We start from the raw sequence: 57,507 nt of genomic DNA on the forward strand, positions 1-57,507 counted from the left end.
GCCTCAGCGCCGCCGGTGAAGGGGTATCTACGGTCTACTCCAAAACTCCGCAACCCCAAAATTCCAAAAAATGCAAAACTTCACGCAAAAAACAACAAAACTAAACAATAACAACAACTTATAAGAAAAGAAATCAGAGGAAAACCCCGCACAGTGGTAGTGAAGGGCTGCGTTTCAGGGCTCCGAACCACCGGTTTTTCCACAAACCACAGGTTTATCCACAGAGTCGCGCCCATTTGATGATGACTCGCACGAGACTCAGCTTGTGAATCGCTGAATCAGGGTGTCCGGGATTCGAATCCAAGGGTCGGATACCCCCAATTGTGGCAAACCTAGCCTAACAGGGGCCGGAACTCCTTGAGCACGCGCTCATAAACATCCCGCTTGAAGGAAATGATATTGTCGACCATCTGTCCCGGCTTCTGCCAGCGCCATGTCGAGAACTCCGGGTGCGCTGTTTCAATGTTGATCTGGTCGTCGGTTCCATGAAACCGCATCAGAAACCATTTTTGTTCCTGCCCTCGGAATTTTCCCTTCCATATGTGCGGCACCAGATCGTGGGGCAAATCATAGGGCAGCCAGCCTGCGCTTTCCGCGATCACTTCAACCAATTCTTCGACGACACCGGTTTCTTCCCAAAGCTCACGCATTGCTGCCTCTCTTGGGTCCTCGCCGTCGTCCACTCCACCTTGGGGCATCTGCCAAGCCTCAGCGTGCCGGTCGTTGCGCTGTCCAACAAAGATATCGCCATCTTTGTTCATCAACATGATTCCCACGCAGGGGCGATAAGGCAGTTTGGCGATCTCTTCTGGGCTCATTCTCTTGGCGCTCCACTATTGATTATCCTGTGTCTAGCAATTGACCCACGGACAGCAAAGCATTGACGCCGCGTTTGAAGTGACAATGGCCCGGCGCGCTGAAATCTTCGTGCGCGAACAAGGGAGACTATCATGACGGCATACCCAAACCTGCTCGCTCCGCTGGATCTGGGCTTTACGACACTCAAGAACCGCGTGTTGATGGGCTCCATGCACACCGGTCTGGAAGAAACCGGAGACTGGAACCGGGTGGCCGAGTTCTATGCAGCCCGTGCACGCGGTGGCGTTGGCCTCATGGTCACGGGCGGCATCGGACCGAACCTTGAAGGCTCGGTTCTGCCGGGTGCCTCGATGATGACCAACGACAAGGAAGTCGCCAATCACTCCATAGTCACCCAGCGGGTGCACGAATCTGGTGGCAAGATTGCCATGCAGATCCTTCATGCCGGCCGGTATGCATACGGGCCCAAATGTGTGGCTCCGAGCCCGATAAAGTCGCCGATCTCTCCTTTCCCCCCGAACGAATTGGACGAGGAAGGGATCGAAAAGCAGATTGCCGATATCGTCAATGCCGCTGTTCTGGCGCGGAAAGCAGGTTATGACGGGGTCGAGATTATGGGGTCCGAGGGCTACTTCCTCAACCAGTTCATCGTTACCCATACCAACAAGCGCAGCGACCGTTGGGGCGGGTCTTACGAAAACCGTATCCGCCTGCCCATCGAAGTCGTTCGTCGAACGCGCGAGGCTGTCGGCAAAGACTTCATTATCATCTATCGCCTGTCGATGATCGACCTTGTGCCCAACGGATCGACTCACGAAGAGGTCGTTCGGCTTGCTCAGGAGATCGAAAGGGCAGGCGCCACTATCATCAACACCGGTATCGGCTGGCACGAAGCCCGTATCCCGACAATCGCAACAAGCGTTCCGCGCGCAGCCTTTGCATGGGTCACCAAGAAGCTGATGGGTAAGGTCTCGATTCCTGTCATTACCTCCAACAGGATCAACACACCCGAAATTGCCGAACAGGTTCTTGTCGACGGGTGCGCCGACATGGTTTCGCTCGCTCGACCGATGCTAGCCGATGCCGATTTCGTGCAAAAGGCGATCAAAGGGCAATCCGACCAAATCGCACCTTGCATCGCATGCAACCAAGCCTGCCTGGATCACACGTTCAGCGGCAAGCTGACTTCTTGTCTGGTGAACCCGAGTGCCTGCCACGAAACCGAGCTGCTGATTGAAAGGACGAACGCTCCCAAGAGCATCGCCATCGTCGGAGCAGGCCCGGCCGGTCTTTCGACGGCGATGACAGCGGCACAGCGCGGCCACAAGGTCTCGATTTTTGACAAGGCCGACGAGATTGGCGGGCAACTGAACATGGCCAAGCAGGTGCCCGGGAAAGAAGAGTTCTGGGGACTCGTGGATTGGTACCGCACGATGGTTTCCGATCTCGGCATCGAAGTACAGCTTGGGCGCGAGGTCTCTGCCGAAGATCTGAACGGGTTTGACGAGATCATAATCGCTACCGGAGTCTCGCCGCGTGATCCCGGGATTCCGGGTCAGGACGGAGAAAACGTACTCTCTTATATAGACGTGCTGCGCCACAAGGCACCTGTCGGGGATCGCGTGGCGGTCATCGGGGCTGGTGGTATCGGTTTTGATGTATCAGAGTTCCTGCTGCATGACGGAGACAGCCCAACCAAAAACATTCCTCTGTGGATGAAGGAATGGGGTGTCACTGATCCTGAACTGCACAGGGCCGGGCTCGCACCGCAAGGACCCCGGCCGCATGCACCCGCGCGTCAGGTCACACTGCTGCAACGCAAGGCTCAGGCACATGGCAAGGGTCTCGGCAAAACCACCGGTTGGATTCACCGGGCGACACTCAAGATGAAGGACGTTAATTTCGTCGGCGGTGTGAACTATGAAAAGATCGACGACAAAGGGCTGCACGTCAGCTTTGGCGAGGCCCGCGAAAACCCGACGCTGATAGAAGTCGATACGATCGTGCTCTGCGCCGGTCAGGTTTCCGAGCGATCACTGGCCGACGCTCTGGAAGCGAATGGCAAGTCCTGCCACGTTATTGGCGGTGCCGATGTTGCGGCAGAACTGGACGCAAAGCGTGCGATCAATCAGGGAACAAGGTTGGCGGCCTCGCTGTAAGGCCGGCCAATCGCCGTCACGGAACTGCGGGGCCAAAACAAGGCCCCGCAATATTTATTTAACCTCAATAAGCCCGTGATCCTATCACTCTACCGAGATGGAAATGACATCGGAAACGACCGGCATGTCATGTGGAACATGTCCGTAGTCGCCCAAAACCAACTGCAATGTATGAGTGCCCGGCGCCAATTCCAGAACGGTTTCGGTTTGCCCGCCTCCGAAATGCAAGTGATTTTCGTCCGACGGCAGCCCGTTCGACAACTCATCCGCGCCATCTTCTCCTTCCCCCAGTGGTGGGCGATCTATCAGCAGATGATGATGTCCGGTGTTCTCTTTTTCTGTTCCGGCAGGGGCAACACCCATTCCGCGCAAGCCAAAGATCACGGTAACTGGCGATGCTACCGTATCTCCGTCTTTGAGATTCACGAAATACAACTCGGCGTCAGGGTTCGACGGCGTCTCACCTCCGGCCCAGACTGGTGCGGCAAGTGACAGGGTCAGAACAGCAGCGTGTGTGATTCTCATTTTCTCTCTCCCGGTTTAAGCTCGTGCAGAACAGGAACACTCTAACTGCATATTGAAGATTGGGCGCATACGCCTCAAATCAACAAGTGGCGATTGTTCGGAGTAACGCGACAACTACCAACGCGAGGCCGGAAAAAGTGGCGCGCCTGTTTCCATGCCGCAAACGATCCCAGACAAAACCCCGATATTATCCCATGCATGCCCCGATCTCGCCCAGATTGGCCTCGATAAGTGTTTCCCGAACGAGGACAAGTTGAGGACACGAGCATGGACCGACTGACCGAAATGGAAGCTTTCGCCAATGTGGTGGATCAGGGCGGTTTCACTGATGCGGCCAAAAAAATGGGCATCTCGAAATCTGCGGTGTCCAAACACGTTTCGAGCTTAGAAGCTCGGCTTGGCGCGCGCCTGTTGAACCGTACGACCCGCCGGGTTTCACCGACTGAAATCGGTTTGGCCTATTATGACCGCGCCCGAAGAGTGCTGAACGACGCCGGAGAAGCCGACGCGCTGGTGACGTCGATGCAATCCGCACCATCCGGCCTATTGCGGATCAGTGTTGCCACCGATTTTGGGGTCAATCACCTATCGCCAGTTCTGTCGGAGTTTCTTGGGGATTTCCCGGAAATCACCGTGAACATGGTGCTGAACAATCGCTATGTCGAACTAATCTCCGAAGGCTTTGACATGGCCATTCGGATCGGGGAACTGGACGACAGCACCCTGCGGGCTCGAAAGCTGACCGAGACCACCAAACGGATGATCGCTTCGCCAGCCTATTTCGAACAGTATGGCCGGCCGCAGAAGATCGACGATCTGAACGAGCACAAGCTCCTGCACTATTCAAGCCAATCTAGCGGAAACGTCTGGAAACTGACCGCCCCTTCTGGCGAAAAACGCCAGGTTCGAACATCCGGATGGCTCAGTGTGAACGACGGGCAATCGTTGCTGAACGCTGCGATATCGGGACTGGGGATCGCATATCTGCCCAGCTATCTTTACGCAGACGCCCTGAAACAGGGGTTGGTCGAGGATGCGATGCCATCCCTGCCGATCGAAACTCAGGGGATCTATGCAGTTTATCCGCCGGGTCGCTTCACGCAGCCCAAGGTCCGTGCCTTCATCGATTTCCTTGTCCATGTCTTCGCGGAAAAGGGGCCCGTCGACTGGTAAACTAAATTGCTTTTGCTGTTTCCCTCGGCAAGCCAACTTCCCCCGGGCGAATGTCCGGGGGTTTTTCGTTTCTGATCTAATTCGACCTATCAGCTCGCGATCAGCTCAGTTTTGTGTAAGAAGAACCGCTTCGACCCTCCGGTTGGATTCCCTGCCGGCTTCGCTGATGTTGGACGTCAACGGCGCCAGGTACCCAGCGCCCTCGGCTTCGATCCGATCGACATCAATTCCATATTGTTCGACAAGATGTGCCTTGACCGCTTCGGCGCGCCGCTTGCCCAAAGCGATGTTCCGCTCCAACGTGCCGATCGTGTCCGTGTGCCCAACCAAAGCGATCCGAATGTCAGGCGAAGACTCAAGGATCTCGGCCAATTCACTTAGATCAGAGTAGGGGCCGGTGCCCAGCGCATCAGCGCCGGTTCCGAAGTCCAGACCACTCAGGATGGCGCGTCCATCCGTGGTCAATGCTTGCTTCACACCCAGCTCAGGCGTGATCACGGTCTCATTTATTTCGGTCACTATGGGAGGTTCATCACCCGGAGCGACTTGGATCACCTGAATGTAAGTGTCGGCACCGGCCTGACTGACCATGACGGTCACCGCACTTTCATTCCCTTTCAGCGCTGACAGAAACCTGAAGCTGCGGATGTCGACATGCATATCCGGCGCCGGGATCATTTCTATTCCAAAACGAAAATCGAACCCACCGCAGGTGATATCAGCACAGTCGAGCATGATTTCAAAGCCATCATCGGCGATTTGCCGACGTATCGGGTCGAGCGTTTGCAAGGGCGTCATCGCTCCTCCCGGAACTCGCCAGCTGCGCCGCCCGATATGCCCCTCCAACGCGAGGGTGGGCACCTTGTCGCCGTCAAATTCCGCAAGCGGCACCTGATAAGTCCCAAACTCGGTAATTCGTTCGGACACTTGGCGGGCACCGTCCGGCAGCGCCAATTGCCCGGCCGCCAGAGACGGGGCGGCCAGAACCGAGCAAGCAACAAAGAATGGTTTCATCGAAATTGGGCGTGGTACTCATCGTTGGGCCACATGCCGGTGGCGCTGGCAACACGGTTGCTCATGTTGTAAAAGCCCGCGACGTTGGCAATATCCCAGATGTCACGGTCGCTAAAACCGACTTCGCGGAGAAGCTGGCGATCAGGCTCTTCGATGGCAGCACTTTCCTTGGTCATCTTCACGGCGAAATCCAGCATCGCGCGCTGCTTTCCGGTCACATTGGCGACGCGGTAGTTCATCACCAGCATCTCGCCGAGTTTCGGATCGCCAGACAACTGCCGAACCGCCGCGCCATGCGCCACAAGGCAATAATAGCAGCTGTTGATCGACGATACGACGACGGCGATCATCTCTCGTTCAAGCTTGCTCAGCCCGCTGTCTGCCAGCATCAAATCGTTATACATGGCAGTAAACGCATTCAGCTTTTCGATGTTGAAAGCATTCGCCTTCAGAACGTTGGGCACCATACCCAGTTTCTCAACACAGATATCGAAGTATTTCTGAGTTGCCTCGGGCAGCGGATCGACCATCGGAAGATCAAGGGCTGTTGGCTGATTGTCTTCGCTCACGTCTTTCTCCCCTACGTCAATCGGCGATAATGATAGTGTCCCGCGATTTCCAATCCCAGAGACCGATACAGGGCGTTTGCCCCGGTGTTTGCCTTTGTACAGATCACGCTAAGCGTATCGGCCCCGTTGTCCAGCGCCCAAAAAGCCGCGCCGCGCATCATCCACTTGCCCAAACCGTTCCGGCGTTGGTGCGGCACGATTTCCAGAGCGTGCACCATTGCGATCCCGTCGTAGATCGCAACAAAGCCGGTTCCACCGGGTTTGTCGTTGTGGCGGGCCAATAATCCTGTTTTGATCCCCTGCACGCGGTCCATGACCGCCAAACGTTCTGGACCGATACCACCTGCCGCCCAGATTTCGCGCATGATCGCGAGCGGTTCCCAAAGATTGAACACGGTGACGCGGGGAATCGGTCTATCTGTCAGTTGTTCGACGGGACAGGTATAAATGTTGACGGGATCGATGATCTCGAAATCCCGTTTTTCAAGGGCTGTATCCAGGGCGCCATCATCCGGTCGCACCATAAATAGCGGGGTTTGCCGCATAGCGCGCATCGCGCCGACAGCGGCATCAATGTCAGTGCTCTCGAATGCATCCTCGGCGGTTGCGGCTGAAACACGGCTACCGCCCCCGTCGCCTCGGCGAAGCACAAACGGGCCGCAGCGGGTTCTTTCGGCTGCAGGCCATGTCCCGTCGATCACATCGAACAGTTCCTTGTTCAAACCTCCAGCTCCCTGGCGAGCCGAGTAACTGCAGCATCCACCCGAGCACCGTCGGCTCCGCGAACAACCACATTGGCGCCAAATACCCCGTCTTTTTGAAACGGGTAACAGCCGATGGAAAGATCTCCGAACGCATCGGCAAGATCTGAAAGTGTCTCGGCTATCTCGCCTTCACCGCGCATGACACGCAAGGTTTGAGACAACAGCGGCGCGCCGCCCGCAAGCTGCGACAGCACACTGGCCACCATCGCCTGAAAGACGGACGGAACCCCGGCCATAACGTGGACATTCCCAACCGTGAACCCCGGCGCAGTTGAAACCGGGTTCTCGATGAGAGCCGCACCCTCGGGGATCCGCGCCATACGAAGGCGGGCTTCGTTCAATTCTCCGCCGGTTTTCCTGTAATGCTCGACCAAAAGCGCGCGGGCGTCGTCCCTCACGTCGATGCTGCGACCAAAGGCACGGGCGATGCAGTCGGCCGTGATGTCGTCATGGGTCGGGCCAATACCACCGCTGGTAAAGACGTGATCATATGCAGAGGACAAGGCTTGCACCGACGTTTCGATGGCCGGCGCATCGTCGCTGACAATCCGCACCTCTTTCAGATCGACCCCGTGTTTGGAAAGTTCCAGCGCCAGATAATGCATGTTTGCATCTCGGGTTCGCCCGGACAGGATCTCATCGCCGATCACGAGCATTGCGGCGGTTGGATTGGTCATGACGTCCCCTCTCTTGCGCGACTTCCTGCGCAGGTATAGGCCCGAGCCATGCGCTTTCAAACCCCTCTTGTCCCGGCTCGGCTGATCCGTCGCTACAAACGCTTTCTGGCTGATTGCCAACTGGTAGACGGATCCGAGATCACCGCACATTGTGCCAATCCCGGTTCGATGATGGGACTGGCCGAACCCGGTTCCCGAATCTGGCTGGAACCAAACGACGACCCGAAACGGAAACTGAAATTCGGTTGGCGGCTTGTCGAGCATCAGAGTGGTCACTTTACCGGGGTGGACACATCGGTTCCAAACCGGGCGCTCAAGGATGCCCTGACTGCGCAGCAGATTCCCGAACTCGCAGCCTATTCCTCAGTTCGGGCCGAGGTGAAGTATGGTGAAAACAGTCGCATCGATTTTCTGCTGACCGAGCCTGGGCTGCCGGATGCTTATGTCGAAGTCAAAAGTGTCACCCTGTCCCGCCAACCCGGTCTTGCCGAATTCCCTGACAGCGTAACCACCCGCGGCACGAAACACCTCACCGAGTTGACACGAATGACCGAACAAGGTCATCGGGCCGTCATGCTCTATCTGGTGCAGCGCACCGATTGTGACAGGTTTGCTCTGGCCGCCGATATCGATCCTGCCTATGCCGAGGCCTTTGGTTCAGCCTTCGCCAACGGGGTCGAGCGTCTTGTCTATGGCACCCGGATCTCTCCAACCGAAATCACCATTGGCGGTCGTCTGGCAGCGCTTGGGTAAGTTACACTTCAAGCCCTCTGGCCCTTTTGTCCCGAGCAGCGTAAAGAGGGAAAGTTTAGTGCGTTACGAATGGAGCCTCCGTTGAACAAGGATCTTCGAGGTCGCCTGACCAAAGATGGTATCAGGATTTATGAGCAATCCGACTTTGCCGGCATGAAGGCTGCAGGGGCAGTTGCGGCCAAAATTCTCGATGACATCGCCGAACACGTATTTCCCGGTCAGACAACAGCCGAGATCGACCGCCAGATTACCGGAATGGTCGAGGCGTCGGGCTCTAAATCTGCGACCATTGGATACAAGGGTTATCAGCACGCAAGCTGCATTTCGGTGAACCACGTAGTTTGCCACGGTATTCCGGGTGAAAAGCGGCTCAAGGAAGGGGATATCCTGAACATTGACGTCACTGTCATTGTTAACGGCTGGTTCGGCGATACCTCACGCATGTACGTGGCCGGCAAACTACCTCGCAAGGCAGAGCGGCTGATCCAAGTCACACACGATTCTCTGTTCAAAGGAATCGAAGCTGTCAAACCGGGCAATACGTTCGGAGACATCGGCCACGCCATCCAGTCCTATGTCGAGGCGCACCGCATGAGCGTTGTGCGAGATTTCTGTGGACACGGTCTGGGACGGGTGTTTCACGCACCGCCAAACGTTTTGCACTATGGTCGCCCGGGCACCGGAGCCGTACTGGAAGAAGGCATGTTCTTTACCATCGAACCGATGGTCAACCTCGGTCGCCCCGAAACCAAGACCCTGTCCGATGACTGGACAGCCGTGACACGAGACAAGTCGCTCTCTGCTCAGTTTGAGCATTCCGTGGGCGTGACGTCAGATGGGGTCGAAATCTTTACGCTGTCGCCCGGCGGCAGATTTCACCCAACTTACGGTTCCTGATCTGCCGACTGATCTCGCCAAAGCCGCAGCAACAGCGTTCCAGGATCAACCGGAGTGACGGCATCTTGAATAAAGACCGGGGATCTGAGCGGTTTCGGTTCTGACCCGGTCCTGTGGCGTGCTGCGTCTTCGCCAATGGTTCCACGAGTTCGGAATTCGGCACCCCAGATCAGACCTGTTGATCCTGCTTGTCCCATCACTCCAGCTTGTCACCAAATAAGCTCAGGGTCAAAACCCGCCAGCCCATGCCGTAAACGTTGAACCAACACAGGTCCGCCCTCAGCTTGGTGAGCTTTTGCACTACACGCTCTCAAGGGTTTCTTCGAGAGCGTGTTCAAACAACAAAAGTAGCCCTTGGTGTAACTCCGGTTAAAGTCTGCTCAGCGGGACTTTGCTGCCTTTGAGTGCGCGGCGGCTTTGCCGCTATGCGCACGAGGGCGGCGGTCAGCGGGAGTAGTTTAAGCGACCGTCAACCCGTTCAGAACAACGATCAGGGAAGCCAAGGCGAAGAAAACGATCCAGACAGCATGGCCCACCTGTCTGTATTTGGCCGGAGCAAAAAGCGATCCGGGGTACCCCAGCGTAAGGAGCGCCAAAGCCCCGCCCACACTGGTTGCGAAATTGGTCTCAAATCCACCCCGGCTCGAACCGTCGAACCAGATCGCTGTTCCGACACCGCCAAAAAAAGAACGCCGACCAAGAACCAGAAATAGGTTGAGAAATCACCAAGAACCACGCGCACGAATAGCCGTTCAAAATCGCATTTCAGGCCATTGGTGACATAGATCATCACCCAGACCAATCCGGTAAAGGCCAAGGACTGACCGAGGCCGAAAAAGAACAGCCCGACACCGTCTATCGGGTTTTCCTCTATAAACAGGAGGCCTCAGCCACCAAAAAAACAAAACCCAGCATGTCGCTCCAATGCGCCACCCCCAGGTTGCGACTATTAGCAACCTACGCGATGCGCCGTCTTTGGCCGCAACGACTGGTCGCTTACGCAGAGCGCGACGTGTCGGTGCGGATATCTGCTGCGCGGTAATGGGTTCCTAAAGCTCCGCTGGGTGGTGCCTAGACATTGGGGCGACTAACCAATCTATCCTCGAACTCTTCACGTATTTTGCGGGCGGCGCATAGGTGGGACGGCACCGGTGCCAATCTGATAGAGGTCACGTTCTGGGAATGCCCTTCGCGCGAGACAGCCGTTTTTGAGCAGCGATGCGAAACGGCGCGTTGGGGGCACCGTAGCTGTCAACTCCAGTCAGGGCATAGTTGATAGGGTCTGTCGAGGGCCGCCGCTTGTCAATTGACCTGCTCGGGATCCGAGAGCAGCGTCTCGTGACCGGCGCTGACATCGAATACCACGCCTTGCGGGCGGTCGAGCGTTTCAATTTCGCTGCGATCCAGCCCGCGCAGCGATCCCCGCATCACCGACAGCGCGATCCAGTGCGACACGATGATTGTCGGCCTGTTCAAGCTGCTCAGATACTTCTTGCAGCGATCCCGCAGCCGGTCGAAGCCTTCTCCGCCCGGCGCATTCAGGAACAGGCGCATCATGTCGCCGGCACACCGGTTGGCGTCCGGTCCCATGATGTCGTCATAGGTCATGCCTTCCTAGTCTCCAGCGCTGATCTCCTGGATCATTGGCTCGGACCTCGGGGATTCGCCGACGGCGGAGAGCGCGATCTCAGCCGTTTCCCGCGCCCGTCCCAACGGGCTGCAGACCGCGTCGAAGGTTTCGATCCCTTCGATGCGGCGCAGGACCCGGCCCTGCGCGCGGTCCAAGTCTGTCAGGTCCGAGTTTCCCCGCCCTTGCATTCGTCCGGCCAGGTTACATTCGGTCTGACCGTGACGCAGCAACAGCAGACGCGGGCCGGAATAGTCGTACCTCATGCGGCTACGATCACGGCATCATTAGTGTGGACCTTGAGGTGCACGTCGCTACCGGTTTCGCGCCAGTCATGACCGACATGATGGAACTGATCGACGATCATCTCGGTGCCCGAAATACGCACGATATAGCGGATCTGGCTGCCCATGAATTCACGGTGCAGCACGGTTCCGGGCAGGGTATCGGCCCCGGCCTGATCGACGATCTGCATGTTTTGCGGGCGCAAGACGATGGACCCCGCGCCGTCATGCCCGTCGCTCAGCGGCAACACGTCGCCGGCCTCCGTGCGGAACCGTTTGGCGCCGCCATCGCTTTCGACCTGGCCACCGAGGATGTTGGCGGTGCCCAGAAACTCGGCCACGAACAGGTTTACGGGGTGGTCATAGAGCTCCTGCGGGGTGCCGATCTGCTGGATCACGCCGCCATCCAGCACCGCCATGCGGTCAGCGGTGGTATTGGCCTCTTCCTGATCGTGGGTCACGAAGATCGTGGTGAGGCCCAGCTTGCGCTGCAATGCCAGCAACTCGCGGCGCATCTGTACGCGAAGAGAGGCATCAAGGTTCGACAGCGGTTCGTCCAGAAGCAGCACTTCGGGCTCCACCACCACGGTGCGCGCCAGCGCAATGCGCTGTTGCTGACCGCCCGAGAGTTGGTTGGGCATCCTGTCGGCCAGATGGCTGAGTCCGACGAGATCAAGAGCCGCATCCACACGGGGGCCAATCTCGGAGGACGGTACTTTGCGTTCTTTCAGGCCGAAGCCGACATTGTCGCGCACCGACATATGCGGCCACAGCGCGTAGGACTGGAACACCATGCCTACGTTGCGCTTCCACGGCGGCAGGCTGACCACATCGCGCCCGCCGATGCGGATGCTACCCCGAGGGGTCGGGCCGAACCCTGCAATCGACCGCAACAGGGTCGATTTGCCGGATCCGGAGGGTCCGAGAAAGGCAAAAAATTCGCCCGGCTCGATGTTCAGGTTGACCCCGGTCAGCACCTCGGTGTCGCCAAAGGACAGATGCAGGTCGTTGATCTCGATCCCTACCATTTGCTTTTCCATGTCACTCTCCTTGCGCATGTTCAGTGCTGTTGATCAGTTGTCTTGAATTTCTTGTCGCGTTCGATGATCAGCTGCGACAGGAAGGTGCCCAGCCCGACCAGGATCACTGCGACGATACCCAGAGCGGCCCCCGCGCCACGCCCCGAGGGCGTCTGCATGAACAGGTAGATGCCATAGGCCAGCGGTGCGTCGCTTTCGGAACTCACCAACATGATGGTGGCCGAAAGTTCCACCGCGGCGGTGGCAAACGAGGTGACGAACCCGGCAAGGATCCCGCCCGACATCAGCGGCACCACGATGCGCCGGATGGTGCTGGCCTTGGTGGCGCCCAGGCTCTCGGCAGCTTCTTCCAGCGCGAGGCTGACCTGCTGCAGCGCTGCCGTGCAGGCGCGCAGGGCATAAGGCAGGCGGCGGATCATCAGCGCCAGCGCGATGATCACCCACCAGCTTGCCATCGGCTTGTCGGTGAACGGGATGTCGATCGAATGGAACACCCGCAGATAGCCGATGCCCAGCACTACCCCCGGCACAGCCAGCGCCGCAGTGGCCAGATAGTCGAGCGCCTTGCGACCCCAGATGTTGGTGCGGATCACGATATAGGCAATCGCCGTGCCGATGATGACGTCTAGAACCGCGGCGATCCCGGCATAGAGCAGCGTGTTGGTGATGAACTGCTTGGAGTTCTCCCACATCGTCACGTAGTTCTGGAATGTGTAGCCGTCGGGAAGCGGTGCAAAGCTCCAGATCGTGCCAAAGCTCAGCAGCGCGAGACCGATATGCGGCGAAAGCACGAACAGCAGGATCAGGATGACAACGCCATAGGCCATGATCTTCTCGCCCCGTCTGAGATCGCGCTTGCTGAGCCCACCGCCGCCTTTCTGGACCGTCGCGTAGTCCTTGCCGCGCATCACCAGGAAGGAGGCCCAGAGTGAAAAGATCGAGAACAGGACCAGGATAAAGCTGATGACATAGCCCATCGGATCGCTGATCCCGATCGAGGAGATCCGCAAAAACGCCTGCGGCGCCAGCATGTTGTTGACGTTCAGCAGCAAGGGCGTGCCGAGATCATCGAACACCTTGATGAACACCAGCGCGGCGCCGGCGATATAGCCCGGCATGGCCAGCGGGAACACGATGCGGCGGAACAGGCGCAGGCCCTGGCTGCCGAGGTTCTGGGCGGCTTCCTCCATCGACCGGTCAATATTGCGCAGCGAGGTCGAGAGATTGATCAGGATGAACGGGAAATAGTGGATCGACTGAACAAGGATCACACCGTTCAGGCCTTCCATGAAGGGGATCGAGAAACCCAAATGCTCTTTTAGCAACAGGTTCACGGTGCCGTTGCGGCCAAAGATCAGCTGCATTGCAACCGCGCCGACAAAAGGCGGCATGATCAGCGGGATGAAGCCGAGCGACTGGATCAGGACCGAACCGGAAAAATTGAACCGCGTGGTGATGTACGCAAGCGGCAGGGCAATGATGGTGGCAAAGACCACCGACATGGCCGAGACATAGAACGAGTTCCAGAAACTTTCGCGGAATAGAGAAGTGCGGAAGAAATCCACGAAGTTCTGTAGTGTCAGCCCGCCGGTATTGGGGTCGACAAAGGCAACGTAGATCACCTGAAGGACCGGTATGATGAGCAGCCCGATCAGCAGCATGGCGATGATCAGCGCAACGGCGTGAAGCCCGCTGACATTCGGAAAAAACCGTGCAGGCAGGCGGTCGATCGGCGACGCGCCACCGGCTGTGGGTTGCGGTTGATTGGACATGTTGTCACCCGGCGAATGAGTTGGAAAGTGGCTTCGGCATCAGGGCGACGCCGAAGCCAGGGCGGGGCAGTTAGGAAGGACCTGCCCCGGTACTAGCGGTTACATGCCCGCCGCTTTATCAGCCAGTTCCTTGGCCTTGCGGTAGTTTTCGACAACCATGGTGTCCCACTGCTGTTCAACCTCGGCCTGACGCTCGCCGACCTCGTCGGTGGCCTTCTTGCGCTTCTTGGTAAAGATCGCGGCAAAATCGGCATCCAGTGACTTGGCCTCGTCAATCGGGTTGGCGTCGATCAGGGCGCGGGCTTCGGCGATCAGTGCCTTGGCTTCGGCATTGTCGCCGCCTGTGTGCTTGGCTTCGGCCTTCTGCACGGCACCCACGGCGGCGCGCAGATCGTCCAGACGATAGGTGATCATCACGTCAAACATCGAGTTCACGAGGTTGTAGCGCGCACCGGACTTGGCCACGTCGAACTTGACCGCTGCACCGATAGAGCTGTCCTCGAACGGGTTGGGGAAGCCTTTGGGCGCATTGGAATAGGTCGCCGGGTTGATCGGCAAACGCATGATGGCGGGGTCCAGCAGAACCTCCTGACCCTCCGGGGTCAGCAGATATTCGACAAAAGCCTGCGCACTGCCAGCATTCGGTGCGTTGTTGACCACGGCGATGTTGGCCGGCACCAGTGCGGTGACTTCGGGGTAAGCGAAGTCAACCGGGAACCCTGAGGCTTTGGACGAGAAGCCGAAGAAGTCGATCACGATGCCCAGGCCGAAATTGCCGGTGTTCACGCCGTCCGGAACCCCGAACGAACGTTCGGTTACGGTCGAGAAGTTGCCCGCGATCCACTTCCACTCGGACCAGCCCTTATCCCAGCCTTCGCCCTGCAACAGGGTTTCGACGGTCAGGTGTGTGGTCCCCGAGCGCGACGGGGCCGACATGCCTACATGGCCGTGATAAGCGGCATCCTTGAGGTCGGCCCAGTTCTTGGCCGGGGCCAGGTCGTTGGCCTTGAGGTAGCGTTCGTTCCACATGATGCCGTAACCGGCCGCGGCAAAGCCGAAATACTTGCCGTCCGGGTCGTTCATCGGATAGGCACCGATTTTCTCGGGGATGCCTTCGGATTTAATGGCGACATCGGCGAGCAGGCCATCGCCTTTTAGAACTTCGAACGCGTCCGGAGCCGAGGCCCAGAAGATGTCGGCGGTGTTGGCATCCGAGATTTCCTGGATGTATTTCACCCCGGCCGAAGTTTTCTTGTTCAGGATCTCCAGGTCGATACCGGGATTGGCGGCCTCGAATGCCGCTTCGATCGGGCCGGTCATCGAACTTGGGAACGAGGTGACGACAACAACCTTGTCGGCCGCAAAGGCCGCGGATGCCGTGCTCAGGGCCAGAGCCGCCACGGATGCGCGAAGTGTGAATTTCATGGTTTCCTCCCATTGATGGACAGCAACCGCGCTGCCCCAACGATGGACAAACCCTAACGAGCGGCTTTTGCTGCGCTCAACGGCGGATTCGGAAACCGGTGCGATTGCCGGAATGGGTCACATTTGACACGCGATAACGTGTCAGAAGCGACCCGGAATCTAGTCGAGGCCGCAGTGCTTCAACCGCAGATAGAGCCGTTTTCGCGGAATCCCCAGAAGATCCGCCGCTGCCGCCTTGCGTCCGCCGCTCTGAATCAGGGCATTGGTCAGCAGTTCGCGCTCATGCCGCAACATGGCCTCGTCATAGCTTTCACTGATCTCGGTGGCGGCGGGACCTCCGATCCGGACAGTCAGGCCGACCACGAGCTTTTCGGCAACATTGCGCAGCTCGCGCACATTGCCGGGCCAGTCGTAATTGCCCACCGCGTCGAGATCCGGCACCGGCAGCGATTTCTGCGATTTGCTATGCCGCGCTGCCGCCTGGCGGATAAAATGGTCCAGCAACAGAAACACATCGCGGCCCCGCTCCCGCAGGGGCGGCAGTTCGATCTGTGCCACGTTTATCCGGTAGAGCAGGTCGCTGCGCAGTCTGCCTTCGACCAGCAGATCCTCGGGTTTTTTCCCGACTGAGGCCACCACACGCGGGGCCTGTGCCTCATCAAAGATGCGCAGCACCTGCGCCTGCAACTGATCAGGCAGGGACTCGATGTCCTGAAGATGCAGGCTGCCGCCAATGGCCCGCGCCACCGCACCGCCCTCATCGAAGAGAATGCGCTCCATATTGTCGGCGCTGATTGCGGAACAATTGACCACAACAAACTCACCGCTTGCATTGGGCGACAGGTCATGGATTGCGCGCGCGGCGGCGGTCTTGCCGGTTCCATCCTCGCCCCAGAGCAGCACGTCGACCTGCAACGGTGCCACAGCATGAATGTCGCGCCGCACAAATCGCATCGCCTTGGACCGCCCCACGATCCGTTCATTCAGCGGGATCGCATCCCGCACTTGGTTCTGCAGGCTGGCCACCTCGATCTGCAGGCTGCGCATCTTGAGCGCGCGCAGAACCACTTGATGCAGGTGATCCGGATGGACCGGCTTTTCCAGAAACTCGAACGCGCCATTGCGCAACGCCTGCACCGCCACCGGCACATCCCCATGACCAGTGAACAGAATGACGGGAACGTCCGGGGCGAGGCGGTTCACCTCTTCCTGAAACTCCAGCCCGCTCATGCCGGGCATGCGAATGTCGCTCAGGACCACGCCGGGCCATTCCGGGTCGACCTCTTCCAGCGCCTGGGCGGCCCGAGCGAATCCGCGCGCGGGCAGCTTATGTTTCTCGAACGTGTCCAGAACAGCCTCGCGTAGGTCGTCGTCGTCATCCACCACGAATATCAGCGCCTGCATCCTGATTGCTCCCATCGCGCAAAACCAGGGTTGCCGCCGCGCCCGGACCATCCTCGTTCGGGGTCAGCTGCAGATCTCCCTGCAAATCCTTCATGATGTTGTAAGAGATCGACAGCCCCAGTCCCAGCCCCTTGCCGACATCCTTTGTAGTGACGAAGGGATCCAGTGCGCCGGTGGGTGAGATCAGGTCGAACCCGGCACCGTTATCGGTTACCATCAGATGCACGGTCCCGTCCCTGACCTCGGCGGCGATATTGATACAGCCTTGCCGGTCAGCCTGCTGGATCGCGTCCAGCGCGTTGGACAGAACGTTGACCAGAACTTGCTCGATCAGGATCTTGTCGCCAAGAACGCTGAGCACGCCCAGCCCGTCTTCCACCCGCACATTGACATCGTCCTGAGCGATCCTGGCCTGCAACAACGCCAGTGAATCCGCCACCAGACCGTCCAGAGCCAGCCGATCCTCGCTGAATTCCGAACGCCGGGCGAAGTTCCGCAGGTAGGCGATGGTGCGTGTCATACGGTCGATCAGCCCCCCCAGCCGGGTGATCTGGCGTTCCGTCATGTCGGTGTTGCCCTCGGCCACGTAATCCTGCAGCAGGCCCAGCCTGTGCTGCATCGCCGCCAGCGGTTGGTTCAGTTCATGTGCAATGCCTGCCGACATCTGACCCAGCGCGGCCATCTTGCCGGCCTGAATCAGTTCCTTCTGGGTTTGATTGAGCGACTCCACCGCACGGCGGCGCTCCTGCACCTCGCCTTCCAGCGATGCAAGGGCGGCATCGCGAGTTTCGATGGAGCGTTCGAATTCCGAGATCGCCAGAGACAACTGGCCGATTTCGTCCTCTTCGCGCCCCGCCTTTAACCGCAGATTCTGGGCCTGCGCGATATCCCCCAGCAGCCGGGTCATGCGCCGCAAAGGGCGCACGATGCCCGTGCGCACATAACCGAACAACACCCCGGCTCCGATCAGCGCCGCCAACACGGTCAACCCGATCAGCCAGCGGATGGCAACACTGGAGTCGCGCATCGACTGTTCAGTTTCGGCAAGAATGCGGGCGCGTTGCTCGGCGCCGGTCTCTGACAGCACGGCTTGCAGGGCGCTGAGATCCTCCTGCAACGCCGCCAGCCCGGTCAGAATTCCGGCCTGACCTTCGAGCCAGTCCCGGCGCAACCGGAAAATCCCGGCTTCGCTTGTGGCCACCGGTACCAGCGCCTCCGCCGACTGGCGCAGGGTTGTCAGTTCGGGCTTGTCCCGAAGCTGGCCCAGCAGAACCTCCATCCGCACCAGCGCATCGTCGGTCAGATCGCGCAGCTGGTCCAATTGCTGGACGTTGTCGGCCACTGCGCCCTGAAAGATCAGCGTCACGGCATTGGCGGCACCGTCCCCAAGGCGGCGCACCGTATCGCGCTGGCGGGCTTCTTCTTCGATCAATGCCGCCTGACGAGACCGAAATTCCGGGTCTGCACTTCTGACGATGCTACTCATGGCCACGGATATGTTGAAAGCAAAATCGCTTAGCAGGGGATCGACCTCATCCTGCACGTCAGCGTTCAGCCAGCGCAGCGCGTTCAACTGGGTCTCCATGTTCCGTTCGGATTGCGCGACCGCAGACTGCTGATGTTGAATCTGTCTCAGATGATCGCTGACCCCTTGCACGATTTCGGGCGCACGCCCCGCCGGGCTGGCCTTTGCGATCGGGGTCAGGCTTTCGGTCAAACCGTCCACAAGTTCCGACAGCTCTGCACCTGCCGTTTCAGCGGGGCCGAGGCGCTGCCCGACGATCCGGGTCGCGATCGTCGAAAGCCGGGCTGAATACTCTGCCAACGTGCTGACCGCAGCCAGCGCCGGAATCTGTTGCGAAGCGATAGCGGAATAATCGCGCTGTGCCTTAAGAAAGAACAGGATCGATACTGCCAGCACCAGCCAGACGATCAGAATGATCCCCGAAATCGTCAGCAACAACCGGTTCCAGACCGAAGCACGGGGCAGCAGGCTTCGCGCGCCGCTCATTCACCCGCCGCCTCAAGCTGACCGAGCAGGGCTGTGGCCCGGTTCAGCAAATCTCCGGAGGCCGAGCGCCATTGGTGCAGGCTGTCCTCCTGCTGGTCGGACAGGTTGGTAAACGCATTGGCATTGGTTGCCTGCCCCTCATTGCCGACCTCACCTTCTGCAACCGGCATGGTGGTCAGAAGACGGCGGATCTCGATCATCGCCAAAGATGGAGCCGGGCTGAGCTCTTCCAGCGCCCGCAATCGCCGCCAGGCATCGCGCCGCGCTTCGAACACCTCGAACACAAAGGCGTCAAACAGGGCATTCACCGCCCAATACCGCTCGCTGGCCAGCGCGGCGTTGTATTCCAGCCAGTTCAGCGCCAGCGCGTTTTCCAGCACCTTATGGTAACTGGCCGTGGCCTCGGCCCGGATTTTTCCGGAATGCGGCGTGCGAGCAATGTCCGGCGACAGCAGCAGGCGCTGCCCGACATCGGACACCACGAAGCCGACGAAATCCGCCGCCGCGCCGGGCGCACGTCCGTCCGCCAGAATGGCTATGCGCGCCGGCGTGACCATGACCGGCGTGCCATAGACAAAGGCCAGATCATCCTGCGCCCGCGAATGTGCCAGAAAATCGATGGCCAGGCCAAGCTCAAACCGGCCATTGGCCACGCCATCCAGAACCGTGAAGCTGCGAGCGCTGATGGTGCTCAAGTTGCCCGCCAGTTCCAGCAGATAAGCCCAGCCTTCCTGCCACCCGCGCACTTGGAGAAACCTTTCGAGCACCATATGCGCCGAACCGGACCGCGACGGGCGCGCCATGGCAATCAACCCGGCATAGTCAGGTGTCAGAAGCCGGTCCCAGCTGGCGGTGCCGGTTCCGGCACCTGGCTGCTTGTGGGTCCAGCCGAGCGCGGAGTAGGCAAAGGAAAACACCTCTGCCTGGCCGGAACTCGCCGAAAGCGCCAATAGCCCGTTCTGACTGAGCAGTTCGAACGGCTCAGGCGATGAGGACCAGAACAGGTCGAACTGCCGGTCATTGCCCCGCAGCAATTCGTCAACCGAGGCATTGGTGTTCTTGTTCAGTGTCACGATTTCCACGTCCGGAAACCGTTCCGTGAAGGCGGAAACGAAAGGTTGGTAAAAGCCGGGCGGCATGGAGGTGAGGATACGCAACTGCTCGGCGCGCGCTTGCACGCCGGACATAAGCGCAACGAGGCAGGAACTCACCCCAAGCAGGCGTTTCAGGACAATAATCGCCCTGAACTTCATCATTGCCATCCTTTACGCCCCCAGTTTGCATGCTTTTCAGTGAGCAGAGTCGATCTTGGTCTCGTTGCTGCCAGTCGCTGTGTGCCGCAGCAATGTCAGCTTTCGGGAAACAGGTCCAGCTTTGCAAAGTCAGGCATGGGCTCCAAGTGCTCGTTCGCAGCGCTCAGGGCAAAGGACCGCTCGCAGCCCGAAGCGGAACTTGCTCTACGTACGACCGAGCTATTTCAAGTATTCTTGGCATTCGTCGCGAACGCCGGCTATTCAGAGATTGAACCGCAACCTGATACCAAACACGAGAGAGTCTTCCGCGTTGAAGCCTTGGTTCTTGAGGTATTGGACGTCGGCTGTCAGCGCGAGGTTGTCAGCCACGACCAATCGATAAAACGCCACGAACGTGGTCTGGTTTTTCAGCTCTGCGGCGACGGGTTCCGCCCATGTAGCGGCGACACCGATCAGGTCGTCGTAGAAACCGGGGCGCCAGATCAGGCCTGCCGTTGCCCCCCGCTTTGCGATGGGGTCAATGCCATCCGACCAACCCAGGCGCCCAAATACCATCAGATCGTTTTCGAAGCTGTAGTTGCCGGACAATACAATCCCTGAACTGGAGGGAAGGCCTTTTTCCTCGCGGGCATCGATGTGATAGGCGGCAAGATGGATGTTTGTGAGGTATCTTTGGTTACGGGCCGGGGTCCAGCCGATCTGGACATATTTGTAAAACTCGGCCCCACCCGGGAACCATTCAACGTCGTTCAACGAGCCGTTTGCATCCGAGGCGATCCCAAGAACGTAGATCTGATCGGTGAGGTAAACGCCACCACTAACCCCGAAACCCGGGTCTGGGATGGTCAGTACTGGATTATAGTTGATGACAGAGTTCTGAAAGCCGGTGCGCGGCCCACGTAGCCCAGGATGTCGGTGTAATCACCTGGGTCGATCCGGCCCGCTACGATGCCGCCACGACCGCCCATGATGGCCTGAGACCAATAGGCCACGGACAGCAAGGTGCCGTTGTCTCCGAACGTGAGGCCAGTCAGACCGGCATATCCGATCTCTCCGGCCAATCCTGCCGGCGTTTGCCCCAACCCCAGCTTGTGGCGGTTCGCCAGGAGCCTCATTCCGGCTCCTCGACGAAAGAGTAATAATTATGAATTGGCGATTGGTTTCTGCCGAAGTCTGCCTAGGGTGGTCGGATCGAACGCCCTAGGAGAGTGCTGAAGAGAGTAGTCTCGAGGTCGACCATGGCTTTGCAAAGTCTGGTTTCTGCGCATCCCAGAAATTCGGATCTGACCCGGTTGTAGGTCCAGCGAACGGCGGCTTCGTCCGCAAAGCGGTCGCTGGTGATCCTAGCAACGAACGCTCGCCTCGAGCCCTAAGCAGCTAAACGTTTCTTGGTTGTTACTCCAGAAATTTGGATACTTCGTTTAGGAACCGCTCAAGACTTGGATCATCGACGAGCATGACGTGATTACGCCCCTCGAGTGGAACAAAGCGGGCATTGGGAATACCTGCTGCCATGCGCCTTCCCTCTTCGAATGGGGCTCTGGCATCTTCACGTACATGAAGTACAAGCGTTGAAGCTTGAACGTTGGACAATTCGGTTGAGATATCGATGCTGTCAATTGCAAGCTGGATACTCGCCGCATTTTCAGGTGGCGTGGCTTTCCTCTGCAAGTCTGTGAATCCTGACAACTGGTCCACATTCGCATCTGGCATGAAAAACGCTCCGAACATGCGAACGTATGCATCGAGCTCTTTTCCCCAACCCTCTCTAATCATGGTTATGAATGCGTCACTTTCCGCAATCTGACCCTTTGAACCTCTCATGCGTCGACCACGCGCGTATCCACCGCATAACACCAGCTTGTTCACTCGATCGGGGTTTCGAGCAGCAAACGCTGCTGCGATAGCGGCACCCTGAGACTGGCCGACCAAAGAAACCTGTTCTAAACCAAGTGCGTCGATGACGGTCGTTAAATCCAGAACGGATGCATCCAGTGAGAAATCTTTTACCTCTCTGTCCGACAAACCGCTCCCACGCGCATCATATCTGATCACTTGCTTGTTCGGGGAGAGCACCCGAACCAGTTCACGCCGCATGGGTATCGTGAAGTCGATTTCAAGGTGAGTGAGCCAATTGGAAACCGATACTACTGGAGGACCCTGACCAGTGGTTGCATATGCAATTTGAACGCCATCGGGCGTTTTACAAAACTTAATGTCTTGCTCAATAGATGGAGTCTTCGCCGGTGTATTGTGCAATTTTTGTTTTCGGCGCACTTGGAAAACTTGCACAGGTTGGGGAATGTTTTTTACTAGGCACGGGCCCAAATCGACCAGTGTAACTTTGTCGCTTTTATTTAGGTGTTCAAGGACATTTCCTGAGACGCATACCGCACCCGGTTCGGCAAGGCTCTCCATGCGAGCTGCAACATTCACCCCATTTCCGAACAAGTCTGTGCCGGCAACGATGACGTCACCGAGACTGATCCCAATGCGCATTTTGATTGCGATATCCTCGCAGTTCTTTTGCTCCTCTCTTTCGAGCAGCGTTTGAAGTTCAACAGCGCAGTCAACGGCATTGTTTACACTTGCAAACTCGACGAGCGCACCATCTCCCATCACCTTGAAAATTCGACCGGCGTGACGTTTCACAGTTGGCCTGAACACTTCTGCTAGAACGTCTTTGAGACGTGAATGTGTTCCCAGTTCATCGAGAGCCATCAACCGTGAATATCCGACGACATCTGCCGCCAGAATGGCCGCCAGTTTTCTCTGACCTTGAAACTGAGCCACAACGCCCCCGCAAATCAATTTGATTCCTTCGCGATGCGAAGGCAGCCCTAAAACTGTACAATGCGTGGCTCATTTTCGGAAACGCCAATTATCTGTTGGCAGCTCCAGTTCGAATGGCTGCAAAGTCCGCAACGCGGACACCAGCGTCTCGAAAATCGATGTACTTTGCATGAACGACCGCATTTCTTGCTGCATCGCGGCTTACATCGTGGATCGGTATCGATGCCGCGCCCGCAAACGATTTAACCGGATCACTTCCGGTTAGGGCTCGCAGCAGACATCCGTCGACTTTCGTCAGGTGTCTGCTTCTCGAGACACAGGATCTGTTCGCTTGGATCCTATCGCATCATTTTTCAACATTTATCGCATGGGCCGGTCAAAGCCCGGGGCTTACTTTCCGACCTGATCCGGCACGGTCAGCGGCGTTTTTGGTCGCGTGGCTGTTCCTCTGACCGCGGCATCGTAGCAAGCCAGCCGAACCTTGTCGTTCTGAATAGCCGCACATTGCCGAATTGCGGCAACATCCATTGCAGCCGATGCAGACGCGGTCGTTGCGATCAGAAAAGCGAGGATGATACGCATGATACTCTCATTCCAATTTGACTAACCCGAGCAGATCACGGCGCGGGAACTGGCGCAACCAAAAGCAGATCCACTGGTTTCAAGCCACATCCGTCAGCCTGCGGGATCTTGCTTGCGCCACATCAAGGTGATCCAAGTGTCGCCGTATTTGCGAGTATCGTGAAGCTCAAACCCGACTTGCGCTGGCATTGGTGCATTCTCTTCCCAGACCAACAAGGCATCAGTAGCAATCCATCCCCCGGACAACGCAGCCGCCAGCGCTTTCTCGCCCAGCGTCTTACCGTATGGGGGATCAAGAAAGATCAGATCATAGGGGGCGCCGGGGTTCTGGCCAAGACGCCCGGCATCCCTGCGAACAAGGTCCGTCCGATCCCGGCTCCGGGTCAGTTCCACGTTCTTACGGATCAATCCCTGAGCCACCCGACCATCATCCACAAAGGTCACATGGGCCGCTCCGCGTGAAAGGGCCTCTAGGCCAAGCGCGCCGGTCCCTGCGAAAATATCCAAGACCCGCGCGCCGGGAATCGCCCCTGTGTGGTTCAGAACATTGAATAGGCTTTCCCGCACACGATCCGTGGTAGGGCGCAGATGCGCGCCCGCATCACCCTTGCCAACCGATGCCAAGGCGCGGCCTCTGAAGGCTCCGGCGATGATCCTCACGATTTCAGAAGCGGCTTCAGGTCGATCTCGGGATCCCCGACAATCGCCGGATCAGCCGTCTTCCCGGCCTCGATCAGCCGCTTGCCGATCATGTAGGCCCGAGGGTCGTTCATTGCGTCCACGGCAACAAGTTGATCACCTTTGTAGTACCAGAAGGACGCGGTCTGGCCGTCACCCTTGCGTGTCACCACCCGGTCATATCCTGCGTTGAGCCCGGCAATCTGCAACTTGACGTCATACTGATCTGACCAGAACCACGGCTTGGCCACATACTCTTTGCCTGCGCCCAGCATGTTCTCGGCCACCGCTTCGGCCTGATCGATGGCGTTGGGAACGCTCTCCAGCCTGATACGCACGCCCTGATACGGGAACGAGGCGCAATCCCCGGCCGCCCAGATCGATGGGTCCGATGTGCGGCCATTTGCATCCACCCGGATCCCGTTCTCGATCTGCAGCCCGGCCTGTTCTGCCAACCCTGTGGCAGGCATGATACCTACACCCACGACGACAAAATCAACAGCAACGGTGCTGCCGTCCGACAAAGTTGCTCCGGTTACCTTGCCATCTGTTCCGGTCAGGGTTTCCAACCCGACGCCCTCTCGGATGTCGACACCGTGCGCGCGGTGGAGGTCTCTGAAATAGGCACTGGTTTCTGGTGCTGCGACCCGTTGCAGAATTCGATCCGCCATTTCGACCAGCACAACCTCAACACCGCGCTTGGCGCAGACAGCCGCAGCTTCGAGCCCGATATAGCCGCCGCCCACGATCAATGCGCGCGCACCATCGGATACTTCCGGCGCCATTGCGTCAACATCGGCCAATCCGCGCACCTCGAAAACCCGGTCGAGATCACCACCGATCGCCGGCGGCAACCGCCGTGGCCGAGAGCCTGTGGTCAAGGCCAGCTGGTCGTAGGAAAGAATTGCATCATCCACCGTCACGGTCTTGGCCACCGGATCTATCGCCGTCACCGTCTGGCCCAGACGCAGATCGATATTCTGATCGACATAGAAACTCTCGGGGCGCAGGAACAGCCGCTCCAATGCCATTTCTCCCAGCAGGTAAGCCTTGCTGAGAGGGGGGCGCTGATAAGGCGGCACCGGCTCGGACCCGATCAGTGTGATCTCTCCTTCGAAACCTGCACTGCGCAACTTGGCGACAAGCGAGGCACCTGCCTGCCCTGCCCCGATTACAACGATCCTGCTCATGTTCTCTGTGCCCCCGGCAAAACTGTCCGATCAACCCTGATCAGAAGCTATAGGCGGCAGGCCGGATTTGCGCAAATCCAAGTTGCGCTCGGGAACTGGCGTCAAAGTGATTTTCACGTGAAAGGCGGATTACAGTAGTCTTCGCAGAGATGTTTCATTCCCGGAGTCCCTCATGCAGAAATGGATCTTCCTTCCTGCCTTCGCTTTGTTGGCCGCATGCGAATCGACCAGCAATCCGACGCAAACCAGCGCCGGAGGTGCCACACTCATTCAGATACAAAACGGGCGGAACTGCTGGGACAATCGCTGCATGAATTTGAACCTCAGCCGGCGCAGTGTCCAACTCGCAGGGCGCAACGCCGCCGGGATCCCCGGCAATATCGACGTCAGCGATGGTTACGTGACAGCTGCGGAGTTCCGCCAGATTTTCGAAGCCGGAAACCGAGCATACAGCATCGGCGTGGGCCGGAACTGATTCCGGGCCGAGGACTTCAGGTCATATAAGACTATCCATTTTGCGGGCCAGTTTGGCATCCAGTGCTGAAATACCCTCGACATCGTGGGTTGTCAGGACCACTTCGACGGTCCGATAGACGTTGCGCCACTCGGGATGATGATCCCATTTTTCGGACCAGATCGCGACGCGCGTCATCCAGCCGAATGCATCAACAAAATTGGCAAAAATGAATGTCTTGGTAATCGCGTCCCGCCCCTCAACCATGGTCCAGCCAGTTTTGAACAGCGGATCCAGAAGCGGCCCGCGGGTCACGTCTGAAAGTCTTTCGGTCATTGGTGTTCCTCCACTTGCGCCTTGTGGAATGGTCCATAAGCCGTGAGCAATTCGATCTCTTCCCCGACCGCTTCCCGCTCAGCCTCAAGATACCGGGCAACTGCATCCGAGAACCCCGGATCCGCCACCCAGTGCAGACTGTGGGTTTGGGTCGGCAGGTATCCCCGAGCCAGTTTGTGTTCTCCCTGGGCACCCGCTTCGACCCGCTTCAGGCCGTGGGCGATGGCGAGGTCGATTGCCCTATAATAGCACAGTTCGAAGTGTAGGAAGGGATGGTGTTCGATACAGCCCCAATAGCGCCCGAACAAAGTGTCTCGGCCAATGAAATTCAGGGCACCCGCGACCGGTCGACCATTCCTTTCGGCCAGCACTAAGACCATGTCGTCAGCCATGCTGTTATGGGCGATGTGAAAGAACTCGCGCGTCAGATACGGAGACCCCCACTTGCGGGAGCCCGTGTCCTGATAAAAGGTCCAGAACGCGTCCCAATGCTCGGGTTTCAGCTCTTCACCCGACAAGATGCTGACATGCCCACCAAACCTGTTGGCCTGTTCCCGTTCTTTTCTAAGGGTCTTTCGCTTTCGGGAACTGAGAGCGCTCAGAAACTCGCTAAAGTCTGCGTAACTGTCATTACACCAATGAAATTGCTGCGTAACCCGGTGCAACAAGCCCATCTGCTCGCCTGCTTTCGCCTCATCTTCCGTGCAAAACGTCACATGCAGAGATGAAACTCCGTGTTTTGCGGCCAGCTGCACCGCGCCTTGAACCAAAGCAGATTGCCCTATCGTTTCATAACCCGGCCGAACCAGAAAGCGGCGCCCTGTAGCGGGAGTGAATGGCACGGCCATTTGCAGCTTGGGATAATAATGCCCTCCGGCACGCTCATACGCATGGGCCCAGTTGTGGTCGAATATGTACTCGCCCTGACTGTGAGACTTGGCATAGAGCGGCGCGGCGCCGACCAAAAGCCCGTCGAGATAGGCCGTCAGGTACTGAGGCTGCCAGCCCGTCCCCGGCCCAACGGATCCGCTGTCTTCGAGAGCCGAAAGAAACCGGTGAGTCGTGAACGGATCATAGGGACGGCCCCCGTCAGCCGTTTCCGGACAGGCACAATTGTCCCACTCCGCAGCCGCGATATGCGACAGCGAATCCAGAACCTGAACCTCGATCTGAGCCTGATCCATTACGCCCTCCGCACGACTAGTATGTGTGGCCCAGCCAACCGGCTTCAAGCAAGGACTGCCGCTGCATAGCCCTCGAATGTTATGTTTTCCGCCACTTTTCGCGCCTCTTTTTCTTGTGCCGCCGATTTCACTGTCCAACACAGAACCGGCAGACCAGCCTGCTTCAGATCCCTTACCCGGGACCGATTGAGATCCTCGACTTCGTGGCTGATGAAGCTCGCCCCAACACGGTCGACGTCTGGAATGGCGCGTAACCTGTCACATACCTCTTGCGGCAGAGGCCATTCGTCGTAGCTGTATGACGACGTCACCAGCCCTCGGGGAATCTCCGGCGCCAGTTGCGCCATCTGTTCCACGGAGTTCGGGTTGAAGGACATGACGGCGACATCGCCCCGATAGCCAACGAGCAAGGCAGCCGCAGCCGCTTCGAGCGGCCCGACATCTTTCCCCATATGGCCGTCCTGATCCTTGATTTCGATAAGCAGCGGGGCCCGGCCATTGACCAACTCAAGCACTTCGGCGAGGTCCGGGATGCCCGCCCCATAGCCGTGCAGCAGCTGGACGGACCGCGCATCGTTTCGGGTGAGTTGCCGGATCACCCCATCGCGGCCGGTCAGACGTTTCAGCCCATAGTCGTGAAAAACCACAGCCCGGGCGTCGGCCGTCATCTGCAAATCGATTTCGACCGCATAGCCTGCGGCTATCGCCGCCTCAATTGCGGCCCGGCTGTTTTCCGGCCGACCCTCAGAGTTGTCGTGGTATCCGCGATGTGCAATTGGTGCGCCCAGAAAGCTAGCGGGAAGCGACGGCGTCATCTGATCTGGAAGATACCTTCGATTTCAACAGCCACGCCCAGAGGCAGGGCCGCCGCGCTGACTGCCGACCTTGAGTGGCGACCGGCATCGCCCAGCGCTTCGACCATAAAGTCCGACGCGCCATTGATGACTTTCGGCTGCTCTGAAAAATCGGCCGTGGAGTTGACGAAACCGGTCAACTTCACCACCCGTTCCAACCGCTCTATGTCGCCACCACACGCCGCCTTCACCTGTGCCAGAAGATTGATCGCACAGCACCGTGCCGCAGCAGCGCCGGTCTCGACATCCATGTTCTCTCCGAGCTTTCCGCAAATCAGACCCGACGCATCCATCGAAATTTGGCCCGACACGTACACCAGATTGCCAACCACGACGAATGGCACATAATTCGCAGCGGGAGCCGGTGCGTCAGGAAGGGTGACACCCAATTCGGCCAATCTGTCTGTGATGCTCATCGGATCTCTCCCCTGCTAGTGATTGCCTGAACGCTATCCGGGTTAAGACGTCGAAGAAAGTCCCAAACCGAAGCTGCAGGAAACGTTGACGACAACGTGTAAACTCTTGCTTGCATATGTCCTTCCGGGAACCAAATCGCCCGGACGACAAGCCAGTTTAGGGTCTGGTCACCTTTTCCGGCACTTTCACGCCAAGCCGCGTCAGCCGCTGTTCCAAATCGGTCACAGATCAACTAAGTGATTGGCAACCGGCTTTGCACCACAGAGAAATTTCGCTCAGGAGTGGGGCCGTTGCGCGAGCCGGAGCCCATCATCGGGATGAATACCGAATGAAATTCTTGACCCGCCCACTTTGCCTTCTGACCTTTGCCGCGTCAGTTGCCCTGTCGGGGTGCGCCAGCAAGTCGCCCGATCAAAAGGCCAGTGGCGAGATCTTTGATCCCTACGAAAACACCAACCGCTCGATCCACAAATTCAACCGTGGCGTCGACAAGGTCTTTTTCCGCGCGGCATCAAAAGGTTACGTGGCGATCATCCCAGAGCCAATGATCAACAGCTTCAACTATTTTGCCGATAACCTGTCGATGCCTTCAAACGTTGTCGACTATCTGCTGCAAGGGGATTTCGAGAACGCCGGATATGCGCTGTTGCGATTTACCGTGAACTCGACCGTGGGATTCGCTGGGCTGGCAGATCCGGCAACAGATTTTCGTGTTCCGGCAGTCGACACTGATTTTGGAGAGACGCTTCATGTCTGGGGATTTGGTGAGGGCGCTTATGTAGAGCTGCCGCTTTACGGCCCTTCCACGGTCCGCGACTCCATTGGGGTGATCGTCAACCTCTTTACCAATCCAATCGACTTTGCGCCGGTTCGGCCGATCGACAACATTGGCGTGTATGCCGAGATTCTGCGTCGCCTCGGCGATCGCGGGCGTTTCGTCGATACCGTCGACTCGATTCTCTATGAAAGCGCGGACAGCTACGCGCAGGCGCGATTGATCTACATGCAAAACCGCAGATTTGAACTGGCCGAAGACGATGACGACGCCTATCTAGATCTCTACACGGACCCATATGCCGACCCCTATTCGGACGCTGATCCTTATGCAGACAGCTCCACAGACCCGTACGAGGACATCTATGCCGAGTGATTTTTTGAACCGCCGCCGTTTTCTGGGATCGAGCGCAGCCCTTGTCGGGTTGGCAGCCTTTCCGATGCCTGCACTGGCCTTGACCGAATCCGGAGCCAGAAACCTTGTCGACAGTGTCGTTGCTGACATCAACAAGGTGATTGCATCGGGCAAATCTGAATCCGCCATGTTGCGGGATTTCGAGAAGATTTTTGTCCGCTACGCCGACGTGCCAATCATGGCCCGCTATGCGCTCGGACCGGATGCCCGTCAGGCTAGCAAAGCCCAGTTGAGATCATTCACAAAGGCGTTTCAGGGATATATTTCCCGGAAATACGGTCGCCGCTTCCGCGAATTCATCGGTGGAACCGTCGAAGTGAAATCAACCCGTAAGATCAAGGCGGGGTACGAAGTCAAAAGTGTTGCCAAGCTACGCGGCGAAGCTCCGTTTGAAGTCACCTTCCTGGTTTCGGACAAGTCCGGCAAGGACAAGTTCTTCAACATGTTCATCGAAGGCGTGAACCTGTTGCTTACCGAGCGGACGGAAATCGGTGCGATGCTGGACAAGAGAAAAGGCAATCTCGATCAGCTGATCGCCGATCTGAGCGCAGTTGGCTAATTCGGTTCTGTCGAGACGGACCGGCTTGACCGGTCCGCTCTCTACCGGTCGTTGCCTTTGGGCGCGCGACCGCCGCCGCCTCCGCCAAAGATGTCCTTGAGGATCTGATCCACAGCCTGACCCAGCCCACCCGGCCGGCCCTGTGGCTGGCGGCGTTCGGGCTGGCGTGGCGGAGTTGGTTCGCTCATCGGTAACGGGCGCGGCTCCAGACCTTCGTGAACGCGAACCATCGTTTCGTGCCAGATTTCCGCCGGCAACCCGCCGCCCGTGACACCCGACAATGGTGTATTGTCATCATACCCCATCCAGACCCCGGCAACGTAGTCTGCGGTGAAACCGATGAACCAAGCATCCCTTGCGGCTTGGGTGGTGCCTGTTTTGCCCGCAGCTTGCCAATTGGGAAGCGATGCGCGCTGACCTGATCCGTCGCTCACCACCTTCTCCATCATCCAGATCAGTTGCTCGGCAGCCTCTGCCCGGATCACCCGCTCCCCTATTCCACCATCCTTACCCATAAGCGGAGAGTCATCGCCCATCAGGCTCAGCTCGGTCATGCCGTAAGGGGTCACAGATGATCCGCCGTTGAGAATGCCCGCATAGGCGCCGGTCATCTCGATCAGCGTGCTTTCGGATGCGCCCAGCGCCAAGGCCGGTCCCGCCGCCAGATCGCTGTCGATGCCGAATTCGCTGGCAACCAGTCGCACCTTGTCGCGCCCGACCTGCTCGGAAACCTTTACGGCGGGGACATTGAGTGAATCCTTTAGTGCGCGGGTCAACGTGACTTCGCCATAATACTTGTTGGTATAATTCTTTGGGCACCACTGACCGGATCCCGGGATGTTCTGGCAGTACGGTTCATCCACAACCGTATCGAGTGGCGAGTGTCCGAGCTCCAGCGCAGTGGCATAAACGAAGGGTTTGAAGGCCGACCCGGTCTGTCGCAGGGCTTGTGTCGCCCGGTTGAACGCGCCGGACACACGCGTCTTGCGCCCGCCCACCATCGCCCGAACTGCTCCGTCGGCAGACATTACAACGATAGCAGCCTGTGCCTTGGATCCTTCGCGCACCTTTTCCTGAAAGATGAACTTCATCGCTTCTTCTGCCGAAGCCTGAAGCCGTTGATCAAGCGTCGTTCTTATGACGACATCTTCGGTGGTGTTGCGCGTGAAGAACTCTGGCCCGCTTGCCATGACCCAGTCAGCAAAATAGCCGCCAGCGCGCGCCGCCGCCGCTTCGGAAAGCTCTGCCGGATTGTTGCGGGCTTCGGCGGCCTCGGCCTTGGTCAGATAGCCCTGCGCTTCCATCAGCCCCACGATGACGCGGGCCCGGTCCTGTGATCGCTTCAGATTGTTGGTTGGTGCATAACGAGTTGGCGCAACCAGAAGCCCGGCGAGCATCGCAGACTCGGCGGGATTTACCTCGGCAGCCGACTTTCCAAAGTATCGCTGACTGGCGGCTTCGAAACCACGAGCACCCGCCCCGAGAAACGCCCGGTTCAGATAAATGGTGAGAACTTCGTCCTTGGAGTATTTGACCTCCATGGCCATTGCGTAAATGGCCTCTTTGACCTTGCGCCACAGCGATCCCTGACGGCAATCCGACTCGTATGCGGCTTCCGACTCCCACTCATCCGCGTTGTAAGGCACACCAAGGCAAAGCAATTTTGCCGTTTGCTGAGTGATAGTCGAACCGCCATGCCCGGACAAAGGCCCGCGCCCCTCGCTGAGGTTGATCCTGACCGCACTTGCAACACCGCGCGGGCTGACACCGAAATGCCGGTAAAAGCGCTTGTCCTCAGTGGCAATCACTGCGTGTTTGAGATGCGGCGAAACGGTGCTTGCGGTCACGACACCACCGAATTGATCGCCACGCCACGCGAACACGGATCCATTCCGATCCAGCATGGTCACGGAACCACGCGCTCGGCCATCCAGCAATGCTTTGGGTTCGGGCAAGGTCGTATAGACATAGCCGACAGCAAGGGCGAGCAGCAGGGCAAAGATCATGCCGGTGCGCCACGTCAGCCCCCAAATCAGCCCAATGATCCAGCCAAAGAACCGACGGATCGCTCCGCCTATGCCGCCGCCACCTGATCCTGACTTTTTGGTGCGCTTTGCCTTTCGTCCCGGAGCGGATCCGGGTTTGGTCTGCACCTTTGCCTTGGGCTTTGGTTTGGGCTTCGGCTGGGGTTTTGATTTTGGTGCGCCGGAACGACCGGCGGAGGGATACCTCTTATCCGCTACCAGAGGCGGTCGCCGCCGCTTCGACTCACTCATGCTCAAACCCTGCCCGGCTCTTGTGTTGCGCGCACATTACCCCGCGCAATCTCAATTGTAGAGGTATTGTTATCCTCCAACTCCCCTTTCATTGCTGCTCAATTTTTCATCTTCAGTCTACTCATGTGCATTTTTTGTGCAGTTTTGCGTGAATCTGGCGCGCCGCACCCCAACGGCCCCATTTCCAAGCGCCTTTTTCAAGGTTCACTTTCTGCATGTGCAAACACCGGGGCGACCCGGTCATTCGATAGGGGATAAACGTGAAACTCATCATTGCAACGATCAAGCCGTTCAAACTGGAAGAGGTTCGCGAAGCGCTGACCGAGGCCGGTATCCGCGGCATGATGGTTACCGAAATCAAGGGCTTTGGATCTCAGTCCGGCCATACGGAAATCTACCGCGGCGCCGAATACGCGGTGAACTTCGTGCCAAAGATCAAACTCGAAATCGTCGTCGCCGAAGGAATGGTCGACCAGATCGTCGAAACCATCACCTCGACGGCCAAGACCGGAAAGATCGGCGACGGAAAAATCTTCGTGATCGACGTGGAACAGGCAGTTCGCGTGCGCACCGGCGAAACCAACGATGACGCGCTGTGATCCGGCGCAACCAGAGGAAAGAATTACCATGAAACGCACTTTTGCACTTCCCGTCGCCGCCGCGCTATCCGCGCTGCCGTCGCTGGGCCTGGCCCAGGAGGCCGCAACCGGAGAAGCGGCGCAACATACCCAGTACATTCTGACATCGCTATTGTTTCTCGTCGGTGGTTTCCTTGTGTTCTGGATGGCGGCAGGGTTTGCCATGCTTGAGGCAGGGCTTGTTCGGTCAAAGAACGTGACCATGCAGCTCACCAAGAACATGGGGCTCTTCTCGCTGGCAGCCATCATGTACTGGCTGGTTGGCTTCAATCTGATGTATCCCGGCGAAGGCTGGACCATCACCGGCTTGCTCGGTGCATTCTCGCCCACGTCTCTTGAACCCGTCGGGCTGGCAGACACGGAAACCGATCTCAGCTATGCCTCGGTCGGCTCGGATTTCTTCTTCCAGCTTATGTTCTGCGCAACCACTGCCTCCATCGTATCGGGAACCATGGCCGAGCGTGTCAAGTTGTGGCCGTTTCTGGTCTTCGTGATCATCCTGACCGGTTTCATCTACCCGATTGAAGCATCGTGGCAGTGGGGCGGCGGCTGGCTTGACGCTCGCGGCTTCAGCGACTTCGCTGGCTCGACCCTTGTTCACGCCGCAGGGGGATTTGCTGCGCTGGCAGGTGCCATGGTGCTGGGGCCACGGATCGGTAAGTACAACAAGGATGGCAAGGTCGTACCTATTCCGGGGTCAAACCTAGCCTTGGCCACGCTGGGAACGTTCATCCTGTGGCTTGGATGGTTCGGATTCAACGGCGGTTCACAGTTGGCCATGGGCACCATCGGTGACGTTGCCGATGTCTCCAGAATCTTTGCCAACACCAACATGGCTGCTGCCGCCGGCGCCGCCGCCGCTCTGGGCCTGACTCAGGTCATGTTTGGCAAGGTCGACCTGACGATGACGCTCAACGGTGCGTTGGCCGGGTTGGTTTCGATCACGGCGGAACCGTTGGCACCGACCCTGTTCCAGTCCCTGATTATCGGCGGCATCGGCGGTGTAATCGTAGTGTTCGCCGTGCCGATGCTGGACCGGATGAGAATCGACGACGTGGTTGGCGCCATTCCTGTGCACCTGATTGCCGGGTTCTGGGGGACATTCATCGTGGCCTGGACAAACAGCGACGCGTCATTCGGCACCCAGATTATCGGCTTCCTCTCCATCGGGATCTTCGTCTTCGTAGTCTCCTATGTCTTCTTCACGGTGATCAAGTCCACCATCGGGCTGCGCGTGAGCGAAGAAGAGGAGATCAACGGTCTGGACATGGCAGAGCTGGGAATGGAAGCGTACCCTGAGTTCTCGAAGGGGTAAGCCCGACGCCACAAAGCAGAAAGCCCCGGGCGTTGATGCGCCCGGGGCTTATCTGTTTTGGCCGTTCAGAGAAGGACCGACTTTGACTGGTCGTGTCAGAACAGTCGGTTGTCAGACGCCCACATCAACAATCGCCTTTGCGAGGATCGGCACGGTCACATCGTTCAGCCCGGCAATATTCATGCGACTGTCGCCCACCATGTAGATGCCGTGCTCGGTCCGAAGCCGCTCAACGAGTTCAGGTGACGTGCCGATTCTAGAGAACATACCCCGGTGCTGCGCAATGAAAGCAAAGCGATCCGACCCGGTCAGCCGCTGCAGTTCATCGGCAAGATTCTGGCGCAGGCCCAGCATCGACAGGCGAACATTTTCCAGCTCCGCAGCCCAGTCAGCGCGCAACGCGTCATCGGTGAGAATCTCGGTCACGACCCGAGCACCGTGATCGGGCGGGAACGAATAGTTCTGACGGTTCAGAAATGCCAATGTCTGCTGGTTCAGACCGGTTTGGCCAGCGTCCGCACTGATCGCCATCAGCAGGCCGGTCCGTTCCCGATAAACACCAAAGTTCTTCGAACACGAGGCCGCAATCATGCACTCTTTGACAGACGCGGCGACGAGCCGGGTTGCCTTGGCGTCTTCTTCGAGACCGTCACCGAACCCCTGATATGCGATGTCGATCATCGCGACCAAGCCATTTTCGTTGATCAGGTCGATGACCGCCTGCCATTCAACAGAATTCAGATTTGCCCCGGTCGGGTTGTGGCAACACCCATGCAGCAGCACCACATCCCCTGCCCTTGCCGTTTTGAGATCTTCTATCATTCCGTCGAAATTCACGCCGCGGGTTTCACTGTCGAAATAGCGGTAGGGAACAGTCTCAATGCCGAGATACTTCAGAATCGACAGGTGATTAGGCCATGTCGGATCAGAAACAAAAACACGTGCCGCGGGGTTGGCCATCCGGATCAGTTCGAAAGCCTGCCGGCATGCCCCCGTTCCACCCGGCGTGGCCACCGCAGCAACGTTGCCTCGGGCCACGCTGTCGCCAAGAATCAACCCGATCATCGCATCGGCATAGGCCGGGTCTCCAGCCAGCCCCGTATAGGCCTTTGTTTCCTGCGTTTCCCAGATACGCTGTTCTGCGGCTTTGACCGCACGCATCACCGGCGTGATGCCCTCGGCGTTCTTGTAAACCCCAACACCCAGATCGATTTTGTCTGTGCGAGGGTCATCCCGATACATCTGCATCAGCGCCAGAATTTTGTCAGCAGGTTGTTCTCTGAGGTTCTCGAACATCTTATTCTCCGGTTGCAACGGGCAGTGTCGGGAAGGCGCCCCATTCGGCCCACGAGCCGTCGTAGAGCGAATGGTCGGACTTTCCGATACGTTCGAGCGCAAGGCTCAGAACAGCAGCCGTGACACCCGATCCGCATGAGGTGATTGCCGGCTTCTTCAGATCTACACCGGCAGCTTCGAAGACCGCACGGATATCCTTGGGCGATTTCATCGTTCCGTCCGCATCAAGAAGCTCGGTAAACGGGACATTTTTCGATCCCGGAATATGACCACTCCGCAATCCTTCACGGGGTTCGGCGTCCTTGCCCTGAAACCGGCCTGCGGACCGGGCGTCGATAATCTCGTGATCCCCCAGCTTGGTGGCGGCGGATACCTGAGTGACGTCCCGCACCAGATGGTTCTGAACCCGAACCGTCATGTGGCGATCCCGAACCACTGGTGGAAGATCTTCGGTTTCACGCTCTTCGGCCAACCATTTGGGTAATCCGCCGTCCAGCACGGCGATGTTCTTTTGTCCCATCAGCTTGAACAGCCACCAGACCCGCGCAGCCGACATCAACCCGGCACCGTCATAGACCACGACCTGATGGCCATCACCGACCCCAAGGGCCCGCAGTCGCGAGACGAACTTTTCAACCGGCGGCGCCATGTGCGGCACCTCGGACCGGTGATCGGAGATGTCATCGATATCGAAAAAGCGGGCGCCCGGAATATGCGTGGCGTCATATTCCGCCTTTGCATCCCGCTTTTGCTGAGGCAGGTACCAAGACCCGTCGAGTATCCGCAGATCCGGATCCTTCAGATGCGCCGCCAGCCAGTCGGTTGAAACCAGTGTTGTCGGATCATCCTGCATGAGAGCCCCTCCAGTTACGCTGGAAAAGCCCTACATGCGCAGGTCTGAGCGTGCAAGGCGGGAACAGGCACCGTTGGGTTGCGAATGGCCGCAGGTCAGCGGTTTTCCTTCATCAGACGTTGCTTCTGTCGGCCCCAATCACGTTTGGCCTGGGTCTCGCGCTTGTCATGAGTTTTCTTGCCCTTGGCAATACCCAACTTGAGTTTGGCGATACCCTTGCCGTTAAAGTAGAGAGACAGGGGAACCAGCGTCATGCCCTTGCGTTGGGTTGCATTCCACAGGTCCGACATCTGCTTGCGCGAAACCAGCAGCTTGCGCCGCCGTCGCTCCTCATGCTTGAACATCTTGGCCTGCGCATAGGGCGGGATATACGAGTTAACGAGCCACAGCTCTCCATCCTCGACAGCGGCATAGCTGTCGGCAATGTTGGTGCCCCCCGCCCTGAGTGCCTTGACCTCGGACCCTTCGAGAACGATGCCACACTCCAGATCCTCTTCGATTGCGTAATCGAAGCGGGCTCGCCGATTGTCAGCGATTGTCTTGGAATTTGGGTTCGCGGGTTTCTTGGACATGGTTGGCAGATCTAGAGGCTGCGCCACCGAGGTTCAAGACACCTGCGGAAGTTGAAGCAGCAGATCCATGCTTTGAACCTGAAGCGGACATGGCGGTCTATTGGCGAATGTGAGTTAAGCAGGCCTTGCAAGGCAACATTCTCATCGCGTTCGCAAAGAGATGATCCGTCACCCCTCCGCCGGCGGAACAGCGCGCTGATAAAGATGCCATGTGGTGTGGCCAAGAATCGGCAGGGTGAAGACCAAGCCCAGAAATGCCGGGGCCATCGACAACAGCATTGTCACAACGATGATCGCCGCCCAAGTCAGCATGACCACCGGGCTCTCCGTAACGACGCGAATTGACGTTAACATGGCCGAAACGAAATTTGTTTCCCGATCGAGCAGCATGGGCATTGCGACGACGGTCACCGAAAAAAGGACTGCCGACAGAAATGCTCCTATGCCGGTGCCAACAAAAAGAAAGGCCCACCCCTGAGGGGTGAAGAACACCGCATTCAGAAACCCGTCAAAGTCAGAAAAGGATGCGTCCTGCAAGATGATCGCCAGCCAAAGACGTATCTGGTACATCCACACCCAGAAAATGAACAAGGTAACAAAAGCCATCCAGCCCATTTCGCGTTTGCGCTGATTGGCCATGACGGTGAGGATTTCAGACCAGCCGAAACTCTCTCCCTTCTGCAACCGGCGCGACATCTCATAAAGCCCGGCAGCTGCAAATGGAGCCACCAGAGGAAAGCCGACTACCGCAGGAATGATCATCCAGATCTTACCGAGCCAAACCAGACTCCAAACAAACAAGATCCCGAATATCGCATAGAACAAGCCAAAGAAACCGCTCATGAACGGGCGGGCCAGAAAGTCGGAAAAACCAGCTTTCAGTGATGCGCTGATATCAGCCCAGGCCACCTTGTTGACCTCAGGAACGGCCGGATGCTGTGGTGTCAGATTGTCCGCGGGTGTGGACTCCGTGGTTTTGGATGTCATGGCACACTCCTCCCAACGCATGGCACTTCCTTGGCGCAGTTCCTATCAGACCCCGGGTGCGAAACAGACGGTCTTCCTCCGCGTAGAAGTCTGCATCAGCTGGGTCATCCGGGCAAGGGCAAGAGTGCGTCGCCTTAGCCTATGCGTTGGCCGGCATTTCTTTGGGAAATTGGCAAGATTTGCGTTTCTATAGGAGCCATTCCCCCACGGAGAAATGTCGTGAATCCGTTCTTCATTTACTTCGCCTATACCCAGACGCATTACCCCAACATCGCACACCCCGAATTTGACGGGATCACTGGAAATGGCGTGAAATGGCAGGACGGAAAAGTCATGTTCAAGGAAAATGCCTCGATCTTTGATGAGACCCTGAGCTTCGACACGCCGCGCGTCTACAACCTGCTTAACGATCCGAATGAAAGGGAGAGCGTCTTGTTCCCGCACACATGGGCTGTGGAGAAAGCTCAGCCCGAACTGCTGGAACACGCCGAGACCTTCAAGCAGTATCCACCAATTCCGCCGGGCACGCCTGACCCATACGTTCCGCCGAAAGATTGAACAGGCTCGTTCCCCGCAGGTCGAACTGCGACCCCGACATCAGTCGCCCAGCTTGGCATGCACTTCATCAAGGTCGATCTCGCCCACGGGCATTTTGTTTCCCGGGTTCTCGAAATCGTATTTGAACAGGTCGAAATCGCGTTTGTAGATCTCGTAGACAAGATGCATCGACAGGTCGTCGAAGTAATCTTCGACCGGATGGGCTCGCTTGGGGCCATGGCCTTCGGATTCGTTGAAACGGGGGATATCTTTCAGCTTTACCTTTTTAGGCGTTGCGACCTCGTCCAGAACACGCTGCATCCCATCATTGAAAGCTTCGGTCCAGAAGATCTGATCATAGGACCCGCCATTCACGATGTAGGTCGAGATGTGTCCCGACATGGCGGACCAGTGAATATCCGGGTCCATCGGACGGCGCCAGCGAATGGTGTCGCGTGCAAACAGCAAAAAGCGGCGGAAGCTTTCGATCTGATCGAACTCCTGCTTGCCGTCATCGCCACCGACCTCGATCCCGTACTTGTAGATCAGGGTCGGCACCAGATTGCCGCGATAACGCCTGCCGTTGCGCTGGATGCCGCAGATCTTGTCAAAAAACGAGCTCAGGATCCGGGTGTAAGGATTGCGAACGCAAGTGAATGCGTAGGATTTGTGTGACTGCACATTGCGTGTGATCGGTCCCTGACTATCTTCGATAGACCATTTGTGCAGGCCGCTCTTGGCATCGTGAATATCACCGTCAAAGAACTCACCGTGGTCAGAAAAGTACATGATCTGACCAATTGTCGAGCATGCGCATTTCGGCACAACCCGGTAGACCAAACTTTCACTCTCGGTCATCCATGTTCCGGGAAAACCCATCTGCTCACCTCCTGAACCGGCCTGCCTGCCGATTTCTTTGTGGGGTTTGTGCACAAAAACCAAACAAACCCGTTTATTCAATTCGCCTTCATCTTTATCAAGACAAATAAGAGCAGGCAAAGGGGCGATACGTATCGGTAATGGCAAAAATTGCATACATACTGCTGTGCCATAAGGATCCCGATGCGATCATCATGCAGGCCGAACGGCTAACGGCCGCTGGGGACTACATGTCGATCCATTTCGACTCGCGCGCCAAACCCGAACATTTCGACCGAATTCAGACCGCCTTGGCTGACAACCCGAATGTTACCTATGCCCGAAAGCGTATCAAATGCGGGTGGGGAGAGTGGTCTCTGGTTCAAGCGACCCTCTATGCGATCCAGGCCGCAGTCGAGGACTTTCCACGCGCCACCCATTTCTACATGCTTTCTGGCGATTGCATGGCAATCAAGACGGCAGAATACGCGCATGAGTTCCTTGATTCCCGAGACAAGGACTTCATCGAAAGCTTCGACTTCTTTGAAAGCGACTGGATCAAAACCGGCATGAAGGAAGAACGGCTGATCTATCGCCACTTCCTGAACGAGCGAAACAACAAGTGGTTGTTCTACAAATCTCTGGAGCTGCAGAAAAGGCTCAAGCTGCAACGCGAGATACCACAGGATATTCAGGTTCAGATTGGCAGCCAGTGGTGGTGCCTGCGACGGCGCACAGTCGAATGGATCCTTGACTTCACGCGGACGCGCAAGGACGTGATGCGCTTTTTCCGGTCGACATGGATCCCGGACGAAACCTTTTTCCAGACGCTTGTGCGCCACCTTGTTCCCGAAGACGAGATCGAAACCCGGACCCTGACTTTCCTGATGTTCTCGGACTACGGAATGCCGGTGAACTTCTACAACGATCACTATGACCTGTTGCTAGGGCAGGATTTTCTGTTTGCCCGCAAGATCAGCCCCGAAGCAAAGCAGTTGAAGGTCCGGCTCGGCAGGCTTTACGCCGCCCATGGGGTCGAGTTTCAGATCTCAAACGAGGGTCGAAGTCTCTACAAGTTTCTCACGGGCCGTGGTCGGATCGGTCGCCGGTTCGGCATGCGTTTCTGGGAAACCGAGAGCACGCTTGGCCGAGAGCGCGAGCTGATGATCGTAGTCTGCAAAAAATGGCATGTCGCCAAACGTCTGCTCGAGCAGATCAGGCAGGTAACGAACGTTCCGGCAATCGAATATCTCTTCAACGAAGAGAACACGCCGCTGCCCGATCTGGGGGGAATTCAGGCCACTCTGGAGAAACGAACCCGCCACCGGCGTGCCCTCATGCGGATGCTGTTCGAGTACTATGATACCGACCGGCTTATTGTTTGCATGGATCCGTCAAATCTGGATCTGATGCACGACTTCTTTTCTGACCGCTCGGTAACGCGGATGCTGGAAGTCGAATGCCAGTTCACTGATGACTATCTCATCGGGCACGCTCGTCGCGTTGGCTTGGCAGGCGAACGCACCAATCAGGCAACTCTCGAACGGTTGCTGCCGACGATCCGAAATGACATGACATATGAAGCCGATCGGATCCGCGACGCCGGTTTCAGCCGGTATAGTCGTATTCACGAGGTGGCAGCGCCGGAAGAAAACGCAGGCAAGATCGCAGAATTTCTGACTGTCACTCAGGATCAGGCGCTGCGGATCGCCAAAACAGATTATCTCTACGCCGACTGATACTCAAAAATGAATAGCGACGGTTTCACCTAGAAACCGCCGCCATTCCTGATTCTCCGGAGTGGTGTTTGGCATCAATCGCCGTCAGCAATCCCCTCCTGACGGGCACGGGCGCGGCGGGCGCGATAACTTGGTACGACCACGAGCAAGGCAGCGATCACCAACAACCCAAGCGTCATGGGGCGGTCGATGATGAAACCGATCCCGTCATACAACTGCATCGAGCGGGCAAAGTTGTCCTCAAGCATTCGACCTAGAATGAACCCGATCAGCAGCGGTGCCAGCGGATAGTCGGCAAAGCGCAGTACCGTCGCGCAGATCCCGAACCCCACGAGGATCAGCAGCTCGGTCGCGTTGTTCTGCCCGATGTAACTGCCCATCAGTGTAAAGAAGAGGATGAACGGGATCAGGAAAGTCCGGGGGATCGTCAGCACCTTGGCAATGTACGGAATCAGCGGCAAGTTCAGCACAAGAAGAACAAGATTGCCGATATACATCGAGATGATCACAGCCCAGAAAATCTGCGGGTTGTCGACCATCAGGCGCGGTCCCGGTGTCACATTCAGCGCGATCAAAGCACCCAACAGAATGGCGGTGGTGCCCGAGCCGGGGATACCCAACGTAAGGAGAGGCACGAAAGACCCGGTGCATGCCGCGTTGTTTGCGGTTTCCGGTGCGGCCAACCCCTTTATGGACCCGTGACCGAACTCCTTGCGCTCATCTTCATTGGCTATGTTTCGTTCAACTGCATAGCCAAGGAACGACGCAATCGTAGCGCCCGCCCCCGGCAGTACCCCGATAAAGAAACCCTGCACGGATTGGCGCCCGATGACCGGTGCAATCTTGCGCGCCTCTTTCCCTGTGATGCGCAGCCCAGAAATTTTGCCGCCGTCATCCCCTTGCGCCGCCCGTGCCGGGTTGAGGACCAGAAACAGGGCTTCGGGCAATGCAAACATGGCCATTGCCAGCGTTATGAAGCTGAATCCCGATTGCAGATCCATCAACCCCATCGTGAACCGAGGCAAATTGAACAGAGCGCCCTCTCCGACCGTCGCCATGATCAGGCCCAGAACGGTCATTAGGATTGCCTTGGCCACATTTCCTGTTCCGGCAAAAGCCGCAATTGCAGACAGGCCGACCACCATCAGCGCAAAATACTCCGCCGAATGAAACAGCAGGGCTACAGTGGACAGCATCGGGGCAAAGACCATCAGAAGCAGCGCACCAATGGTGCCCCCGCAGAAACTGGCGATTGCTGCAACGGTTAACGCCTTGCCGGCCTTGCCGGCACGCGCCATCGGATAGCCGTCGAAACTGGTGGCAACCGTCCCTGCCACGCCCGGTGCGTTCAGCAGAATTGACGAGGTCGAGCCGCCAAAAATCGCGCCATAATAGACACCGGCCAAGAGGATCAGCGCGGCCGAGGGATCGCCGATGGTGATCGCCACCGGGATCATGATTGCAATGATGGACATCGGGCCAAGCCCCGGCAGCATCCCGATGAACGTGCCGATCAGGCAGCCTGCGATAACCATAATCAGGTTGGTTATGGAAAACGCGGCTCCGATTCCAATGAGAAATCCTTCGATCATGTCAGCCTCCCATCAGATGAATATGGGCCACGGCCGCAGGAATATGCCCAGCACACCCTCAACCAGGTACCAGACGAGGAAAGAGGCCAGACCCGCGACGACGACCAACACCGAACAGCGGCGTTCACCGAGGATCAGCGCGCCGAGGAAGAGGAACAAGAACGTGGACAGCAGGAAACCGGCAGGTCGCAGCAGAAGTGCATAGGCAACCATCAGCCCTAGCAATGACAGCGCCTGACCGAGGTTGTATTCACCCAGTTTGCGGTAATCGATGTCCGGAGTTTTTTCCTCTCCGTCCGATTTCTCAAGCCCCAGCAGGATAACGAGCGAAGCCAGCATGGCCATGATCGCAAGAACCTTTGGGAATGTGCTGGGCCAAATCGGGTTGCGCTGCATGAACGGCGGCAGCAAATGATCCATGGTAAAAAAAGCGGCGTATCCATAGATCAGCGATACACCAAGGAGGATCAAAGCGATCCAGCGGTCGAGTGCCATCTGTCGGTTCCCCATCCCTGTTTGGATCCGTTGCATGTCCCGGCGCGTGGCAGCGCCGGGACAGACACTTTTCAGATCAGAGGAAGCCGAGCTTCTTCATCAGGTCGCCGATGACCTGTTCCTGACCTTCGAGGAAGGTTTTGAAGTCATCACCAGAGTTGTGGATGTTGACCCAGCCGTTACGGGCACGGACTTCTTCCCATTCAGGCGTGTCGTACATCTTGGAGATGGCGTCCTGATACATGGCCAGCTTGTCCTCGGGGAGACCGGGTGCTGCGAAGAACCCACGCCAGTTCACAAAGGTCGTGTCGATCCCCTGCTCTTTCATAGTCGGCGCATCGCCATAGGCCGCCACGCGGTCATCCGAGGTCACACCCAAAATTTTGACTTCTCCAGCCTCTGCAAGTGCAACAGCCTCGGAGAACCCAGTGGAAAGCGCTGCAATCTCACCCGACAGCAGTGCCGCCATGGCTTTACCGCCCGCGTCATAGGGGATGTACTTTACAGCCAGCGCATCTTTGCCAGCGGCCTCCATGACCATCGCGGCCACAAGATGATCCATGCCACCCGGAACAGAACCTCCGCCAATCGCTGTGCCGTTCGGGTCAGCGTCAAACGCGGCCATCAGATCGCCCATTGAACTCAATGCACTGTCTTTGTGTACGACAATCGCGGCATAGTCACCTATGGTTCCGGAAACCAGAGTCAGGTCGCGGAAATTATGGGGAAACACCCCGGTCAGCGAACGGATCACGATGGGTGTGGAATTTACCATCATCGTGTTGTGCAGGCTGTCGGCATTCTCGATCAGATAGCCGATCGCCTTGCCGCCACCGCCACCGGACATGTTTTCATAGCTGGCATTGCCCACCAGCCCGGACTTGGTCAGTGCCTCACCCGTGCCGCGGGCCGTGCCATCCCAGCCGCCGCCGGCGCCGCCGGGAATCAGAAAGTGGATGCTATCCACGACCTGTTCTGCCGTGGCCAGCGTGGCCGAGCCCAGGCTCAGGGTTGCGGCAGCCGCCAGCATGAGGGCGCGACGGCCCAGAGTGAGTTGTGTCATTGCGATTTCTCCCTGTTGACAGCGACCACGCGGGCCGCCCATCTGGGAAGACAACCTCACCAAGCTGACACGGACCTGACACGAACTGACAGGATCTCCGGGAACAGGAAGTATGCGGTACCTGCTGATCGAAGATAACCCCAGCCTGGCCAATGCGGTGCTCGGGCGGCTGACCATGGCGGGCCATGTGGTCGATCACGCCGACACGCTGGAACAAGCCGCAGACTACATGGCCGTTGGATCTTATGATCTGATTTTGCTGGATATAATGCTTCCGGACGGGGACGGTCGGGACTTTCTGGAGCGCCACAGAGCTGCCTCGGATGCGACGCCTGTCATCGTGCTGACTGCACGTTCAGAAGTCTCTGACCGGGTGGGTGTTCTCGACCTCGGCGCGGACGATTACATCACCAAACCTTTCGACTTTTCCGAGCTCGAAGCCCGTTGCCGCGCCGTCCTGCGACGACAAGGTGGGACCGCGCGCAACCTGCAAACCCTTGGTGATGTGCGGTTCGATTCGCTGGCTGGAACTTTGGAAATTGACGGGAAGGTGATCCACCTGAGAAATCGGGAATTGCGACTGTTCGAGGTTTTTGCGGGTGCGCCCGAGCAGATCTTTTCGAAATCAAAACTGGTGGATAGGCTATTTTCCTACGACGAAGAAGTCTCGGAAAACGCGATCGAGGTTTATGTCGGTCGCCTCCGCCGACACCTACGCGGCAGTCAGGTTCAGATTGCTACTGAACGCGGCCTTGGCTACCGGCTAACCCTGACATGAGGGAACAGATCAACAGACGTGGCTCTATCCTTCGCCAGCTGCTGGTCGTTCTTCTGGCTGGTGCGGCTCTGCTCGCTGTCATTCTGTTTCTACTTGTCCAGAGTTTTGCCCTTCGTCTTTCAGAGGAAAGCCAAGACAACATACTGGCAGCCTCTGTCACATCCATTCTTGATGCGGTTTCGGTGCAAGAGGGCGAATTGGTGCTCGATCTGCCATACTCTGCTTTTTCAATGCTCGGCAACTTGAGCGACGACCGCGTATTCTATGCAATTCGGGAAAATGGCACCTTTCTCACTGGCTACGAGGATCTTCCAGAAGTCTCAAACCCCTCGCCGGAAGAAGCCCGGTTCATAACCGCCCAATACCAAAACGAAGAGGTTCGCGTAGTGTCCGCAGCCCGGCAATTGTTCGTAGACGGGCGGCTTGTCATGTTGAGCGCTTCGGTCGGGCAGACTCGTCAGGCGCAGGCGATCACTTTGAAAAGAATTTCCCGCAATGCGGGCGCGCTGGGAATAGGTTTTTTTCTATCCACCGCGCTTCTGGCCTATTTTGCCGGCCGGGCTGCGATAGCGCCTTTGGAGCGACTGACCGCATCTGTCACACGCCGCGGTCCGCAGGACTTGCGACCAGTCGCTGCCCCTGTGCCACGGGAAATGGCCCCTTTGGTGTCCGCACTTAACGGGTTCATGGAGCGCCTCAAGACATCCTTGGCCAGATCCGAAGATTTCATCGCCGAGGCCGCACACCGGGTCCGTACCCCGCTGGCCACGGTTCGCACGCAGGCGGAAACTACGCTCATGCGCGTCGACCGGGACGAGAACAGAACCAGCCTGCGCGAGATGATCCGGGCCATCGACGAAAGCAGCCGCGCCGCCGGCCAATTGCTGGATCACGCAATGGTTTCGTTTCGCGCCGATCACCTCGAAGCCGAAGAGATCGATCTGTCGCAACTTGCGGCGGACATGGTGCACCGGCTGGGGCCATTAGCTGATTTGCGCGACATTTCGATGTTTCTGGATGCGCCAGACCCGGTCCGAAGCACAGGCGACCCGATCCTGATTCAAAATGCTCTGCGCAACCTGCTGGACAATGCTATCAAGTATTCTCAGGCAGAAGGCGAAGTCGCCGTTTCGGTTCGGGCAAAGAACGGTTTGGCTTGCGTCGAGGTGCGGGATCAGGGAATCGGGTTTCCCGAAAAAGGCGCCGAGGCACTGACAGGGCGCTTTATCCGCGGTTCCAATGTCGAAACCGTCGTAGGATCAGGTCTTGGCCTCACCATCGCAGACGAAGTCGTTGGCGCGCACGGCGGTTCGCTTTCAATCCACAATAACTCGGAAGGGCCCGGCGCATGCGTCACCATGTTCTTTCCCTTGCTCTGATTGCATTCGCGACAATCTCCCATGCCTTCGAAATCGAAGACCACAGGGGCTTTGGGGCGGACGAGGCCATCCATGAACTGCGCATCATATCAACGGCCGATATCGATGTCTTCGAACCAATCGTCGAAAGGTTTCTCGAGGAAAATCCCCGTGTCTCGATCGAATATACAGTCGCGTCCTCGGCACAGATCATGCAGGCTCTAACGGTCGAAAACGCTTCGTTCGACATCGTGATCTCCAGTGCGATGGATCTTCAGACGAAGCTGGCAAATGACGGGTTCAGCCGGGCGCACCGGTCTTCGGCAACTCAGGAACTTCCGGAATGGGCCAAGTGGCGCGATCACTTGTTTGCCTTTACTCAGGAGCCAGCTGCGATCGTGGTTTCCCGCAAGGCTTTTGACGGGCTTCCGCTTCCCCGGACGCGGCAGGAACTCATCACTGTCCTGCGCGACCACCCAGACAGATTCCGTGGTAGGATAGGAACCTACGACCTCCGCACGTCGGGACTAGGTTATCTGTTTGCCACTCAGGATGCCCGGACTTCGGAAACGTTCTGGCGATTGACGGAGGTAATGGGTGGGCTTGATCCCAAACTGTTTTGCTGTTCGTCCGACATGATTGACGCAGTGGCCAGCGAAGAGCTTGCCGTGGCCTACAACGTCCTTGGCAGCTATGCCCTTGCCCGCCGCGATGAAGGGGCATTCGAAATCCTGCTGCCTCAAGATTTCACTACAGTCATGCTGCGCACGGCGCTTGTTCCGCAAAACGCCCGTGATCCTGAGTTGGCCGGCTCATTTATTGACCACCTTCTGCAATTCACATGGAATACAACTGCATTTGACGGATTTCCCTTTTCGCAATTCAACCCGAATGCAACGCCGCAAGACGCACATCTCAGGCGGATCCGGATGGGGCCCGGCCTCTTGGTCTATCTGGATCAATACAAAAAGCGCATCTTTCAGACCGAATGGGAACGCGCGATCCTTCAAAACTAACGATCATTGCGCCGCCCGGCCACGGGTGATCTTGCAAGGGTGGCTGCGGATGTGAAACATCGGTTCAGACAGACAAATCTGGAAATGCAGTCCATGACCCAAACCGACGCTTCGCACACAACCCATGATTCCGAAGAGGACATCCGCAATCGGGACATACAGATCTATGTGAATGGCGACATTGTTCATCGAGACGACGCCAAGGTGTCGGTCTATGATTCTGGATTCATGCTGGGCGACGGCATGTGGGAAGGGATGCGGCTCTATGATGGGGTCTGGGCCTTTTTCGACGAGCATATGGACCGCTTTTTGAACTCCTGCAAAGCGGTCTCGTTAGACGTTGGAATGGACAAGGCGGGCATTCTTGAGGCGCTGGAGCAAACAGCCGCGGCCAACGCAATGCAAACGGATGTTCATTGCCGCCTCATGTTGACGCGCGGAACAAAGGTCAAACCCTTCCAGCACCCGTCTCTCAGCCGATCAGGGCCAACGCTCGTAATCATCATGGAGCATTCAACACCGAAATCGAGCCTGCAATCAGCCGGCATTCGGCTGGCGACGGTTCCGCAGGTGCGCGGACTGCCGATGAGTCAAGATGCGAAATTCAACAGCCACTCCAAACTGAACTGTGTAATTGCCTGTCTGCAAGCCGAGCAAGCCGGAGCCGATGAAGGTTTGATGCTTGATCCGCATGGCTTCGTGAATACGACCAATGCGTGCAACTTCTTCATTGTTCGACGCGGAGAGGTTTGGACATCAACCGGCGACTATTGCATGAACGGGGTCACCCGGCAGAAGGTTATTGATCTCTGCCGTGCGAACGGAATCCCGGTGTTCGAAAAGAACTACTCGCTCTACGAAGCATATGGTGCCGACGAAGCTTTTTTGACCGGGACGTTCGGTGCACAGACACCCGTGGCCGAAATCGACGGGAAGCGGATCGGGGATCTCTCCGGGGCCGGGCCTGTCACCCAGAGAATTCAGTCTCTCTACAAAAATTTGATCGCCCGGCATGTATCCGATCAGAACAAGATCAAAAGATAATCAGCGCTCCAGATCAGGGCCAATCTTGCCGTGGCTTCACGTGGATCAGGCCGTTTTGGCCCTTGACCATCCACTGCAGAACAAAGGATCTCAGATATGAAGCTTCTTAGGTATGGGCCGGCTGGCAACGAACGGCCCGGACTGCTGGACGACAACAATCAGGTGCGGGATTTGTCCGGGCATGTTGACGATATCGCTGGTTCGACCTTGCTGCCCGACGGCCTCAAGGCGCTGCAAGGACTGGACCCGAATTCACTTCCTGCTGTTCCAGGAACACCGCAGCACGACTTGCGCCTTGGACCCTGTGTGGGCCGGGTCGGAAAGTTCATCTGCATCGGTCTGAACTATGCCGATCACGCCGAGGAAGCAGGAATGCCGATCCCCCCGGAACCCGTGATTTTCAGCAAATGGACGTCGAGCATTAGCGGCCCGGATGACGATGTCGAACTGCCACGAGAATCCCGAAAGGTTGACTGGGAGCTTGAACTGGCGGTCGTCATCGGGAAAGGCGGACGTTACATCGACGAAGCGGATGCGCTGGATCACGTAGCCGGATTTTGTATCGCAAACGACGTATCCGAGCGCGAATTTCAGCTGGAACGCGCCGGCACCTGGGACAAAGGCAAGGGTTGCGACACCTTCGGGCCGGTCGGTCCTTGGCTGGTCACACCGGACGAAGTGGGAGATTTCGACAATCTCGCAATGTGGCTGGACGTGGACGGGCATCGGTATCAGGAAGGCAGCACGTCGACGATGGTTTTCAAGGTCCCTCACCTGATCAGCTATTGCAGCCGCTTCATGAGCCTACAGCCCGGCGACATCATCTCGACGGGAACACCTCCGGGTGTGGGGATGGGGCAAAAGCCGCCCGTCTATCTGGGCCCCGGTCAGGTGATGCGTCTTCACATCCAAGGGCTCGGAAATCAGACCCAGACCGTTCGGCCTGCCGATTAGATCGGGCTGAACAGAAAACCGAGAGTCGTGCTATACTGCCGCCTTTAACAAAGGAGGTAGATATGAAGTATATTGCTGCATGGGTATTTGAACCCGACAATGTTGACGCAATCATTGAGCGGTTCATGAAAACAGGCGGTCTCCCTCCCGAGGGGGTAACCATGGAAGCGCGTTGGTTTGACGTAGCCGGTGGGCGCGGTTTTGCTGTTGCCGATTCAGATGATCCGGTTGCGGTTGCCAAATGGTGCCGTGCCTGGACCGATCTGATGTCATTCGAAATCATCCCGGTTATCGATGACGGACAGATGGCTCAGGTTCTTCAGGGATAAACACCTGCGTGCCCTGGCCCTTCACCGGGCCGGGCAACAGCGCTCTTAGAGAACAATCAATTGTCGGCTTTGGCGCCCTGGTTTCAACAAGCAGCGCCAAATCTAGGCCAGGCGCGTTTGGTGAAAGTTTTTGCATCGCCCGTTCCGAATGCTGATACTGCCGAGGTATTGAAACAGACATTTTCGGGACGGGGACGCCACGAGCGACGCAACATGAAAAACGCCGCGGTAGTACTGATCACAGCGATGCTCTTTCTGGTGTCATTGGCTGGCCCATTGGTCGCCCGCGACCGCACCGTTGCGGATGCCTTCACGCTCGCGGAAGATCCGGCAGATGATTGGCGCACGCTGGACACTCCGCTGGGACGTACGATCACGCTGTATGGCCAGATCAGCCAGGCTTTTCTCGGTTACAACGATGGGCTTTCAACCAGAGCCTATTTCCCCGTCGACAATGACAATGCATCAACCCGGTTGGGGTTCCTGTGGGCATTGCGGTCGATCGGAAAATTCTCAGCGCGTGTTCGGTTTGAAGGGGGCTTAACCCCGAGATCGTCAAAGGATGTAAGCCAACTGGATTCGAACGGTGCCGGTTTCGAGCTTGACGGTTCGAACCTCAGAAAACTCGAGCTGATCCTGGATCACCCCGTCCTTGGCACCATCACAATTGGCCAGGGAAGCATGGCAACTGACGGTATCTCCGAGATCGATTTCTCCAGAACCACTGTTACCGCATTTTCTGACCCGTCACCCTCTGCTGGCGGACAATTTATCCGGCGCACCGACAACCGGCTTTCCGCGCTGAGGATCAAAGACGTGTTCGACAATTTCGACGGAGATCGCGTGAGGGGCAGGGACATTGACGGCAACCGGGTTCTGAGAACCCGCTATGACCGGCAAATTACGGAAAACCTGAAGCTGTCGCTCGCGGTCGGCAAGGACGTTATCAACGGCACTCTGGACACCTATGCGGATGGTGCATTGCGATACCGGATCGACACCGACACGTATCGGTTCGGCGGCGGTCTTGGACTGACCTTCAAAGGCAGCGAACGGGTCGTTGCGGCGTCAGGTTCGGTGGTGCTTCACTCAAACAATCTCACCCTCACCCTTGCCGGCGCGCATAGCAACGAATCTGGAAAGTACCGCTACATCAAGGTTGGCAAGATCTGGAACCTGTTTCCTGTCGGCGACACAGCCATCTCGCTCGATTTCTACCACGGTTTCGATCTGGTGGGATCCGGCTCGGAGTCTCGTTCGATCGGGCTGGCTGCTGTACAGCATTTTGACGCCAACAACACCGAGATCTTTGCACTGCTTCGCGGTTATTCATATGACGACGATTTTGCTGACTACAAAGACTCGCTCGCGTTCTTTACCGGCGCGAGGTGGAAGTTCTGAAACGGTGCGCGCAAATTGCGCAGCGACATTCCAGTTACCGAACACCGATCCTTCTGCAAGTTTTTGTGAAGTCATCCAGAGCCTTCGGCGCAAAGCCAAAAGCGTCACGAGGTCATTAGTTGCTTTCCGGCATTAACGATTAACGATTGGTGACAGAAGCAACTGCAATCGGGGTCGTGCAATACAGCCACGCCGACCGCGATCTGATCTCGGATGCTGGCTAAATCCAGACTAACCGAATAGATTGCTGGGCGTTTCATAGCGTGGCCTTTCATTGGTCAGCAGTTCGGCGAAGCGGTCCCCCGCCGAATGAAATCTCAGTGGAATTCGTTTACTCGGTTCTGCATGGAATGGCAGCTCTGCGCAGATCCGATTACATTACGGGTGAAAATCCGAGCGATCTTTACGATGCGGGTTTCGAAGGTCCTTATGGTGGTCATCTTCTTTTCCTCCCAGTGGCATCAACAGCCTGGATACAATTTGCATAATACCGAGCCGCCAGTCTGTGAAGCCGTTCACAAACCCAAAATTCCTTAAATCTTGGCGTATTCTGAGGCTATTGCAGTTGCAGGATGTCCGGCACACAGAGTTTGCGACGCGCCGGCATCGTGGACGCACCGTCTGATCGCTTCAGGCGACTCGGGCCATCCTTGACCTTAACCTTGGGCTTGTTGAGGGAACCAACCGCCGTGAACGGCCATGGGCTGCGCGAGAGAGGTTTTCCAATCTTGCGGGGCTGACCGGAGACATCAAGCGACTTTTGACGCAGATCCACATATCCAAAAACCACGACCTGAACCTCATCCGTTTCAACCACTGACTGCTTGGTCGAAATTCGCCCATTTGAAACATGAAGCGGCGCCCGCAGACAGACAATCGGTGCGGCCGACCCTTTGTCCTTCGAAAAAAGCCACGGAATGACGCCGAGCCCGGCAAGGTCAAGCAGTTGGGTGTCGATACTTCCGCTGTTCATGGACACGGTGGCGGCGCCAGACATGGAGGACAGGAAATCCCCAACCGAAGCGTGGCTGCCGGTCACGTCGAAATTGGCGTTGAGAATACCATTGGCACCCTTCTTGAACTTGATTGCGTGCATGATCTTTCCGAAATCCCACCCGCTCGTCGAACCAGACAGGTTCAGGACATCCGGATGCTCCGCCAGGTCGATCGCCCCGCTTACATCGAAATGCCCGCCGCCATATTCGAACCGCAACGGACCGAGCTTGGCTTTTTCATCCACCATCACAAGTTCGCTCGACAGACTACTGGTCCCCTTTTCCCCTTCGACTTTGCGCAGATCGATCCCAACATCGAGATCCATACCCGACAACAGGATTGCCCGTCCTAGCGGGTCCAGCGTCACGTTCCTTATCGGCCCCGGTTCTGCGTCCTCGCTCGGTGCGGGATCTGACAGAACCAGCGGCTGAACCTTGATCTCATCTTCGGGTTCAACGCTTTCCTTCGCCTTTTCCTTTTGGTTCAACTTTCCGAACTGAATTGACGCGGCGATGATGTCACGCAGGTGAACGATGCGGATGAGATCACTTTCGATCTGCCCTTTGATAATCGGGTGTGGGTCATCGAGATCGACATCAAGTGTCAAGCCCAAGTTAGACTGATCTACCGAGATCGTCATTTCGGTTTCCCAGTCCTTGCCTTCGCTGGAAAGTTTGGCAGTCAGTTTAGCGGGACCGGTGGCCACGGGCTCCAGCCGTAGCGCTGAAAGAAGGTCCGCTCCGGACGGAACATCGGCCGCGACATTCAGCGCTACGTCGCCGAAATTCAGCGCATTGCCGACGGAACCCAAGACTTTCAAGTTCCAAAGGTCAGTGCCTGTCGTTTCCGCATTCAAATCGGTCAATGCCAATTCGGTGCCGGATCCGCTCACTCTGAAGCCTCCGCTGACAACACCCAAAACGTCGGAAGTCTGAAACAGTTCCGGAGCAAACAAGCTGGCAGCGGGCAAGGACAGTGCGGCCTCTGCTTGGATGCCCTCGAGGCGCAAAGCATCAGAAATTGATCCTTCGAGTACCATGAAATGCGCCTCGGGCGGCCCAATCCGCAGAGTTACCTTGCCTAGCCGAAGCTTTCCATCAGCCGTGCGTGAAACCTGCGAAACATCAATTGGCGGCGGACCCTCACCGCTTGTATCCAGAACAAAGCCGTTTGTTGCAATGACCATACCGCGTTTCGGAACCCCGTTGGGTTGCGCAGCCAATAGCATGTCAACGCCGGTCAGCTTCAAATTGCGGCGGCTCTTCGTGGGCGCGGGCAGATTGTCGGGAGCATAAAGACGGATTTTGGTGTCCAGAGTTACATCTGCCGGGTTTCCAAGCTCTCCCAATTCACCTGTCACTTCGACGCTTTGCCCACCATCAAGGTTCACCTGAACCGACAGGTCCTCTATTCGGCTTACACCTTTGGATGAGGAAAACCGGGCGCTGACCTGACCTGTTCCCGACAACACTTTCTCTAGCTTCAAGACATCCAAAAGCTGGCCCAACTCGGATATATCCAACGCCAGGCCCGCGGACATGCCTGCCCCGTATCCGCCCTCGGCCGGACCTCCATCCACCTTGAGTGAGATCCGTTCAAAATCCGCAGCCAGATTAAACGGCTGTGCTGGCGGGAACATCCCGTTCAGCTTCAACTCTTCACCATTGAGCGCCCCTGAACCACTGATTTCGAACGGGGAAGCTAAATCGTCCCGCCTCAGATCCAGCTCAGTCAAATTCAGGTCGAGATCCAACCCGTTGCGTTCATCGCGGTAGAGAACACCGGAGTTCCGCAAAACCACGGTCTTACCGGCAAAGAAGCCTTCCATGTCGCCGCTCGAGCCCGATTGCCCGTCGCTCTTGGCTTTCGGACCGGTCGACCAGGACGTATTGCCTTCTTCATCGGCGAGCAGGGACAGTCGAACCCCGTCCCCCGTCAGATTGGCCAGATCGACACGGCCCTGCCTGAGTTCTCGCAGGGATAGATCAAAATCCAATTGCTTGATTTCGGCAAGCGTCACATCGGTCATGGAACGGCTGGGCAGAACCAGGCCCGCGGCTGACACGTGCAGCATTTCCCCTAGCTCGACACTGACACCCCCGTTGATCTGCACGGTCTGTCCGAGCTTCCCGGACAGGAACCGCGCCGTCAGATCACCTCTGGGACCTGCCAACAGAGAAGAGGAGAGCAACAACCATGCGCCGATCAGAAGAATCCCGGCGAAAGCCAGAAAAAAAAGGGCAATTCTCTTTATCCAGCGCATGCGCCTCATTCCTCCGGCTCGGCCTGTTGATCACTGTATGCGCGGGAGTCGCGCGCATCTACCTTAGAAATGTAGTGGCTTGGATGATTCAGCAGCGTTTGCCTTCTGACGTCTCAGAAGTCCACGCCGCGCTGCGCCTTGATCCCGGCCTGAAAGGGGTGTTTCACCTCGGTCATTTCCGTGACGAGGTTGGCATATGCACACAGCTCTTCTGGGGCGTCACGCCCGGTCAGAATGACCCCGGTTTTTGCCGCGCGTTCGTCAAGGCCTTCGATCACTCTTTGAACTGTCAGGTATTCATACCGCAACGCAATGTTGATCTCGTCCAGAACGACCAAGTCATATTCGCCGTTGCTCATAAGATCACATGCCTTGTCAAAGGCCGCCGTCGCTGCGGCTATGTCACGATCTCGGTCCTGTGTGTCCCATGTGAACCCTTCGCCCATAGTGTGCCATGTCACACCGCCATGTTCCTCGAAGAACCGACGTTCACCGGTCTTCCACTTGCCCTTGATGAACTGGACCACGGCCACTTTCTGCCCCCACCCAAGAGCACGCACGACCACGCCGAACGCTGACGAGGATTTTCCCTTGCCCTTACCGGTATGAATAAGAACCAGACCGCGCTCCGGGTCCTTGAGCTGCGAAACCTTTTCACGGTGCTCGGCCTGCACCTTCTTCATCTTCTGCTTGTGGTCTTGTGCGTCACTCATCGGGCAGCCTTTCCTGTCTGTCCGCGCCACCCTAAGACCTCAGCGATAAAGGGCAAGATCAGCCTTTCGGATCTGTCGCGGAACGGGCCTTTGCGCGTTCCAGACCCAACTGACGCTCGCGCCAGATCACAACGACATTGCCCGCAATGACCAGAAGCGCACCAACCAGCATGATTGCTGTCGGTAGTTCATCGAACCAGACGTACCCAATGACAATGGCAAACAGCATCGTCGTGTAATCATAGGGCGCCAGCATCGAGGCCTGTCCGAAACGGTACGAGGAGGTCACGAGTATCTGCGCCACCCCGCCGATGAAACCCATCGAAATCATGATCAGGGCCTGTTCCCATGTCGGGACAACCCATCCCCAAAACGCCGTCAGGGCCGACAACAGAGAAGCGGTCAGCGAAAAATAGAATACCACGGCGGCCGGATGATCCACCGCCACCAGTTGCCGGATATGTATCTGGACAAAGGACCGTGCAACGGTTGCGGCAAGAACACAAAGCGCCCCGATGGTCGCCATGTCCCCAACAGAGCTTCCGCTTCCGAGCCGCGGCCAGAGCATGACAAGAACACCAAAGAGCCCGATCGCAACCGCCCCCAAGCGGATCAATCGGATCTTCTCACCCAGCATGACTGTCGCCAGAACCACTGTGAAAATCGGAGTGGCATAGCCTATGGCGGTTACCTCGGGCAACGGAAGCAGACCAAGGCCAGTAAAGGTAAGCCCCATTGCAGTGGTGCCAAGGACACCGCGCCAGAAATGTCCCATTGGCTTTTTGACCCGCAAACCTTCGTTCAATTCGCCGCGCCATAGCAGCCAAACTACGATGACGGGAATCGCGAAAAAGGACCGGAAGAACACCAATTCACCCGGGGGGATGTCGTCGGACAGCGCCTTGACCAGACCAGACATGGATGTGAACAGAAAAAGCGCGCCAAGTTTCAGCGCGATTGCCGTTAGAGGTCGATGCGATGTTAACGAGGCGGGCATAGCCGCGAAACTGCGCCTTTGGGCAGCAAATGGCAATTGCTTGATTTCCGATAGCTGCTGCCCTCACTGTGCATACCCGGGATCAATTCGCGTCAAAGGCTGTACCGTATGCAGGCATTCTCAACCGACATCACCACGGCATTCGGGACCGGTTTCGTGGAAGAGACAGGCCACGGATCATGGCAATCCTGTTTCGCTGTCAGCGATTTGGCGGTCCAGTCAATGGGAGCGGTCGGCAGCGCGTTGGCGGCCCTGATTGAAGCTTGCGGGGCAGGGTCGGCCCCCGCTGTCACTATTGATCGGCGGCTCGCCTCACTTTGGTTTTCGCAATCTATCCATCCGCAGGGCTGGCGGCTGCCTCCGCTGTGGGACGCCGTTGCGGGCGACTATGAAGGAAAAGACGGGTGGATCAGGCTCCACACCAACGCGCGTCACCATTTAACCGCCGCGCTCTCAGTGCTTGGATGTTCTGCGGATCGAGATCGCGTTGTTGCAATTGTACGGGAATGGGAAATTGAATTGCTCGAGCGCGAAATCGTCGCGGCGGGCGGTGCAGCCGCTGCAATGCGATCACGCAGCGAATGGCTGAAACACCCGCAGGGGGCAGCGGTCGCATCCGAGCCGCTCGTTCATTGGGAGAAGCGTTCCGGTTCAATGCGGGATTGGGCGCCAGTAGTCGGCCAGCCCCTGTCCGGGCTGAGAGTGCTGGACCTGACGCGTGTCATTGCAGGTCCGGTTGCGACCCGGACGCTGGCAGGTTTTGGTGCAGATGTTCTCAGGGTCGATCCCAAGGATTGGAGCGAACCAGGCGTCGTACCGGACGTGAACCTTGGTAAGCGGTGCTGTCGGCTGAACCTCAAGACTTCTGAAGGGTTGGAGATCTTCGAAAGTCTGCTGGAGAAAGCTGACGTTCTGGTTCATGGATACCGACCAGGCGCTCTCGACAGACTGATTTCCCGGTCACGTCGGGCAAGCCTGTCGCCGGGCATGATCGAAGTTTGCCACGATGCCTATGGATGGAACGGACCCATGGCC

Annotated in this window: 55 protein-coding genes (1 of these 55 cut by a window edge); 19 read left to right on the forward strand and 36 right to left on the reverse strand. The window is 57.5% G+C overall.

All coding sequences use genetic code 11. The features are described from left to right. Positions 1-332 precede the first annotated feature (332 nt). Positions 333-818, reverse strand: a complete 486-nt coding sequence (locus ACP15U_RS08335) for an RNA pyrophosphohydrolase (protein ID WP_425044692.1) — start codon at positions 816-818, stop codon at positions 333-335. Positions 819-950: 132 nt separating this feature from the next. Here ACP15U_RS08335 and ACP15U_RS08340 point away from each other — a divergent pair, with 132 nt between their 5' ends. Further along, a complete protein-coding gene (locus ACP15U_RS08340) occupies positions 951-2,978 on the forward strand; it encodes an FAD-dependent oxidoreductase (RefSeq protein ID WP_425044693.1) in 2,028 nt (675 codons plus the stop codon). An 84-nt stretch (positions 2,979-3,062) separates the two neighbouring features. Here the strand turns inward: ACP15U_RS08340 and ACP15U_RS08345 are convergent, their stop codons facing one another. Next, a complete protein-coding gene (locus ACP15U_RS08345) occupies positions 3,063-3,503 on the reverse strand; it encodes a DUF4399 domain-containing protein (protein ID WP_425044694.1) in 441 nt (146 codons plus the stop codon). Between the two features lie 267 nt (positions 3,504-3,770). On the opposite strand from ACP15U_RS08345, the gene ACP15U_RS08350 reads away from it, so the two are divergent. After that, on the forward strand, positions 3,771-4,676 hold the full coding sequence (locus ACP15U_RS08350) for a LysR family transcriptional regulator (protein ID WP_425044695.1): 906 nt from the start codon (positions 3,771-3,773) through the stop codon (positions 4,674-4,676). Positions 4,677-4,781: 105 nt separating this feature from the next. Here the strand turns inward: ACP15U_RS08350 and ACP15U_RS08355 are convergent, their stop codons facing one another. The 4 genes from ACP15U_RS08355 to ACP15U_RS08370 are packed head-to-tail and all read right to left on the reverse strand — an operon-like array spanning position 4,782 to position 7,700. Beyond that, complete coding sequence (locus tag ACP15U_RS08355) at positions 4,782-5,690, reverse strand: OmpA family protein (protein ID WP_425044696.1); 909 nt, start codon at positions 5,688-5,690, stop codon at positions 4,782-4,784. Beyond that, positions 5,687-6,259, reverse strand: a complete 573-nt coding sequence (locus tag ACP15U_RS08360) for a peroxidase-related enzyme (protein WP_425044697.1) — start codon at positions 6,257-6,259, stop codon at positions 5,687-5,689. The genes ACP15U_RS08355 and ACP15U_RS08360 overlap by 4 nt, the downstream gene beginning before the upstream one ends. Before the next feature lie 11 nt (positions 6,260-6,270). Next, the gene (locus ACP15U_RS08365) at positions 6,271-6,981 is read right to left on the reverse strand and encodes a GNAT family N-acetyltransferase (RefSeq protein WP_425044698.1); all 711 of its coding nucleotides are present in this window, start codon (positions 6,979-6,981) and stop codon (positions 6,271-6,273) included. After that, the gene (locus ACP15U_RS08370) at positions 6,978-7,700 is read right to left on the reverse strand and encodes a competence/damage-inducible protein A (RefSeq protein ID WP_425044699.1); all 723 of its coding nucleotides are present in this window, start codon (positions 7,698-7,700) and stop codon (positions 6,978-6,980) included. The genes ACP15U_RS08365 and ACP15U_RS08370 overlap by 4 nt, the downstream gene beginning before the upstream one ends. 48 nt (positions 7,701-7,748) lie before the next feature. Here ACP15U_RS08370 and sfsA point away from each other — a divergent pair, with 48 nt between their 5' ends. Continuing rightward, positions 7,749-8,453: a DNA/RNA nuclease SfsA gene (sfsA, locus tag ACP15U_RS08375; protein WP_425044700.1), complete on the forward strand. Its 705-nt coding sequence runs from the start codon at positions 7,749-7,751 to the stop codon at positions 8,451-8,453. A gap of 81 nt (positions 8,454-8,534) precedes the next feature. Next, a complete protein-coding gene (gene map, locus ACP15U_RS08380) occupies positions 8,535-9,350 on the forward strand; it encodes a type I methionyl aminopeptidase (RefSeq protein WP_425044701.1) in 816 nt (271 codons plus the stop codon). 1,302 nt (positions 9,351-10,652) lie between these two features. On the opposite strand, the gene ACP15U_RS08385 is transcribed toward map, so the two are convergent. From ACP15U_RS08385 to ACP15U_RS08450, 14 genes are all read right to left on the reverse strand, one after another. After that, entirely contained in the window at positions 10,653-10,958 is a 306-nt protein-coding gene (locus tag ACP15U_RS08385; RefSeq protein ID WP_425044702.1) for a hypothetical protein, read from the reverse strand. A 6-nt stretch (positions 10,959-10,964) separates the two neighbouring features. Further along, complete coding sequence (locus ACP15U_RS08390; protein ID WP_425044703.1) at positions 10,965-11,243, reverse strand: histidine phosphatase family protein; 279 nt, start codon at positions 11,241-11,243, stop codon at positions 10,965-10,967. Continuing rightward, positions 11,240-12,301 (reverse strand): ABC transporter ATP-binding protein, encoded by a 1,062-nt coding sequence (locus tag ACP15U_RS08395; protein WP_425044704.1) that lies wholly within the window; start codon positions 12,299-12,301, stop codon positions 11,240-11,242. Before ACP15U_RS08395 ends, ACP15U_RS08390 begins: the two co-directional genes overlap by 4 nt. Before the next feature lie 20 nt (positions 12,302-12,321). Further along, the gene (locus tag ACP15U_RS08400; RefSeq protein WP_425044705.1) at positions 12,322-14,073 is read right to left on the reverse strand and encodes an ABC transporter permease; all 1,752 of its coding nucleotides are present in this window, start codon (positions 14,071-14,073) and stop codon (positions 12,322-12,324) included. 99 nt (positions 14,074-14,172) lie between these two features. After that, entirely contained in the window at positions 14,173-15,498 is a 1,326-nt protein-coding gene (locus ACP15U_RS08405; RefSeq protein ID WP_425044706.1) for an ABC transporter substrate-binding protein, read from the reverse strand. 159 nt (positions 15,499-15,657) lie between these two features. Beyond that, positions 15,658-16,902: a sigma-54-dependent transcriptional regulator gene (locus ACP15U_RS08410; protein ID WP_425044707.1), complete on the reverse strand. Its 1,245-nt coding sequence runs from the start codon at positions 16,900-16,902 to the stop codon at positions 15,658-15,660. Further along, positions 16,874-18,913, reverse strand: a complete 2,040-nt coding sequence (locus tag ACP15U_RS08415) for an ATP-binding protein (protein WP_425044708.1) — start codon at positions 18,911-18,913, stop codon at positions 16,874-16,876. Before ACP15U_RS08415 ends, ACP15U_RS08410 begins: the two co-directional genes overlap by 29 nt. Then, on the reverse strand, positions 18,910-20,166 hold the full coding sequence (locus ACP15U_RS08420) for an ABC transporter substrate-binding protein (protein WP_425044709.1): 1,257 nt from the start codon (positions 20,164-20,166) through the stop codon (positions 18,910-18,912). The genes ACP15U_RS08415 and ACP15U_RS08420 overlap by 4 nt, the downstream gene beginning before the upstream one ends. A gap of 261 nt (positions 20,167-20,427) precedes the next feature. Then, positions 20,428-20,919 (reverse strand): carbohydrate porin, encoded by a 492-nt coding sequence (locus tag ACP15U_RS08425; protein WP_425044710.1) that lies wholly within the window; start codon positions 20,917-20,919, stop codon positions 20,428-20,430. A 92-nt stretch (positions 20,920-21,011) separates the two neighbouring features. Then, entirely contained in the window at positions 21,012-21,281 is a 270-nt protein-coding gene (locus ACP15U_RS08430; RefSeq protein ID WP_425044711.1) for a hypothetical protein, read from the reverse strand. Positions 21,282-21,561: 280 nt separating this feature from the next. Beyond that, on the reverse strand, positions 21,562-22,959 hold the full coding sequence (locus tag ACP15U_RS08435) for an alpha/beta fold hydrolase (RefSeq protein WP_425044712.1): 1,398 nt from the start codon (positions 22,957-22,959) through the stop codon (positions 21,562-21,564). 390 nt (positions 22,960-23,349) lie between these two features. Continuing rightward, complete coding sequence (locus tag ACP15U_RS08440; protein ID WP_425044713.1) at positions 23,350-23,541, reverse strand: hypothetical protein; 192 nt, start codon at positions 23,539-23,541, stop codon at positions 23,350-23,352. A gap of 93 nt (positions 23,542-23,634) precedes the next feature. Continuing rightward, positions 23,635-24,201, reverse strand: a complete 567-nt coding sequence (rsmD, locus tag ACP15U_RS08445; protein ID WP_425044714.1) for a 16S rRNA (guanine(966)-N(2))-methyltransferase RsmD — start codon at positions 24,199-24,201, stop codon at positions 23,635-23,637. After that, positions 24,198-25,409, reverse strand: a complete 1,212-nt coding sequence (locus ACP15U_RS08450) for an NAD(P)/FAD-dependent oxidoreductase (protein ID WP_425044715.1) — start codon at positions 25,407-25,409, stop codon at positions 24,198-24,200. The genes rsmD and ACP15U_RS08450 overlap by 4 nt, the downstream gene beginning before the upstream one ends. Positions 25,410-25,719: 310 nt before the next feature. On the opposite strand from ACP15U_RS08450, the gene ACP15U_RS08455 reads away from it, so the two are divergent. Then, on the forward strand, positions 25,720-25,884 hold the full coding sequence (locus ACP15U_RS08455; protein WP_425044716.1) for a hypothetical protein: 165 nt from the start codon (positions 25,720-25,722) through the stop codon (positions 25,882-25,884). A 21-nt stretch (positions 25,885-25,905) separates the two neighbouring features. Here ACP15U_RS08455 and ACP15U_RS08460 read toward each other — a convergent pair whose 3' ends face one another. Genes ACP15U_RS08460 through ACP15U_RS08475 form a run of 4 tightly spaced genes read right to left on the reverse strand, consistent with a single transcriptional unit; the run spans position 25,906 to position 28,653 of the window. Next, complete coding sequence (locus tag ACP15U_RS08460) at positions 25,906-26,199, reverse strand: 4a-hydroxytetrahydrobiopterin dehydratase (RefSeq protein WP_425044717.1); 294 nt, start codon at positions 26,197-26,199, stop codon at positions 25,906-25,908. Next, the gene (locus ACP15U_RS08465) at positions 26,196-27,383 is read right to left on the reverse strand and encodes a GNAT family N-acetyltransferase (protein ID WP_425044718.1); all 1,188 of its coding nucleotides are present in this window, start codon (positions 27,381-27,383) and stop codon (positions 26,196-26,198) included. The genes ACP15U_RS08460 and ACP15U_RS08465 overlap by 4 nt, the downstream gene beginning before the upstream one ends. Before the next feature lie 44 nt (positions 27,384-27,427). Next, entirely contained in the window at positions 27,428-28,198 is a 771-nt protein-coding gene (locus ACP15U_RS08470; RefSeq protein WP_425044719.1) for a glycerophosphodiester phosphodiesterase family protein, read from the reverse strand. Beyond that, positions 28,195-28,653 (reverse strand): RidA family protein, encoded by a 459-nt coding sequence (locus tag ACP15U_RS08475; protein WP_425044720.1) that lies wholly within the window; start codon positions 28,651-28,653, stop codon positions 28,195-28,197. The genes ACP15U_RS08470 and ACP15U_RS08475 overlap by 4 nt, the downstream gene beginning before the upstream one ends. 329 nt (positions 28,654-28,982) lie before the next feature. Here ACP15U_RS08475 and ACP15U_RS08480 point away from each other — a divergent pair, with 329 nt between their 5' ends. Next, entirely contained in the window at positions 28,983-29,804 is an 822-nt protein-coding gene (locus ACP15U_RS08480) for an MlaA family lipoprotein (RefSeq protein WP_425044721.1), read from the forward strand. Next, positions 29,794-30,402, forward strand: coding sequence for an MlaC/ttg2D family ABC transporter substrate-binding protein (locus ACP15U_RS08485; RefSeq protein WP_425044722.1), 609 nt, complete (start codon positions 29,794-29,796; stop codon positions 30,400-30,402). Before ACP15U_RS08480 ends, ACP15U_RS08485 begins: the two co-directional genes overlap by 11 nt. Before the next feature lie 41 nt (positions 30,403-30,443). Here the strand turns inward: ACP15U_RS08485 and ACP15U_RS08490 are convergent, their stop codons facing one another. After that, complete coding sequence (locus ACP15U_RS08490) at positions 30,444-32,678, reverse strand: transglycosylase domain-containing protein (RefSeq protein ID WP_425044723.1); 2,235 nt, start codon at positions 32,676-32,678, stop codon at positions 30,444-30,446. Between the two features lie 260 nt (positions 32,679-32,938). Here ACP15U_RS08490 and ACP15U_RS08495 point away from each other — a divergent pair, with 260 nt between their 5' ends. Next, a complete protein-coding gene (locus tag ACP15U_RS08495) occupies positions 32,939-33,277 on the forward strand; it encodes a P-II family nitrogen regulator (protein ID WP_425044724.1) in 339 nt (112 codons plus the stop codon). Positions 33,278-33,305: 28 nt separating this feature from the next. Beyond that, positions 33,306-34,631: an ammonium transporter gene (gene amt, locus ACP15U_RS08500; RefSeq protein ID WP_425044725.1), complete on the forward strand. Its 1,326-nt coding sequence runs from the start codon at positions 33,306-33,308 to the stop codon at positions 34,629-34,631. A 111-nt stretch (positions 34,632-34,742) separates the two neighbouring features. Here the strand turns inward: amt and ACP15U_RS08505 are convergent, their stop codons facing one another. The 4 genes from ACP15U_RS08505 to ACP15U_RS08520 form a co-directional block, all read right to left on the reverse strand. Beyond that, on the reverse strand, positions 34,743-35,927 hold the full coding sequence (locus ACP15U_RS08505) for an aromatic amino acid transaminase (protein WP_425044726.1): 1,185 nt from the start codon (positions 35,925-35,927) through the stop codon (positions 34,743-34,745). A gap of 1 nt (position 35,928) precedes the next feature. Beyond that, positions 35,929-36,780, reverse strand: a complete 852-nt coding sequence (gene sseA, locus ACP15U_RS08510; RefSeq protein ID WP_425044727.1) for a 3-mercaptopyruvate sulfurtransferase — start codon at positions 36,778-36,780, stop codon at positions 35,929-35,931. Positions 36,781-36,875: 95 nt separating this feature from the next. Further along, positions 36,876-37,352, reverse strand: a complete 477-nt coding sequence (gene smpB, locus ACP15U_RS08515; RefSeq protein WP_425044728.1) for an SsrA-binding protein SmpB — start codon at positions 37,350-37,352, stop codon at positions 36,876-36,878. A gap of 168 nt (positions 37,353-37,520) precedes the next feature. Continuing rightward, positions 37,521-38,339 (reverse strand): DUF2189 domain-containing protein, encoded by an 819-nt coding sequence (locus ACP15U_RS08520; RefSeq protein WP_425044729.1) that lies wholly within the window; start codon positions 38,337-38,339, stop codon positions 37,521-37,523. A 219-nt stretch (positions 38,340-38,558) separates the two neighbouring features. Here ACP15U_RS08520 and ACP15U_RS08525 point away from each other — a divergent pair, with 219 nt between their 5' ends. After that, a complete protein-coding gene (locus ACP15U_RS08525) occupies positions 38,559-38,897 on the forward strand; it encodes a hypothetical protein (protein WP_425044730.1) in 339 nt (112 codons plus the stop codon). A gap of 39 nt (positions 38,898-38,936) precedes the next feature. Here ACP15U_RS08525 and ACP15U_RS08530 read toward each other — a convergent pair whose 3' ends face one another. Further along, positions 38,937-39,755 (reverse strand): sulfotransferase family protein, encoded by an 819-nt coding sequence (locus tag ACP15U_RS08530; RefSeq protein WP_425044731.1) that lies wholly within the window; start codon positions 39,753-39,755, stop codon positions 38,937-38,939. A gap of 140 nt (positions 39,756-39,895) precedes the next feature. Here ACP15U_RS08530 and ACP15U_RS08535 point away from each other — a divergent pair, with 140 nt between their 5' ends. Next, positions 39,896-41,473 (forward strand): DUF5928 domain-containing protein, encoded by a 1,578-nt coding sequence (locus tag ACP15U_RS08535; protein WP_425044732.1) that lies wholly within the window; start codon positions 39,896-39,898, stop codon positions 41,471-41,473. Positions 41,474-41,547: 74 nt separating this feature from the next. On the opposite strand, the gene ACP15U_RS08540 is transcribed toward ACP15U_RS08535, so the two are convergent. The 3 genes from ACP15U_RS08540 to ACP15U_RS08550 form a co-directional block, all read right to left on the reverse strand. After that, complete coding sequence (locus tag ACP15U_RS08540; RefSeq protein ID WP_425044733.1) at positions 41,548-43,065, reverse strand: tripartite tricarboxylate transporter permease; 1,518 nt, start codon at positions 43,063-43,065, stop codon at positions 41,548-41,550. A gap of 12 nt (positions 43,066-43,077) precedes the next feature. After that, entirely contained in the window at positions 43,078-43,560 is a 483-nt protein-coding gene (locus tag ACP15U_RS08545) for a tripartite tricarboxylate transporter TctB family protein (RefSeq protein ID WP_425044734.1), read from the reverse strand. Positions 43,561-43,636: 76 nt separating this feature from the next. Continuing rightward, positions 43,637-44,623, reverse strand: coding sequence for a tripartite tricarboxylate transporter substrate binding protein (locus ACP15U_RS08550; RefSeq protein ID WP_425044735.1), 987 nt, complete (start codon positions 44,621-44,623; stop codon positions 43,637-43,639). A gap of 112 nt (positions 44,624-44,735) precedes the next feature. Between ACP15U_RS08550 and ACP15U_RS08555 the strand changes: the two genes are divergently transcribed. From ACP15U_RS08555 to ACP15U_RS08585, 7 genes are all read left to right on the forward strand, one after another. Beyond that, positions 44,736-45,401: a response regulator transcription factor gene (locus ACP15U_RS08555; protein WP_425044736.1), complete on the forward strand. Its 666-nt coding sequence runs from the start codon at positions 44,736-44,738 to the stop codon at positions 45,399-45,401. Next, a complete protein-coding gene (locus ACP15U_RS08560) occupies positions 45,398-46,780 on the forward strand; it encodes a sensor histidine kinase N-terminal domain-containing protein (RefSeq protein WP_425044737.1) in 1,383 nt (460 codons plus the stop codon). The genes ACP15U_RS08555 and ACP15U_RS08560 overlap by 4 nt, the downstream gene beginning before the upstream one ends. Next, entirely contained in the window at positions 46,750-47,775 is a 1,026-nt protein-coding gene (locus tag ACP15U_RS08565) for an ABC transporter substrate-binding protein (protein WP_425044738.1), read from the forward strand. The genes ACP15U_RS08560 and ACP15U_RS08565 overlap by 31 nt, the downstream gene beginning before the upstream one ends. A 93-nt stretch (positions 47,776-47,868) precedes the next feature. Further along, the gene (locus ACP15U_RS08570) at positions 47,869-48,819 is read left to right on the forward strand and encodes an aminotransferase class IV (protein ID WP_425044739.1); all 951 of its coding nucleotides are present in this window, start codon (positions 47,869-47,871) and stop codon (positions 48,817-48,819) included. Positions 48,820-48,915: 96 nt separating this feature from the next. Continuing rightward, positions 48,916-49,773 (forward strand): fumarylacetoacetate hydrolase family protein, encoded by an 858-nt coding sequence (locus tag ACP15U_RS08575; protein WP_425044740.1) that lies wholly within the window; start codon positions 48,916-48,918, stop codon positions 49,771-49,773. Positions 49,774-49,835: 62 nt separating this feature from the next. Next, a complete protein-coding gene (locus tag ACP15U_RS08580; RefSeq protein ID WP_425044741.1) occupies positions 49,836-50,102 on the forward strand; it encodes a DUF3303 domain-containing protein in 267 nt (88 codons plus the stop codon). A gap of 120 nt (positions 50,103-50,222) precedes the next feature. Further along, complete coding sequence (locus tag ACP15U_RS08585) at positions 50,223-51,503, forward strand: hypothetical protein (protein WP_425044742.1); 1,281 nt, start codon at positions 50,223-50,225, stop codon at positions 51,501-51,503. 556 nt (positions 51,504-52,059) lie between these two features. Here the strand turns inward: ACP15U_RS08585 and ACP15U_RS08590 are convergent. From ACP15U_RS08590 to ACP15U_RS08600, 3 genes are all read right to left on the reverse strand, one after another. Then, positions 52,060-54,762, reverse strand: a complete 2,703-nt coding sequence (locus tag ACP15U_RS08590; RefSeq protein ID WP_425044743.1) for an AsmA-like C-terminal region-containing protein — start codon at positions 54,760-54,762, stop codon at positions 52,060-52,062. A 113-nt stretch (positions 54,763-54,875) separates the two neighbouring features. Further along, positions 54,876-55,475, reverse strand: coding sequence for a cob(I)yrinic acid a,c-diamide adenosyltransferase (gene cobO / locus ACP15U_RS08595; protein WP_425044744.1), 600 nt, complete (start codon positions 55,473-55,475; stop codon positions 54,876-54,878). A gap of 58 nt (positions 55,476-55,533) precedes the next feature. Then, positions 55,534-56,472, reverse strand: a complete 939-nt coding sequence (locus tag ACP15U_RS08600) for a DMT family transporter (RefSeq protein ID WP_425044745.1) — start codon at positions 56,470-56,472, stop codon at positions 55,534-55,536. A gap of 108 nt (positions 56,473-56,580) precedes the next feature. Here ACP15U_RS08600 and ACP15U_RS08605 point away from each other — a divergent pair, with 108 nt between their 5' ends. Further along, positions 56,581-57,507 carry the 5' portion of a CoA transferase gene (locus ACP15U_RS08605; protein WP_425044746.1) on the forward strand. It continues 414 nt past the right edge of the window, so only the first 927 of its 1,341 coding nucleotides appear in the window; its start codon is at positions 56,581-56,583; its stop codon lies off the right edge, out of view.

Source organism: Primorskyibacter sp. S87, from assembly GCF_049801055.1.
Taxonomy (GTDB): domain Bacteria; phylum Pseudomonadota; class Alphaproteobacteria; order Rhodobacterales; family Rhodobacteraceae; genus JBNAGF01.

Excerpts from the sequence above, each read along its gene's own strand:
- ACP15U_RS08335 (WP_425044692.1), bottom strand. The coding sequence starts at position 818 with ATGAGCCCAGAAGAGATCGCCAAACTGCCTTATCGCCCCTGCGTGGGA.
- ACP15U_RS08340 (WP_425044693.1), top strand. The coding sequence starts at position 951 with ATGACGGCATACCCAAACCTGCTCGCTCCGCTGGATCTGGGCTTTACG.
- ACP15U_RS08345 (WP_425044694.1), bottom strand. The coding sequence starts at position 3,503 with ATGAGAATCACACACGCTGCTGTTCTGACCCTGTCACTTGCCGCACCA.
- ACP15U_RS08350 (WP_425044695.1), top strand. The coding sequence starts at position 3,771 with ATGGACCGACTGACCGAAATGGAAGCTTTCGCCAATGTGGTGGATCAG.
- ACP15U_RS08355 (WP_425044696.1), bottom strand. The coding sequence starts at position 5,690 with ATGAAACCATTCTTTGTTGCTTGCTCGGTTCTGGCCGCCCCGTCTCTG.
- ACP15U_RS08370 (WP_425044699.1), bottom strand. The coding sequence starts at position 7,700 with ATGACCAATCCAACCGCCGCAATGCTCGTGATCGGCGATGAGATCCTG.
- sfsA (WP_425044700.1), top strand. The coding sequence starts at position 7,749 with ATGCGCTTTCAAACCCCTCTTGTCCCGGCTCGGCTGATCCGTCGCTAC.
- ACP15U_RS08385 (WP_425044702.1), bottom strand. The coding sequence starts at position 10,958 with ATGACCTATGACGACATCATGGGACCGGACGCCAACCGGTGTGCCGGC.
- ACP15U_RS08390 (WP_425044703.1), bottom strand. The coding sequence starts at position 11,243 with ATGAGGTACGACTATTCCGGCCCGCGTCTGCTGTTGCTGCGTCACGGT.
- ACP15U_RS08395 (WP_425044704.1), bottom strand. The coding sequence starts at position 12,301 with ATGGAAAAGCAAATGGTAGGGATCGAGATCAACGACCTGCATCTGTCC.
- ACP15U_RS08400 (WP_425044705.1), bottom strand. The coding sequence starts at position 14,073 with ATGTCCAATCAACCGCAACCCACAGCCGGTGGCGCGTCGCCGATCGAC.
- ACP15U_RS08405 (WP_425044706.1), bottom strand. The coding sequence starts at position 15,498 with ATGAAATTCACACTTCGCGCATCCGTGGCGGCTCTGGCCCTGAGCACG.
- ACP15U_RS08410 (WP_425044707.1), bottom strand. The coding sequence starts at position 16,902 with ATGCAGGCGCTGATATTCGTGGTGGATGACGACGACGACCTACGCGAG.
- ACP15U_RS08415 (WP_425044708.1), bottom strand. The coding sequence starts at position 18,913 with ATGAGCGGCGCGCGAAGCCTGCTGCCCCGTGCTTCGGTCTGGAACCGG.
- ACP15U_RS08420 (WP_425044709.1), bottom strand. The coding sequence starts at position 20,166 with ATGAAGTTCAGGGCGATTATTGTCCTGAAACGCCTGCTTGGGGTGAGT.
- ACP15U_RS08430 (WP_425044711.1), bottom strand. The coding sequence starts at position 21,281 with ATGAGGCTCCTGGCGAACCGCCACAAGCTGGGGTTGGGGCAAACGCCG.
- ACP15U_RS08440 (WP_425044713.1), bottom strand. The coding sequence starts at position 23,541 with ATGCGTATCATCCTCGCTTTTCTGATCGCAACGACCGCGTCTGCATCG.
- ACP15U_RS08450 (WP_425044715.1), bottom strand. The coding sequence starts at position 25,409 with ATGAGCAGGATCGTTGTAATCGGGGCAGGGCAGGCAGGTGCCTCGCTT.
- ACP15U_RS08455 (WP_425044716.1), top strand. The coding sequence starts at position 25,720 with ATGAATTTGAACCTCAGCCGGCGCAGTGTCCAACTCGCAGGGCGCAAC.
- ACP15U_RS08460 (WP_425044717.1), bottom strand. The coding sequence starts at position 26,199 with ATGACCGAAAGACTTTCAGACGTGACCCGCGGGCCGCTTCTGGATCCG.
- ACP15U_RS08465 (WP_425044718.1), bottom strand. The coding sequence starts at position 27,383 with ATGGATCAGGCTCAGATCGAGGTTCAGGTTCTGGATTCGCTGTCGCAT.
- ACP15U_RS08470 (WP_425044719.1), bottom strand. The coding sequence starts at position 28,198 with ATGACGCCGTCGCTTCCCGCTAGCTTTCTGGGCGCACCAATTGCACAT.
- ACP15U_RS08475 (WP_425044720.1), bottom strand. The coding sequence starts at position 28,653 with ATGAGCATCACAGACAGATTGGCCGAATTGGGTGTCACCCTTCCTGAC.
- ACP15U_RS08480 (WP_425044721.1), top strand. The coding sequence starts at position 28,983 with ATGAAATTCTTGACCCGCCCACTTTGCCTTCTGACCTTTGCCGCGTCA.
- ACP15U_RS08485 (WP_425044722.1), top strand. The coding sequence starts at position 29,794 with ATGCCGAGTGATTTTTTGAACCGCCGCCGTTTTCTGGGATCGAGCGCA.
- ACP15U_RS08490 (WP_425044723.1), bottom strand. The coding sequence starts at position 32,678 with ATGAGTGAGTCGAAGCGGCGGCGACCGCCTCTGGTAGCGGATAAGAGG.
- amt (WP_425044725.1), top strand. The coding sequence starts at position 33,306 with ATGAAACGCACTTTTGCACTTCCCGTCGCCGCCGCGCTATCCGCGCTG.
- ACP15U_RS08505 (WP_425044726.1), bottom strand. The coding sequence starts at position 35,927 with ATGTTCGAGAACCTCAGAGAACAACCTGCTGACAAAATTCTGGCGCTG.
- sseA (WP_425044727.1), bottom strand. The coding sequence starts at position 36,780 with ATGCAGGATGATCCGACAACACTGGTTTCAACCGACTGGCTGGCGGCG.
- smpB (WP_425044728.1), bottom strand. The coding sequence starts at position 37,352 with ATGTCCAAGAAACCCGCGAACCCAAATTCCAAGACAATCGCTGACAAT.
- ACP15U_RS08520 (WP_425044729.1), bottom strand. The coding sequence starts at position 38,339 with ATGACATCCAAAACCACGGAGTCCACACCCGCGGACAATCTGACACCA.
- ACP15U_RS08530 (WP_425044731.1), bottom strand. The coding sequence starts at position 39,755 with ATGGGTTTTCCCGGAACATGGATGACCGAGAGTGAAAGTTTGGTCTAC.
- ACP15U_RS08535 (WP_425044732.1), top strand. The coding sequence starts at position 39,896 with ATGGCAAAAATTGCATACATACTGCTGTGCCATAAGGATCCCGATGCG.
- ACP15U_RS08540 (WP_425044733.1), bottom strand. The coding sequence starts at position 43,065 with ATGATCGAAGGATTTCTCATTGGAATCGGAGCCGCGTTTTCCATAACC.
- ACP15U_RS08545 (WP_425044734.1), bottom strand. The coding sequence starts at position 43,560 with ATGGCACTCGACCGCTGGATCGCTTTGATCCTCCTTGGTGTATCGCTG.
- ACP15U_RS08550 (WP_425044735.1), bottom strand. The coding sequence starts at position 44,623 with ATGACACAACTCACTCTGGGCCGTCGCGCCCTCATGCTGGCGGCTGCC.
- ACP15U_RS08555 (WP_425044736.1), top strand. The coding sequence starts at position 44,736 with ATGCGGTACCTGCTGATCGAAGATAACCCCAGCCTGGCCAATGCGGTG.
- ACP15U_RS08560 (WP_425044737.1), top strand. The coding sequence starts at position 45,398 with ATGAGGGAACAGATCAACAGACGTGGCTCTATCCTTCGCCAGCTGCTG.
- ACP15U_RS08565 (WP_425044738.1), top strand. The coding sequence starts at position 46,750 with ATGCGTCACCATGTTCTTTCCCTTGCTCTGATTGCATTCGCGACAATC.
- ACP15U_RS08570 (WP_425044739.1), top strand. The coding sequence starts at position 47,869 with ATGACCCAAACCGACGCTTCGCACACAACCCATGATTCCGAAGAGGAC.
- ACP15U_RS08575 (WP_425044740.1), top strand. The coding sequence starts at position 48,916 with ATGAAGCTTCTTAGGTATGGGCCGGCTGGCAACGAACGGCCCGGACTG.
- ACP15U_RS08580 (WP_425044741.1), top strand. The coding sequence starts at position 49,836 with ATGAAGTATATTGCTGCATGGGTATTTGAACCCGACAATGTTGACGCA.
- ACP15U_RS08590 (WP_425044743.1), bottom strand. The coding sequence starts at position 54,762 with ATGCGCTGGATAAAGAGAATTGCCCTTTTTTTTCTGGCTTTCGCCGGG.
- cobO (WP_425044744.1), bottom strand. The coding sequence starts at position 55,475 with ATGAGTGACGCACAAGACCACAAGCAGAAGATGAAGAAGGTGCAGGCC.
- ACP15U_RS08600 (WP_425044745.1), bottom strand. The coding sequence starts at position 56,472 with ATGCCCGCCTCGTTAACATCGCATCGACCTCTAACGGCAATCGCGCTG.